Source organism: Luteimonas yanweni, assembly GCF_039548475.1.
Classification (GTDB): Bacteria; Pseudomonadota; Gammaproteobacteria; order Xanthomonadales; family Xanthomonadaceae; genus Luteimonas.
The window spans coordinates 55,110-106,107 of the sequence record NZ_JBCLVC010000015.1; the positions used below are offsets into that span (position 1 = coordinate 55,110).

Annotated in this window: 45 protein-coding genes and 1 pseudogene; 24 read left to right on the forward strand and 22 right to left on the reverse strand. The window is 70.1% G+C overall.

The annotated features are described in order from the left end of the window. The first annotated feature begins 5 nt into the window (after positions 1-5). Positions 6-698 carry a rhomboid family intramembrane serine protease gene (locus WCE39_RS12655; protein ID WP_343277043.1) on the forward strand — a complete coding sequence of 231 codons (693 nt, stop codon included), beginning with the start codon at positions 6-8 and terminating at the stop codon, positions 696-698. Here the strand turns inward: WCE39_RS12655 and WCE39_RS12660 are convergent. The 3 genes from WCE39_RS12660 to gpmI form a co-directional block, all read right to left on the reverse strand. Continuing rightward, the gene (locus WCE39_RS12660; RefSeq protein WP_449284040.1) at positions 692-2,158 is read right to left on the reverse strand and encodes a S41 family peptidase; all 1,467 of its coding nucleotides are present in this window, start codon (positions 2,156-2,158) and stop codon (positions 692-694) included. The genes WCE39_RS12655 and WCE39_RS12660 overlap by 7 nt on opposite strands. 91 nt (positions 2,159-2,249) lie before the next feature. After that, positions 2,250-3,539, reverse strand: a complete 1,290-nt coding sequence (locus WCE39_RS12665; RefSeq protein ID WP_449284045.1) for a murein hydrolase activator EnvC family protein — start codon at positions 3,537-3,539, stop codon at positions 2,250-2,252. A gap of 47 nt (positions 3,540-3,586) precedes the next feature. Beyond that, positions 3,587-5,131 (reverse strand): 2,3-bisphosphoglycerate-independent phosphoglycerate mutase, encoded by a 1,545-nt coding sequence (gene gpmI / locus WCE39_RS12670; RefSeq protein ID WP_343277045.1) that lies wholly within the window; start codon positions 5,129-5,131, stop codon positions 3,587-3,589. 62 nt (positions 5,132-5,193) lie between these two features. Here gpmI and WCE39_RS12675 point away from each other — a divergent pair, with 62 nt between their 5' ends. Together WCE39_RS12675 and WCE39_RS12680 are read left to right on the forward strand one after the other, a co-directional pair. Further along, complete coding sequence (locus tag WCE39_RS12675) at positions 5,194-5,880, forward strand: polymer-forming cytoskeletal protein (RefSeq protein WP_343277046.1); 687 nt, start codon at positions 5,194-5,196, stop codon at positions 5,878-5,880. A gap of 74 nt (positions 5,881-5,954) precedes the next feature. After that, entirely contained in the window at positions 5,955-7,655 is a 1,701-nt protein-coding gene (locus WCE39_RS12680; protein ID WP_343277047.1) for a M28 family metallopeptidase, read from the forward strand. Between the two features lie 182 nt (positions 7,656-7,837). Here WCE39_RS12680 and tyrS read toward each other — a convergent pair whose 3' ends face one another. Further along, positions 7,838-9,034, reverse strand: a complete 1,197-nt coding sequence (gene tyrS, locus WCE39_RS12685; RefSeq protein ID WP_343277084.1) for a tyrosine--tRNA ligase — start codon at positions 9,032-9,034, stop codon at positions 7,838-7,840. Positions 9,035-9,297: 263 nt separating this feature from the next. Between tyrS and WCE39_RS12690 the strand changes: the two genes are divergently transcribed. Then, complete coding sequence (locus tag WCE39_RS12690) at positions 9,298-10,788, forward strand: peptidoglycan DD-metalloendopeptidase family protein (RefSeq protein ID WP_343277048.1); 1,491 nt, start codon at positions 9,298-9,300, stop codon at positions 10,786-10,788. 40 nt (positions 10,789-10,828) lie between these two features. Then, positions 10,829-11,947 (forward strand): anhydro-N-acetylmuramic acid kinase, encoded by a 1,119-nt coding sequence (locus tag WCE39_RS12695; protein WP_343277049.1) that lies wholly within the window; start codon positions 10,829-10,831, stop codon positions 11,945-11,947. A gap of 30 nt (positions 11,948-11,977) precedes the next feature. Here WCE39_RS12695 and WCE39_RS12700 read toward each other — a convergent pair whose 3' ends face one another. From WCE39_RS12700 to WCE39_RS12715, 4 genes are all read right to left on the reverse strand, one after another. Beyond that, positions 11,978-12,262, reverse strand: a complete 285-nt coding sequence (locus WCE39_RS12700; protein WP_343277050.1) for a hypothetical protein — start codon at positions 12,260-12,262, stop codon at positions 11,978-11,980. 55 nt (positions 12,263-12,317) lie between these two features. Continuing rightward, positions 12,318-13,640 (reverse strand): AmpG family muropeptide MFS transporter, encoded by a 1,323-nt coding sequence (locus tag WCE39_RS12705; protein WP_343277051.1) that lies wholly within the window; start codon positions 13,638-13,640, stop codon positions 12,318-12,320. After that, entirely contained in the window at positions 13,637-14,464 is an 828-nt protein-coding gene (locus tag WCE39_RS12710) for an exodeoxyribonuclease III (RefSeq protein WP_343277052.1), read from the reverse strand. Before WCE39_RS12710 ends, WCE39_RS12705 begins: the two co-directional genes overlap by 4 nt. A gap of 100 nt (positions 14,465-14,564) precedes the next feature. Next, positions 14,565-15,800, reverse strand: a complete 1,236-nt coding sequence (locus WCE39_RS12715; RefSeq protein ID WP_343277053.1) for a cytochrome-c peroxidase — start codon at positions 15,798-15,800, stop codon at positions 14,565-14,567. A 129-nt stretch (positions 15,801-15,929) separates the two neighbouring features. On the opposite strand from WCE39_RS12715, the gene pyrE reads away from it, so the two are divergent. Both pyrE and WCE39_RS12725 read left to right on the forward strand, forming a co-directional pair. Continuing rightward, positions 15,930-16,592 carry an orotate phosphoribosyltransferase gene (pyrE, locus tag WCE39_RS12720; protein WP_343277054.1) on the forward strand — a complete coding sequence of 221 codons (663 nt, stop codon included), beginning with the start codon at positions 15,930-15,932 and terminating at the stop codon, positions 16,590-16,592. A gap of 26 nt (positions 16,593-16,618) precedes the next feature. After that, positions 16,619-17,248 carry a hypothetical protein gene (locus tag WCE39_RS12725; RefSeq protein ID WP_343277055.1) on the forward strand — a complete coding sequence of 210 codons (630 nt, stop codon included), beginning with the start codon at positions 16,619-16,621 and terminating at the stop codon, positions 17,246-17,248. Between the two features lie 79 nt (positions 17,249-17,327). On the opposite strand, the gene WCE39_RS12730 is transcribed toward WCE39_RS12725, so the two are convergent. From WCE39_RS12730 to coaBC, 3 genes and pseudogenes are all read right to left on the reverse strand, one after another. Next, positions 17,328-19,640, reverse strand: a complete 2,313-nt coding sequence (locus tag WCE39_RS12730; RefSeq protein ID WP_343277056.1) for a phosphomannomutase/phosphoglucomutase — start codon at positions 19,638-19,640, stop codon at positions 17,328-17,330. Between the two features lie 16 nt (positions 19,641-19,656). After that, a complete protein-coding gene (gene dut, locus WCE39_RS12735) occupies positions 19,657-20,115 on the reverse strand; it encodes a dUTP diphosphatase (protein WP_449284041.1) in 459 nt (152 codons plus the stop codon). 38 nt (positions 20,116-20,153) lie between these two features. Further along, positions 20,154-21,370: pseudogene (gene coaBC, locus WCE39_RS12740) on the reverse strand (bifunctional phosphopantothenoylcysteine decarboxylase/phosphopantothenate--cysteine ligase CoaBC). Positions 21,371-21,572: 202 nt separating this feature from the next. Here coaBC and radC point away from each other — a divergent pair. The 5 genes from radC to WCE39_RS12765 all read left to right on the forward strand — a co-directional run bounded on the left by radC (position 21,573) and on the right by WCE39_RS12765 (position 26,375). Further along, entirely contained in the window at positions 21,573-22,247 is a 675-nt protein-coding gene (radC, locus tag WCE39_RS12745) for a RadC family protein (protein ID WP_343277057.1), read from the forward strand. Positions 22,248-22,324: 77 nt separating this feature from the next. Further along, positions 22,325-24,013 carry an arginine--tRNA ligase gene (argS, locus tag WCE39_RS12750; protein WP_343277058.1) on the forward strand — a complete coding sequence of 563 codons (1,689 nt, stop codon included), beginning with the start codon at positions 22,325-22,327 and terminating at the stop codon, positions 24,011-24,013. Next, entirely contained in the window at positions 24,014-24,793 is a 780-nt protein-coding gene (locus WCE39_RS12755) for an SPOR domain-containing protein (RefSeq protein WP_343277059.1), read from the forward strand. A gap of 300 nt (positions 24,794-25,093) precedes the next feature. Then, the gene (locus tag WCE39_RS12760) at positions 25,094-25,849 is read left to right on the forward strand and encodes an SDR family NAD(P)-dependent oxidoreductase (protein ID WP_343277060.1); all 756 of its coding nucleotides are present in this window, start codon (positions 25,094-25,096) and stop codon (positions 25,847-25,849) included. A 67-nt stretch (positions 25,850-25,916) separates the two neighbouring features. Further along, the gene (locus tag WCE39_RS12765) at positions 25,917-26,375 is read left to right on the forward strand and encodes a DMT family transporter (protein ID WP_343277061.1); all 459 of its coding nucleotides are present in this window, start codon (positions 25,917-25,919) and stop codon (positions 26,373-26,375) included. Positions 26,376-26,381: 6 nt separating this feature from the next. On the opposite strand, the gene WCE39_RS12770 is transcribed toward WCE39_RS12765, so the two are convergent. Both WCE39_RS12770 and speA read right to left on the reverse strand, forming a co-directional pair. Next, positions 26,382-26,786 carry a cupin domain-containing protein gene (locus WCE39_RS12770; RefSeq protein ID WP_343277062.1) on the reverse strand — a complete coding sequence of 135 codons (405 nt, stop codon included), beginning with the start codon at positions 26,784-26,786 and terminating at the stop codon, positions 26,382-26,384. Positions 26,787-26,830: 44 nt separating this feature from the next. Beyond that, positions 26,831-28,720, reverse strand: coding sequence for an arginine decarboxylase (gene speA, locus WCE39_RS12775; protein ID WP_343277063.1), 1,890 nt, complete (start codon positions 28,718-28,720; stop codon positions 26,831-26,833). Positions 28,721-28,866: 146 nt separating this feature from the next. Here speA and speE point away from each other — a divergent pair, with 146 nt between their 5' ends. Further along, complete coding sequence (gene speE, locus WCE39_RS12780) at positions 28,867-29,715, forward strand: polyamine aminopropyltransferase (protein ID WP_343277064.1); 849 nt, start codon at positions 28,867-28,869, stop codon at positions 29,713-29,715. A gap of 110 nt (positions 29,716-29,825) precedes the next feature. Here speE and WCE39_RS12785 read toward each other — a convergent pair whose 3' ends face one another. Beyond that, positions 29,826-30,164, reverse strand: coding sequence for a P-II family nitrogen regulator (locus tag WCE39_RS12785; RefSeq protein WP_343254637.1), 339 nt, complete (start codon positions 30,162-30,164; stop codon positions 29,826-29,828). Positions 30,165-30,307: 143 nt separating this feature from the next. Here WCE39_RS12785 and ubiK point away from each other — a divergent pair, with 143 nt between their 5' ends. The 4 genes from ubiK to WCE39_RS12805 all read left to right on the forward strand — a co-directional run bounded on the left by ubiK (position 30,308) and on the right by WCE39_RS12805 (position 33,332). Then, positions 30,308-30,601 carry a ubiquinone biosynthesis accessory factor UbiK gene (gene ubiK, locus WCE39_RS12790; RefSeq protein ID WP_343277065.1) on the forward strand — a complete coding sequence of 98 codons (294 nt, stop codon included), beginning with the start codon at positions 30,308-30,310 and terminating at the stop codon, positions 30,599-30,601. 10 nt (positions 30,602-30,611) lie between these two features. Beyond that, entirely contained in the window at positions 30,612-32,138 is a 1,527-nt protein-coding gene (locus WCE39_RS12795; protein WP_343277066.1) for a YifB family Mg chelatase-like AAA ATPase, read from the forward strand. A gap of 76 nt (positions 32,139-32,214) precedes the next feature. Continuing rightward, complete coding sequence (locus WCE39_RS12800) at positions 32,215-32,613, forward strand: antitoxin Xre-like helix-turn-helix domain-containing protein (protein ID WP_343277067.1); 399 nt, start codon at positions 32,215-32,217, stop codon at positions 32,611-32,613. Beyond that, entirely contained in the window at positions 32,613-33,332 is a 720-nt protein-coding gene (locus WCE39_RS12805) for an RES family NAD+ phosphorylase (RefSeq protein WP_343277068.1), read from the forward strand. The genes WCE39_RS12800 and WCE39_RS12805 overlap by 1 nt, the downstream gene beginning before the upstream one ends. Positions 33,333-33,491: 159 nt before the next feature. On the opposite strand, the gene WCE39_RS12810 is transcribed toward WCE39_RS12805, so the two are convergent. The 3 genes from WCE39_RS12810 to aceB form a co-directional block, all read right to left on the reverse strand. Next, entirely contained in the window at positions 33,492-34,019 is a 528-nt protein-coding gene (locus WCE39_RS12810; RefSeq protein WP_343277069.1) for a hypothetical protein, read from the reverse strand. A gap of 308 nt (positions 34,020-34,327) precedes the next feature. Continuing rightward, positions 34,328-35,620, reverse strand: coding sequence for an isocitrate lyase (gene aceA, locus WCE39_RS12815; RefSeq protein ID WP_343277070.1), 1,293 nt, complete (start codon positions 35,618-35,620; stop codon positions 34,328-34,330). A gap of 338 nt (positions 35,621-35,958) precedes the next feature. Further along, on the reverse strand, positions 35,959-37,575 hold the full coding sequence (aceB, locus tag WCE39_RS12820; protein ID WP_343277071.1) for a malate synthase A: 1,617 nt from the start codon (positions 37,573-37,575) through the stop codon (positions 35,959-35,961). 114 nt (positions 37,576-37,689) lie between these two features. On the opposite strand from aceB, the gene WCE39_RS12825 reads away from it, so the two are divergent. Then, complete coding sequence (locus WCE39_RS12825; RefSeq protein WP_343277072.1) at positions 37,690-38,652, forward strand: LysR family transcriptional regulator; 963 nt, start codon at positions 37,690-37,692, stop codon at positions 38,650-38,652. A gap of 48 nt (positions 38,653-38,700) precedes the next feature. Here the strand turns inward: WCE39_RS12825 and WCE39_RS12830 are convergent, their stop codons facing one another. Continuing rightward, positions 38,701-39,744, reverse strand: coding sequence for a LysR family transcriptional regulator (locus tag WCE39_RS12830; RefSeq protein WP_343277073.1), 1,044 nt, complete (start codon positions 39,742-39,744; stop codon positions 38,701-38,703). A 126-nt stretch (positions 39,745-39,870) separates the two neighbouring features. Here WCE39_RS12830 and WCE39_RS12835 point away from each other — a divergent pair, with 126 nt between their 5' ends. The 6 genes from WCE39_RS12835 (at position 39,871) to WCE39_RS12860 (ending at position 47,797) form a co-directional block, all read left to right on the forward strand. Then, positions 39,871-40,140: a hypothetical protein gene (locus WCE39_RS12835; RefSeq protein ID WP_343277074.1), complete on the forward strand. Its 270-nt coding sequence runs from the start codon at positions 39,871-39,873 to the stop codon at positions 40,138-40,140. A 57-nt stretch (positions 40,141-40,197) separates the two neighbouring features. Next, positions 40,198-41,415: an efflux RND transporter periplasmic adaptor subunit gene (locus tag WCE39_RS12840; protein ID WP_343277075.1), complete on the forward strand. Its 1,218-nt coding sequence runs from the start codon at positions 40,198-40,200 to the stop codon at positions 41,413-41,415. Positions 41,416-41,505: 90 nt separating this feature from the next. Beyond that, entirely contained in the window at positions 41,506-44,694 is a 3,189-nt protein-coding gene (locus tag WCE39_RS12845; protein ID WP_343277076.1) for an efflux RND transporter permease subunit, read from the forward strand. Then, entirely contained in the window at positions 44,687-44,845 is a 159-nt protein-coding gene (locus tag WCE39_RS12850; RefSeq protein WP_343277077.1) for a hypothetical protein, read from the forward strand. The genes WCE39_RS12845 and WCE39_RS12850 overlap by 8 nt, the downstream gene beginning before the upstream one ends. Continuing rightward, positions 44,838-46,370 carry an efflux transporter outer membrane subunit gene (locus tag WCE39_RS12855; protein ID WP_343277078.1) on the forward strand — a complete coding sequence of 511 codons (1,533 nt, stop codon included), beginning with the start codon at positions 44,838-44,840 and terminating at the stop codon, positions 46,368-46,370. The genes WCE39_RS12850 and WCE39_RS12855 overlap by 8 nt, the downstream gene beginning before the upstream one ends. A 41-nt stretch (positions 46,371-46,411) precedes the next feature. Further along, entirely contained in the window at positions 46,412-47,797 is a 1,386-nt protein-coding gene (locus WCE39_RS12860) for a M28 family metallopeptidase (RefSeq protein WP_343277079.1), read from the forward strand. Between the two features lie 74 nt (positions 47,798-47,871). Here WCE39_RS12860 and WCE39_RS12865 read toward each other — a convergent pair whose 3' ends face one another. From WCE39_RS12865 to WCE39_RS12880, 4 genes are all read right to left on the reverse strand, one after another. After that, positions 47,872-48,831, reverse strand: coding sequence for an isoaspartyl peptidase/L-asparaginase family protein (locus WCE39_RS12865; protein ID WP_343277086.1), 960 nt, complete (start codon positions 48,829-48,831; stop codon positions 47,872-47,874). A gap of 205 nt (positions 48,832-49,036) precedes the next feature. After that, positions 49,037-49,642, reverse strand: coding sequence for a lysophospholipid acyltransferase family protein (locus WCE39_RS12870; protein WP_343277080.1), 606 nt, complete (start codon positions 49,640-49,642; stop codon positions 49,037-49,039). 13 nt (positions 49,643-49,655) lie between these two features. Beyond that, positions 49,656-50,075 (reverse strand): alternative ribosome rescue aminoacyl-tRNA hydrolase ArfB, encoded by a 420-nt coding sequence (gene arfB, locus WCE39_RS12875; protein ID WP_343277081.1) that lies wholly within the window; start codon positions 50,073-50,075, stop codon positions 49,656-49,658. A 31-nt stretch (positions 50,076-50,106) separates the two neighbouring features. Beyond that, on the reverse strand, positions 50,107-50,937 hold the full coding sequence (locus WCE39_RS12880) for a pseudouridine synthase (protein ID WP_449284047.1): 831 nt from the start codon (positions 50,935-50,937) through the stop codon (positions 50,107-50,109). Positions 50,938-50,998: the final 61 nt, after the last annotated feature.

The window sequence follows — 50,998 nt, forward strand, 5'->3', positions numbered from 1 at the left end:
CGCGCATGTTCGTCTCCATCCCGACGCGTTCCCATCCGTCAGTGCGCTGGGCCACGCCGCTGCTGTGCGCGGCACTGTGGGTGGTCTACCTGTGGGCCAGCACCCGCCCGGAGGCCGTCGAGCAGGCGCTGATGGTGCGCTGGGGGGCGCTGACCGGTGCCCTCCGGCCGGGCGACCTGCTGGTGTCCTGGGCCGACGGCGAGCGCGGACTGCGGTTGCTCACCGCGCTGTTCGTGCACGCCGACTGGGCGCACCTGCTCGGCAACCTGGTGTTCCTGCTGATCTTCGGCCTGCCCGCGGAGCGGGTGATGGGGCCCTGGCGGCTGCTGTGCCTGTTCCTGGCCGGCGGCGCGGTGGCCAACCTTGCCACCGTCCTGGTCATCGACACGCCCGACCGCCTGGTGATCGGCGCCAGCGGCGCGGTGTCTGCGCTGATCGGCACCTACTTGGCGCTGTTCCCGCGCGCGCACCTGGGCGTGGTGCTGCCGTTGGGCCTGTTCCTCGAGTTCGTGCGCGCGCCGGCGCCGCTGCTGATCGGGATCTGGGCGCTGCTGCAGGTGGTGTTCGCCTACATCGGACCGGCGTTCGGCGCCGTGGCCTGGTCGGCGCACGTGGCGGGCTTCGCGTTCGGCGTCGCCTTCGCGCTGTTCTCGCGGCGCGCCATCGCGCGCCGCCTGCGCCGGCAGAAGGGTTACTGAGCCACCGGCGGCGGCACGCAGTCGCCGCCATCGGCCAGCCGGCGCAGCGCGGCCATCGCCTGCACGACCGGCTGGTCGCCGTCGAGCACCTGGCCCGCGCGGCTGCCCTCCTCGCCTTCGGCATCCAGGTGCCCGGGCAGCGTGATTTCCCCGAAGCCGGCAACCGTGGCGCCCTTGACGTCGAGCACCAGGTCGGGCTCGATGCCGCGGGCCTGGATGGAGGTGCCGTTGGGCGTGAAATAGCGCGCCGTGGTCAGCTTGACGGCATCGCCATTGTCCAGCGGCATCACCGTCTGCACCGAGCCCTTGCCGAAGCTGCGGCTGCCGACAATGCAGGCGCGGTCGTTGTCACGCAGGGCACCGGCCAGCACTTCCGAGGCACTGGCCGAACCCGCATCCACCAGCACGACCACCGGGCGCCCGCGCATGCGGTCGCCGGGCGTCGCGCTGAAGGCCGTGTCGCCCACCTGGATGCGGCCGCGGGTGCTGACGATGCCGCCGCTTTCCAGCAGGTCGTCGGCGATCTGCACCGCCGAGGTCAGCAGGCCGCCGGGGTTGCTGCGCAGGTCGACCAGCAGCCCGCGCAGTCCGTCGCCCCCGGCCTTGGCCTGGAGCCCGTCGACGGCCGCGGCGAAATCGCTGGCGGTATCGGCCTGGAAGCCGGCGATGCGGACGTAGCCGAAGCCCGGCTCGCGCATGCTGCCGCGCACGCTGGGCGTGCGGATGACGGCGCGCGCGACGCGCAGCTCCAGCGGTTCGGCTTCGCCTTCGCGGGCGATGGTGACGGCGACTTCCGTGCCCGGCGGCCCGCGCAGCGGCCCCCGGCCCTCGTGGCTCGCCGGCGTCAGCTCCACGCCGTCCACGGCGATGATCACGTCGCCGGAGCGGATGCCCGCGCGCTGCGCCGGGCTGTCGTCCATCGGCGAGACCACGCGCATGCGGCCGTCAGGCAGCTGCATGACCTCCACCCCGATGCCTTCGTAGGCGCCCGTGGCGCCTTCCTCGAAGGCCTCGGCGTCGCTGCGCTGGAGGTAGGCGCTGTGCGGGTCGAGGTCGAGCAGCAGGCCGCGGATCGCCGCCTGCATCAGCTCCCGGTCCTCGACCTTGTCGACGTAGCCGGCACGCACGGCGTTGAACACGAGCACGAAGCGGCTGATCTCCTCCAGCGGCACGGTGCTGGCGGGGTCGGGATCGGGGTCGGCAGCTGATCCGGCGGCGTCGGCTGTGGGCTCATCGGTGGCCGGGTCCGCGTCCGTCTGGTCCGCGTCCCGGTCCATCCGCTCCTCCTGGCCGGGGTCTCCGTCCGATTGATCCTCCTGCGCCTTCCGCTCCGGCTGCGCGGGCTGTCCGGGCGTGGCCTCCTGTCCCGCGGGAGCGGGCTCGACGGCTGGCGCGTCCTGCGCGATGGCAGGCAGAGCCAGCAGGCTGGCGAGGACGGGCGTCAACAGGCTGGCGCGCATGCGGGACTCCGGGGGAGGGGGGAACGGGAATTGGACCGCGCATCCGCGCGCGGGTTCAGTCGATTATGCCGCCGGCGCGGCGCGGGGCCCGTCAGCGCTTCTGCAGCCAGGTGCCGGGGTCGACCGGCTTGCCTTCGCGGCGCAGCTCGAAATACAGCGCCGCGCGGCCCTGGCCGCCGGACGTGCCGACGGTGGAGACCGCATCGCCGCGGCGGACGCGGTCACCGGGGTTCCTGAGCAGGCTGTCGTTGTGCGCGTACAGGCTCATGTAGCCATTGCCGTGGTCGACGATGAGGATCAGGCCATAGCCCGTCATCCACTCCGCGAACACCACCGTGCCGTCGGCCACCGCAGTGACCGGGGTGCCGGCGGCGGCCGCGACCAGCACGCCGTCGCTGCGGCGGCCGTCGGGCATGCGCGCGCCGTAGCCCGCCAGCAGGCTGCCGCTGAGCGGCCAGGACAGGCCGCCGACCTGGACCGCAGCGGTGCGGGCGACCGCGACCTTTGGTGCATCCGGCACCGGATTGCGGCCCGCTCCGGCGGCCGTGCCGGGCGTGTCGCCTTCGCGCGCGGCGGCGGCGGCAGCGGCGCGGCGCGCGGCGGCGGCCTTGCGCTCGGCTTCGGCCTTGCGTGCCGCCTCGCGCAGGCGCGCGAGCAGGCGTTCGAGCGATTTCGCATCCGCGCCCAGGGCCTTTTCGCGCTCGCTGCGATCCCTGTAGCTGGCTTCGAGCCCGGCCACCGCCTTGGCGCGCTCCGCGCGCTCGCGCTCCAGCGCCCGGGATTGCGCCTGCTGGCGCTCGCGCGTGGCAACCAGCGACACGCGCTCGGCGCTGATCGCCTGTTCCATCGCCTCCAGCCCGGCAAGCTCCGCCGACAACTCCGCGATCCGCGCGCTGCGGCCGCGCTGCAGGTAGCCGTGGTAGGCCAGGCTGCGATTGGCGCCCGCGGCGTCGTCCTGGGCGAGCAGCAGCTTCAGCGGTGCGGCGCCGCCCACGGTGTAGGCCGCGCGCAGCAGCGCGGCGAGTTCGGCGCGCTGCGACGACAGGCCCTCGGCTAGCGCGTCGCGCGTCGCCTCGAGCTCGGCCAGCGCCTGCTCCTGGCGCGCCAGCGCGGCTTCGGTGGCGGCAAGCTCGCCGGCGTTGCCGGCCACCCGCTCGTCGGCGTCGCGAAGCGCGCGGCTGGCTTCGCCGCGGCGGCCTTCGATCCGGCGGCGCTCGCGACCGACCTCGTTGAGTTCGCGTTTGACCTTGTCCAGCCGGCGCTGCGCGTCGCGGCTGTCCTGCGCCGCCGCCGGCGCCGCGGGGAAAGCCAACAGCACCAGCAGCGCCAACAGCATCAACAGGACCGGCACGGACCCGGAGCACACCGGCCGCGCCGGCATGTGGCGATGCGCGCTATCGCGGTGCGACAGCGTGGCCACCGCGGCGATCACGCCAGCAGGCTGCAACCGGTCATCTCCGCCGGCTTCGCAACGCCCAGCAGATCGAGCATCGTCGGCGCGAGATCGCGCAGCGCGCCGCCCGCGCGCAGGGTTGCGTCGCTGCGCCCACCAACGTAGATGAGATCCACCGGGCCCACGGTGTGCGAGGTGTGCGGCTGGCCCGTGACCGGGTCGCGCATCATCTCGACGTTGCCATGGTCGGCGGTGACCAGCAGCTCGCCGCCCTGCGCGGCGACCGCGGCGGCCACTTCGCCCAAGGCCTTGTCCACGGCCTCCACGGCCTGGATCGCGGCCTGCAGGTCGCCGGTGTGTCCGACCATGTCGGGGTTGGCGAAATTGCAGACCACGGCGTCGAAGCGGCCGGAGGCGATCGCGGCCACCAGCTTCAGCGTGACCTCGGGGCAGCTCATCTCCGGCTGCAGGTCATAGGTGGCGACCTTGGGACTCGGCACCAGGATGCGCTCCTCGCCTGCGAACGGCGTCTCGCGGCCGCCGTTGAAGAAAAAGGTGACGTGGGCGTACTTCTCGGTTTCGGCGATGCGCAGCTGGGCCAGGCCGTTCGCACCCAGGACTTCGCCCAGGGTGTTTCGCAGGTCGTCGGGCGCGAACGCCAGCGACGCCGGCAGGGTGGCGTCGTACTCGGTCAGGCAGGTGAAGTCGGCCAGCGCCGGGCGTCGCGCGGCGAAGCCATCGAATGCAGGCGCCACGAACGCCGCGCTGAGCTGGCGCGCGCGGTCGGCGCGGAAGTTCATGAACACCACCGCGTCGCCGTCGCGCATGGGTTCGGCGCCGGCGATCACCGTCGGCAGCACGAATTCGTCGTTCTCGCCGCGCGCGTAGGCGGCATCGAGTGCGGCCAGGGCATCGGGCGCGACGTGTTCCGCACGCGCATCGACCATCGCATCCCAGGCCAGGCGCACGCGCTCCCAGCGCTGGTCGCGGTCCATGGCGTAGTAGCGCCCGCTGACGCTGGCGATGCGCGCATTGCCGAGCGCGGCACAAGCATCGGCCAGCGTGCGCAGGCTGGGCGCGGCCGAGCGCGGCGGCATGTCGCGGCCGTCGGTGAACGCATGCACCGCCACGCGCGCCACGCCTTCGCGCTTCGCCAGCTGAAGCATCGCCAGCACATGCGCTTCGTGGCTGTGCACGCCACCGGGCGACAGCAGGCCCATGACGTGCAGGGTGCCGCCCGACGCGTTCACCGCGGCACAGGCCGCGCGCAGGCCGTCATTGGCGAAGAAGCTGCCGTCGGCGATCGCGGCGTCGACCCGGGTCAGGTCCTGGTAGACCACGCGCCCGGCGCCGATGTTCATGTGCCCGACCTCGGAATTGCCCATCTGTCCGTCAGGCAGGCCGACGTGGGTGCCTTCGGTATGCACCAGGGTGGTCGGGTGTGCGGCGAACAGGCGGCGCCAGTTGGGGATGTCGGCGAGCGCCAGCGCGTTGTCGCGGGGATCGTCGCGATGGCCCCAGCCGTCGAGGATCAGCAGCACCACCGGCTTCGGCCGACGGACGGAAACGGGCTCAGGCACGACGTTCGACCCTGTGACGTTGGACGCATGCATTGTAGCGCCGGCCGGCGCAGACTCGGGCCATGGACATCCGCCAAGCCCCCCGGTTCGCCCTCCTCTTCATCGCCGCGCTTGCCGCCGGCTCCGTGCTGGCCGCCGAAGACATCAACCGCGTCAACGGCGCGATCACCGCCAATGCCGGCAGCGAGTACGGCCAGCTGGAAACCGTCAACGGCAGCATCACCCTGGACGATGGCGCCCGCAGCGGCGACGCCAGCACGGTGAACGGCGCCATCCGCGCCGGCAACGACATCGCGAGCGGCGGACTGTCCACTGTCAACGGCGGCATCAAGACAGGTGAACGCGCACGCATCGACGGCAGTGTGGAGACCGTCAACGGTGGCGTGTTCATCGGCCGCGGCGGCGCGGTCGAGGGCGACGTGGTGACCGTCAACGGTGCCATCGGCCTGGTCGCGACGGTCGTGGCCGGTGACGTCAGCACCAGCAGCGGCAACGTGACCATCGGCGCCGGCTCGCACGTGCGCGGGCGCCTGCACGTGGAAAAACCCGGCGCCAACTGGATGCCGATCCGCATCAGCACCCGCCGCCAGCGGATCATCATCGGGCCCGGTGCCGTGGTCGATGGCCCGCTGGAGTTCGAGCGCGAGGTGGCGTTGTACGTGCACGACAGCGCCCGGGTCGGCGAAATCATCGGCGCCACGCCGGTGCCCTACTCGACGGCGACCGCGCCGCCCCGCGCCAGCGATTGAAGCCCGCGCCCCCGCGCCCCCGCGGGACGCCGAACGCATAGAATCGGGGATTCCACTTCTGCAGGACCCGACGAATGCGACCGACCCACCTTGTGCTCAGCCTCGCCGTGGCCACCGCCCTGGCCGCGTGCGGCAACGGCGAGCCCGCCACCGCCGCCCCCACCGGCGGCGCGCCGGCCGCGGAAGCGTCCACGCATGGCTTCAGCCCCGACCTGAGCAAGGACGACTTCGCCGAGATGGTGAAGACCCTGTCCTCCGATGAATTCCAGGGCCGCGCGCCCGGCTCGCCCGGCGGCGAGATGACCGTCGAATACATCAAGGCCCAGTACGAACGCATCGGGCTTGCGCCCGGCGGCGACGACGGCAGCTTCTTCCAGACCGTGCCGATGGTGGAGACCACCGCCGACGAATCCACCGTGCTGCACATGGAGGTCGCCGGCGAGTCCCGCGACCTCGCGTTCGGCACCGACATGGTCATCGGCACCCGCACGGGCGAGGCCGAGGTCAAGGTCGCCGACAGCGACCTGGTGTTCGTCGGCTACGGCGTGGACGCGCCGGAGCTGGGCTGGAACGACTATGCCGGCATCGACGTCACCGGCAAGACCGTGGTCATCCTGGTCAACGACCCCGGCTTCCACGCCAAGGACGACTCGCTGTTCGAAGGCGAGCGCATGACCTACTACGGCCGCTGGACCTACAAGTTCGAAGAGGCCGCGCGCAAGGGCGCCGCCGCCGCGCTGATCATCCACGACACCGCGGGCGCGTCCTATGGCTGGGACGTGGTCAAGAATTCGTGGTCGGGTCCGCAATTCGACCTGCGCGCTTCCGACGATCCGGAGCCACGCCTGCCGGCCCAGGGCTGGCTGAGCGCCGATGCCGCGACCAGGCTCTTCGCCGACGCCGGCCAGGACCTGGAAGCGCTGTACACCGCGGCCAACCAGCGCGGCTTCAGCGCCGTCCCGCTGGACGCACGCGTGTCCTTCGACCTTGCCAGCACCACCCGCGAGAGCTCGTCGCGCAACGTCATCGGCGTGCTGCGCGGCAGCGAGGCGCCCGACGAGGCCGTGGTCTACATGGGCCACTGGGACCACCTCGGCACGCACGAGGGCGAGGGCGACACGATCTACAACGGCGCCGTCGACAACGCCACCGGCATCGCCGGCATCATCGAGATCGCGGAGAAGTTCAAGGCCGACGGCCAGCCGAAGCGCTCGATCGCGTTCGTGGCCGTGACCCTTGAAGAGTCGGGCCTGCTGGGCTCCAAGTACCAGGTCGCGCACCCGGCGTTCCCGCTGGAGAACACCGTGGCCGTGATCAACCTGGACGCCATGAGCGTGGCCGGTCCGTCGCGTGACATGGTCGTGGTCGGCAAGGGCAACTCCGAGCTCGAGGACGTGCTGAAGACCTTCACCGATGGCCAGGAGCGCACGATCGTGGCCGAAGGCAACCCGGCCGGCGGCTTCTTCTTCCGCTCCGATCATTTCAACTACGCCAAGGCCGGCGTGCCGGCGCTGTACGCGAAGGGCGGCGACGACCTGGTCGACGGCGGCAAGGACGCCGGCGCCGAGTATGCGAAGCACTACACCGAGGTCGCGTACCACAAGCCGGCGGACGAGTTCGATCCGTCCTGGAACCTCGACGGCGTGATCCAGGACCTTGAGGTGCTCTACGGCGTCGGCCGCACCCTGGCCGACGACGGCAGCTGGCCGAACTGGTACGAAGGCAACGCCTTCAAGGCCGCGCGCGATGACATGCGCAAGGGCCGCGGCGGCTGAGGACCGGCACGCGCGCGGGACCGGACCACCGGTTCCCGCGTTGGGGCAATACAAAGACGGCGCCGCGAGGCGCCGTCTTCATTTCCCGCTCGCCCGGCTCCTGTTTGCAGCTGCAGCCGAGGCCGCTCTTCAGCGCCGGGCAGGCGCACCTCGCGGGACGCCCACCCGGCGCGCGCCGGCCATCATCCCGCCGAAGCCACCAGCCGCACCCGCGCGAAGTTGCGCTTGCCGACCTGCAGCACGCCTTCGAAGCCGGGCTGGAACGTGGTGCCGGCGTCCTCGACAACGTTGCCGTCGACCTTGACCGCGCGCTCCTTGAGCTTGCGGTTGGCTTCGGAGTTCGAGGGCGTGATCCCGGCCGCGGTCAGCAACGCGGCGATGCGAAGGCCGTCTGCCGGCACCGCCACGTCCTGCAGCGGCAGCAGCGAGGTGTCGCCCCTGCCGGTCACCGCCGCGTGCCAGCCCGCGATCGCGGTGTCCGCCGCCGCCGCGTCATGGAAGCGCGTGGCCAGCTCGCGCGCCAGGCGCAGCTTCACCTCTCGCGGATTCAGCGCCCCGGAGGCCACGTCCGCCTTCAGCGCCGTCGCCGCCCCGATGCCGATGTCGAAGCTCAGCAGCTCGATCCAGTCCCACATCAGGTCGTCGCCGATCTTCATGCTCTTGTTGACGATGTCGATCGCCGGATCGGTGACGCCGATGTAGTTGCCCAGCGACTTGGACATCTTGTTGACGCCGTCCAGGCCCACCAGCAGCGGCATCGTCAGCACCACCTGCGGCTTCTGGCCGTGGTGCTCCTGCAGGCCGCGGCCCATCAGCAGGTTGAACTTCTGGTCGGTGCCGCCGAGTTCGACGTCGGCCTCGAGCGCCACCGAGTCGTAGCCCTGGACCAGCGGGTAGAGGAATTCGTGGATCGCGATCGACTGCTGCGCGGCATAGCGCTTGGCGAAGTCGTCGCGCTCGAGCATGCGTGCCACGGTGTGCTGGCCAGCCAGGCGGATCATGTCGGCGGCGGACATCTTGCCGAACCACTCCGAGTTGAATCGGACCTCGGTGCGCTCGCGGTCAAGCACCTTGAACACCTGGTCCTCGTAGGTCTTCGCGTTGGCCAGCACGTCCTCGCGGGTCAACGGCCTGCGGGTCGCGCTCTTGCCCGACGGGTCGCCGATCATCCCGGTGAAGTCGCCGATGAGGAAAATCACGGTGTGTCCCAGGTCCTGGAACTGGCGCATCTTGTTGAGCAGTACCGTGTGGCCGATATGCAGGTCGGGGGCGGTCGGGTCGAAGCCGGCCTTGATCCGCAGGGGGCGCCCCGACGCCAGGCGCGCCTCGAGCTCGTCGCGCTTGAGGATCTCGTCGGCGCCCCGGGCGATCAGTTCGATGGCGGCGGAGCCGGCCGCGGGCGCGGCGGGGCGGTGCGGCGGGCTGGCGTGTTCCTGTGGATTCTGTGACAAGGCTCGGGTCCGGCTGGGCGTCGATAGCGCGTGAAAACGTGACGCGGGTTCAGGTGGGTGTTAACTGCAAGTTAAAATGTTGGCCCGGAGGAAACTTCAGCCGGGTCAAGCGTTTGACGCATGATCTTCGCGTGATTATGGTGGCCCCGTGACGCGCCCGTCACGCACGGGCCCGGGGGTCCGATCCTTATATGACCACGCCCGAATCGTCTCATTCAGACGCGCCGCGAAGCGAGCGCATCCGCCTTGACAACCTGCGCGAGCTCGAACGCCAGGCCAGCGCAAGCAACCACCAGGACACCGCCACCGAAACCACCGGCAACCGCCGCTGGTCGCGCCGGCAGTGGGCCCATGCCAGCCTGGTGGCCACGGCCGGCGCCCTGCTCCTGGCCATCGTGCCCGGTTTCAATACCGCGGTCGACGTGCCGCACAGCGCGCGCCTGACCACACTGTCGCTGTCGCTGCCGGTGCTTCCGGCGCAGCCGGAGCCGCAGGCGGCCGCCGCCAGCTGGATGCCGGTGACGGTGGAAAAGGGCCAGACCCTTGGCGCCATCTTCGACCAGCTGGGCATCCCGGCCAGCACCATGCACGCACTCCTCGAGCAGCCCGGCGCGCGCGACGCGCTGACCCGGCTGCGCCCCGGTGCGCAGCTGAGCTTCGCGTTCGACCCGGCTCCGACCGATGGCAGCCGCGGCAACCTGCAGGCGCTTCGCTACGACCGCGGCGAAGCCGAGCGCGTCGAGCTCTCGCTGGACGCCGGCAAGGTCGTCGAGACCGTCATCGAACGCCCGATCGAGGTCCGCACCTCCGTGGTCAGCGGCAAGGTCGGCCGCTCGCTGTTCCACAGCGCGCGCAAGCTCGGGCTGTCGGGTTCCAGTATCAACATGCTGACCGACGAGATCTTCCAGTACGACATCGATTTCAATACCGACGTCACCCAGGAGGACCGCTTCAGCGTGGTCGTCGAGCAGGTCTACCGCGAAGGCGAACTGCTGCGCACCGGCAAGGTCCTGGCCGCGGTGTTCACGGCGAAGAACAAGCCTTTCACCGCGTTCCGCTTCGAGCATGACGGCAAGACCGAGTACTACAACGCCGACGGCCGGCCGCTGAAGAAAAGCTTCATCCGCATGCCGATCCAGTACGCGCGCCTGAGCTCGAAGTTCGGCTCGCGCCGGCACCCCGTGCGCGGCACCACGCGCATGCACAAGGGCGTGGACTACGCCGCGCGCACCGGTACGCCGATCATGGCCGCCGGCGACGCGCGCGTGCAGTTCAAGGGCTGGCGCGGCGGCTACGGCAACACCGTGATCCTCGACCACGGCCGCGGCTACACCACGCTGTATGCGCACATGTCCGGCTTCGGCAACATCCGCCAGGGGCAGCGCGTGAGCCAGGGCACGGTGATCGGTCGCGTCGGCAGCACCGGCCTGTCCACCGGCCCGCACCTGCACTACGAGTTCCGCATCAACGGCGTGCACCGCAACCCGCTGCAGCACACCATGCCCGAGCCCGAGCCGCTGAAGGGCACCGCGCTGGCCGCCTTCCGCGCCCAGACCGGTCCGGCGCTCGCGCGCATCCACACGGTCGAGGACATCATCTACGCCCAGGTGCCGGATCCCGCCGATGGCACCCGCGTGGCCGAAGTGAAACGCGACGCGCCGTCCGGCCGCGGACAGGGCTGATCGCCGCGGCGCCCATGCGGCGCCACAGGGGGCTTCACGCATGGCCGGTGGGCAAAGTTTCCTCGGTCTGATCTCGGGCACCAGCGCAGACGGCATCGACGCCGCGCTGGTCGACTTCGAAGACGACGCCGCCACCACGCGTCCCATCCTGCGCTTCGCGCACACCTATGCCTGGGACCCCGCCCTGCGCGAACGGCTGGTGGCGCTCGGCCAGGAAGACGCGCTGCTGTCGCTGGACGCCGTGGGCGAGCTCGATGTCGCCATCGGGCGCGCCTTCGCCGCCGCCGCCCTGCGCGCGCTGGCCGACTCGGCAACCGACCCGGCGACCGTTGCCGCGATCGGCTCGCACGGACAGACGCTGCGCCATCGTCCCCACGGCGCCCTGCCCTTCAGCCTGCAGCTGGGCTGCGCGGCGACCATCGCCGAGCGCACCGGCATCACCACCGTCGCCGACTTCCGCCGTCGCGACGTGGCCGCGGGTGGCCACGGCGCGCCGCTGGTACCGGCGCTGCACGCGGCGCTGCTGCACGATGCCGCCGAGTCGCGCGCGGTGCTCAATCTTGGCGGCATCGCCAACTTCACCCTGCTGCCCGGCGAGGGCCCGGTGCGCGGCTTCGACACCGGTCCGGCCAACGGCCTGATGGACGCCTGGTGCCTGCGCCACCGCGGCAAGGCCTTCGACCGCGGCGGCGCGTTCGCCGCCGAGGGCCGGGTGGACGCCGCGCTGCTGGCACGCCTGCTCGACGAACCCTGGTTCGCCCTGCCGCCGCCAAAGTCCACCGGGCGCGACGCGTTCCACCTCGGCTGGGTGGAGTCGCGACTGGCGGGCACGGAGTCACCGGCCGACGTGCAGGCCACCCTGCTCGCCCTGACCGCGCGCACCGTGGCCGACGCCCTGCGTGCGACCCAGCCCGGCACCACGCGCGTGATCGCCTGCGGCGGCGGCGTGCACAATCCGCGCCTGATCCAGGCACTGGCAGCGGAGATGCCGGGCATCGCGGTCGAATCCAGCGCCGCGCACGGACTGGATCCCGATGCGATCGAGGCCATGGCCTTTGCCTGGCTGGCGCGCGAGACCCTGGCTGGACGGCCGGGCAACCTCGCCAGCGTCACCGGCGCCGCGGGGCCGCGGATCCTCGGCGCCATCCACCCGGCCTGACCGCACCGGCCGCCCCAGCCGTGGGTCTCGTCAGGTGTTTTCGGGGATCTGGCCGATCATCGAGAAGTCGCCATCGGGCACGCCCTCCAGGGCCGCGATCGCGGCCTGGAGCACGTCGGCCTCGGAGCTGTCGAAGCTGAGCTTGCCGTCGCCTTCGGCCGCGTACAGGCCGCGCTCCAGCAACTGCAGCAGCGCGTGCGACAGCGCCCAGCCGCGGCGGTCGGCGATGCGCTTGATGCGTTCAAGCAGCACCTCGTCGATGTCCTTGAGCACGATGTCGGTCATGGCCCCCGCCCAGTAGCCGCCTTCGCTCACGGCGACGCGCCATAGATACGACGGAGCGGCCGGATGGGCAAGGTCCCGCCCGCGTTCACGCGGCGTCCTCCGCCACTCCGCCCGCCTCGTCGCCCAGCCGCAGCCGCGGCTTCAGCCAGAAGAACAGCAGCACCGCAGGCACCGCCACCACCGCGGTGATCAGGAAATAGGTGGCATAGCCGCCGGTGCTGGTCTCGACGATGGCGCCCGAGAAAAAGCCCAGCACCTTGCCGGGCAGCATGATGAACGACGAGAACAGCGCGTATTGCGTCGCGGTGTAGCGCTGGTTGACCAGCGCCGACAGGTAGGCGACCGCGGCGGTGCCGAGGAAGCCCTGGGCCAGGTTCTCGCCCGAGATCACCAGGGTCAGCAGGCCGATGTCGCCGTTGGCGCCGATCAGCGCCAGGTACAGCAGGTTGCTCGCGGCGCCGAGGATGATCGCCACCAGCAGCGGCCACTGGATGCCCCAGCGCGCCACCGCCACGCCGCCGAGGAAGGCGCCGGCGATCCCGACCCAGATGCCGTAGACCTTGGTCACCGCCGCGATCTCGGTCTTGCTGAAGCCCTGGTCGAGGTAGAACGGCCCGATGATGCCGCCGACGATCGCCTGGTCGGAAATCTTGATCGAGAGGATGAAGAGCAGCACCACCAGGCCGATGCCGCTGCCGAAGCGGCGGAAGAAGTCGGCGAAGGGCTCGACCACGCCCTCGCGCAGGCCCGCCGCCCACCCCTGCGTGCGCACGCGCACCACGTCGGGCTCGGCCGCCAGGAGGCAGGCGGCCATCGGCACCAGCATGCAGGCCGCCATCACCCGGTAGACGTTCGGCCATGCCGCATGGTCGGCCAGGACCAGGGCCAGCGCGCCGGACACGATCAGCGCGATCCGGTAGCCCAGCGAATACGTCGCGACCAGCGCGCCCTGCTCGGAGGCGGGCGCGATCTCGACGCGATAGGCGTCCACCGCGATGTCGAGCGTGGCGCCGGAGAAGGCCACGAACAGCGTCAGCGCCACGAACACCGCCAGCCGCTCGGGCGTCAGCGCCGACATCGCCAGCAGCCCGCCCATCACGCAGGCCATCGCCAGCAGCAGCCAGCCGCGGCGCTGCCCGAAACGGCCGAGCAGCGGCAGCCGCCAGCGATCGACCAGTGGCGCCCATACGAACTTGAACGAATACGCCAGGCCGGCGCTGGCGATCATGGTGATCTCGCGCAGCTCGAGCCCGCCGTCGCGGAGCCAGTAGGCCAGCGTGCCGGCGACCAGCAGGAAGGGCAGCCCCGAGGCGAAGCCGAAGAAGAACATGATCCGCGCCGAAGGCTGCGCAAACGCGCGCCAGGCCGACGGCTTCCGCGGCGCCGCTCCGTCCGCGGCCGTACTCACTCGCGGTAGTCCACGACCAGTGGCGCATGGTCGGAGAAGCGCGGCTCGCCGTGCACCGCGCAGGCCTCGACGCGCTTCGCCAGCGCCGGGGTCGCGAACTGGTAGTCGATGCGCCAGCCGACGTTCTTGGCGCGCGCGGCGCCGCGGTTGCTCCACCAGGTGTATTCGTCCGCCGCGTCGGGCCGCAGCATGCGCAGGGCGTCGCCCCAGCCATGCCCCGGCGCCTCGCTCAGTCCGTCGCCGCAGGCGTCGGCGATCATCGTGTTCAGCCAGGCGCGCTCGGGCGGCAGGCAGCCGGAATTCTTCTGGTTGCCGGTCCAGTTTTTGATGTCGTTGCGCGAACGCACGATGTTCCAGTCGCCGCACAGCACGTAGTCGCGGCCGCTGGCCAGCCACTGGTCGAGGATCGGCCGCAGCCAGTCCATGACTTCGAACTTGAAGCCCTGGCGCAGCTCGCCGGACGAGCCCGACGGGATGTAGAACGACACCACGCTCAAATTGCCGAAGCGCGCCTCGATGTAACGGCCTTCGTCATCGAATGGCGCCCAGCCGAGCGCGGTGCGCACCTCGTCGGGCTCGCGGCGGCTGTAGATCGCCACGCCGCTGTAGCCCTTCTTCGTGCTCGCGTCCTTGAACCAGGCCTTGTAGCCGTCGGGAAGGAACTCGGAGTTGAGGCCATCGCCGTCCGCGGCCAGGAGCTGGTGCTCCTGGGCCTTGGTTTCCTGCACGCAAAGGATGTCGGCGTCCTGGGCGCGGAACCAGTCGAAGAAACCCTTGCTGGCGGCCGAGCGGATGCCGTTCGCGTTGAAGCTGATGATGCGCATGGTGTGCCGGTGTCATGACGGATGCGGCGGGCACGGGCCCGCGGACCGGCAAGGTTAGCGCACCGCCGGCACGGCCGCCGGCAGTGCGCGGGCACGCGCGTTACATCGCGACCGGCCTGGGTGTTTCCGGCGTGCTCGGCGGCAGGACCGGGTACTCCACCACCGGCTGGCGCCCGGTCAGCGTGCGCAGGAAGGCGGCGATGGCGCCGGACTCCTCCTGGTCAAGCTCGCGGCCCAGCTGCGCGGTGCCCATGATCGCCACCGCCTGTTCCAGGCTCCACACCTGGCCGCTGTGGAAATAGGGCGCGGTCAGCTCGACGTTGCGCAGCGGCGAGGCACGGAAGACGTATTCGTCGGTCGCGGTATTGGTGACGGTGAACCGGCCCTTGTCGCCCTCGGGCAGGATCTCCGCGCCAGGGCGCTCGATCACCCCGAACGGGAAGTAGGTCTGGCCGCCGAAGTTGCGGCCGTTGTGGCAGGACGCGCAGCCGCTGCTGACGAACAGCTCCAGGCCACGGCGCTCGGTCGCGTCCATCGCGCTGTCGTCGCCCAGGACCCAGCGGTCGAAGCGCGCATCCGGCGTTACCAGCGTGGCCTCGAAGGCCTCCAGCGCCAGCGCCATGTTGTCGAAGCTCACCGGGCGTTCGCCGGGGAAGGCTTCGCCGAACCGGTCCACGTATTCGGGAATGCTCTGCAGGGTCCTGACCACGAGCTCGGGCGTGCTGTTCATTTCCACGCTCGCCTGCACCGGCCCCTTGGCCTGTTCGGCCAGGTCCGCGGCGCGGCCGTCCCAGAACTGGGCGGCGTTGAACACGGCGTTGAGCATGGTCGGCGAATTGCGCGGGCCCTTCTGCCAGCCGTGCCCGATCGAGACCGGCACGTTGTCGGCACCGCCGGTGCCGAGGCTGTGGCAGGTATTGCAGGTGATCAGGTGGCTCTGGGAAAGCCGCGGTTCGAACCAGAGCATGCGACCCAGCTCGACCTGGCGGGCGACCAGCGGCTTGCCGCGGAGTTCGTCGACGCTGGCGGGGATCGTGCCGAACATGGCCGTGGCCATGGCCCGCAGCGGATCGCCATCGACATCGCCGGCCACCGCCGGCTCCGCCGCCTGCGCGGTCTCCGCCGTGCCCGGCACGCCACCGGCCGCGGCCGCATCGGCAGTTACGGCCGCGGGTCCGGCCGGGGCCGCGGCACCAGCGGCATCAGTGGCGGCCACGTCGGCAGTGGGGGCGCCGGCCGCGCCTGTATCCGCCCCGTCGCCACCGCTCTGTCCGCAACCGGTGGCCACCACCAGCGCCAGGGCAATCGACACCACGAGCTTCGTCCGAACGAGCATCACGCGTCTCCGTATCCAGGCCATCGTCACGATCCACCATAGGCCAGTGCCGGCGAAGGCCTGTTGACGGAGGTCAACCCCGGCGGGGTTGCTAACATGGCCACCCCGCCGCGGCCGCCTGCACACGCCATGTCCGATCACCGCTCCCGGTTCCTGCAGCTGGCACTGGCGGCCGAAGCGCTGCGCTTCGGCGAGTTCACGCTGAAGTCCGGCCGCACCAGCCCCTACTTCTTCAATGCCGGCCGCTTCGACTCCGGGGCGACGCTGGCGGCGCTCGCGGGCTGCTATGCCGACGCCATCGACGCCGCGGAACTGGATTTCGACCTGCTGTTCGGCCCCGCGTACAAGGGCATCCCGCTGGCGACGGCGCTGGCCTGCGAATACGCCCGCCGCGGCCGCGACCTGCCGCTGGCCTACAACCGCAAGGAAGCCAAGGCGCATGGCGAAGGCGGCCACCTGGTCGGCGCGCCGCTGGCCGGCCGCCGCGTGCTGGTGGTCGACGACGTGCTCACCGCGGGCACCGCGGTGCGCGAGGCGCTGGCGCTGATCCGCGACGGCGGCGGCACGCCCGCAGGCGTTGCGATCGCTCTCGACCGCGACGAGGTGCTTGACGGCGATTCCGCCGACCGGCGTTCGGCCGCGGCGCTGGTGGCGGGGAACGAAGGCGTGCCGGTCGTGGCGATCGCCAGGCTGGCGGACCTGCTTGCGTTCACCGGAGAAAACGCGACACTGTCGGACGAGCGCGAGCGCCTGTTCGCCTACCGCGCGCGCTACGGCAGCGCGGCCACCTGATTCGGCCGACCGGGGGGACGGACACGATGAAGACCATGAACTGGATTGCCGGGGTCCTGCTGGCCACGCTGCCCTTGGCGACCGTGGCGCAGAAGGCGCCTGCCGACAAGAAGCTCTACTGCTGGGACGAGAACGGGGTGCAGGTCTGCGGCGACACCGTGCCGACCAGCGCGCTTGACCATGCCCGCACCGAGATCAGCGCCGCCAGCGGGAACCGCACCGGCGAAGTGCCGCGCGCCCTGACCGGCGACGAGCGCACCGCCGCCGAAGCCGACGCCCGCGCCGCCGCCGAAGCCGAGATGGCCGAAGCCGAACGCCATCGCCGCGACCTGGCCATGGTCGAGTCCTATGCCACCGAGCGCGACCTGCGTCGCGCCTATGGCGAACGGATCCTGCTGGTGGACGAGTCGCTCAAGACCTCCGAGCTCAGCATCACCAACCTGCGCCAGAGCCTGCTGTCGCTGCTGCGCCAGGCCACTGAGCTGGAACTGCTCGGGCAGCCGGTGGGCAAGGCCCTGGCCGATGGCGTGCGGTCGCAGCACGGCGACCTGCTGCGGCAGCAGGCGATCATGCAGCGGCAGCTGGCCGACCGCGCGTCGCTGGGCAGTGACCTGGACGGCGCGCTGGAACGCTACCGGGACATGAAGGGCGGTTAGGAGCGACCTGCATGTGCGGGAACCGCCATGGCGGCGATCGCGGCCTGCACTTGTGGGAGCCATGGCCGCTCCCATAGCGCTAGAACGGCAGCGGCAGGTCCGGGTCCACCGCGAGCAGCTGCTCGCGGAACTGGCCGCGGATACGCTCCAGCGCCTCCTCGCTGTCGGCATCGAAGCGCAGCACCAGCACCGGCGTGGTGTTGGACGCGCGTACCAGGCCCCAGCCGTCCGGGAAATCGACGCGCAGGCCATCGATGGTCGACGGACGCGCACCGCCCTCGAACTTCGCCTCGGCCACGAAGCGCTCGACGAAGGCGTGCGGGTTGCCGCCGGGCGCGTCGACCTTGATTTCGGGCGTGGCGATGCCGGCGGGCAGCGCGGCCAGCACCTCGCCGGGCGACTCCGTGCGCGAGGCCAGGATCTCCAGGAGGCGCGCGGCGGCGTAGATGCCGTCGTCGAAGCCGTACCAGCGCTCACCGAAGAAGAAATGCCCGCTCATCTCGCCGGCAAGCTCGGCCTCGGTCTCGCGCATCTTCGCCTTGATCAGCGAATGCCCGGTCTTCCACATCAGCGGGCTGCCGCCGTGGCGCAGGATGTGGCCCTGCAGGCGGCCGGTGCACTTCACGTCGTACACGATCACCGCGCCCGGGTTGCGTTCGAGCACGTCGGCGGCGAACAGCATCAGCAGGCGGTCGGGGAAAATGTTCTCGCCCTCCCTGGTGACCACGCCCAGGCGGTCGCCGTCGCCGTCGAATGCGATGCCCAGGTCGGCGTCGAAGCGCTTCACCATGTTCACCAGGTCCTCGAGGTTGTGCGGCTCGCTCGGGTCCGGGTGGTGGTTGGGGAAGGTGCCGTCGATTTCGCAGAACAGCGGTTCGACGGTGGCGCCGATGGCCTCGAGCACGCGCGGGCCGATCTCGCCGGCGACGCCGTTGCCGGCGTCCACCACCACTTTCAGGCCGCGGTCGAGCTGCACGTCCGAGGCGATCCGCTCGACGTAGTCGTCGGCGATGTCGCGCTCGGTGACGTCGCCCTGCGCCGGCGCGGTATGCAGCCGGTCCTCGGCGATGCGCGCGTACAGGTCGGTGACCGCGTCGCCCGCCAGCGTCTCGCCGCCGACCACGATCTTGAAGCCGTTGTAGTCGGGCGGGTTGTGGCTGCCGGTCACCGACACGCAGCAGCCGGTGCGCAGATGGTAGGCGCCGAAGTACACCACCGGCGTCGGCACCATGCCGATGTCGATGACGTCGCGGCCGGCCTTGCGCAGGCCGGCAGTGAGGCCGGCGACCATGTCGGGGCCGGACAGGCGGCCGTCGCGCCCGACCACGATGTCCTTGAGTCCCTGTTCGTGCATCAGCGAACCGATCGCATGGCCGATCAGTTCTGCCACGCCGATGTCCAGCGTCTGGCCGACGATGCCGCGGATGTCGTAGGCGCGGAAGATGCCGGGATCGATCGCGACCGCGGCCCGCGCCACGTCGCGCACCGCCGCCACCGGGGCCGCGCCGTCGTCGACCGGTTCCAGCTCGAGGGCCTGCTCCAGGGTCGGCGCATCGCCCACGTCCTCATGCTCGGGCCTGCCAACCAGCGAAGGCAGGCGCGAGAACAGGTAGCCGAGCAGGAGCAGCACGGCGGCGACCACGAACGAGGGCACCGCCCCCAGGCCGAACAGCGCTTGCGGACGCGCCGGCAGGCCGGCGGCGACGCGGATCCCGCTGCCGGCCACCGGCACCGCCATGCGTTCAGCGGATTCGGCGTACCCGGCATCGCCGCGCTCGGCAAGCGTGAAGCCGCCCTGGCGCAGCGCGAGGTAGGTCGAGCCGGGGGGGTCCACGGCCGCCAGGCTGGCGGTGATGCGCGCCAGCGGCAGCCGGACGTAGGCGACGCCGACCGGCGCGTCGCCTACGCGCGCGGGGGCGGCCAGGGCCACCATCGGCGAGTCGCCGTCGCGCACGACCCAGAGCACCGGCCTGTCCTCGGCGATCGCGGCCTCGGCCACCGCGATGCGGCCGTAGCCCGCGTCGTCGATGGCGCCGTAGGCCTCGGCCAGGGTGATGTCCTGCACCACCGCGTAGTCGACGTTGGGCCAGTCGCGGCCGAGGGCCTCGCCGGCGGTTGCGAAGTCACCGTCTGCCAGCGCATCGCGCACCGGCGCCGAGGCCATGCGCTGTTCGAGGCGATCGAGCTCGGTACCCAGCGAGCGCGCGACCGACTGCGCCACCGCGTCGCGGTTGACCGCCAGCGAGTCGCGGCGCGTCTGGTCCTGCATCTGCCGCCAGCCCGTCCACGCCAGCCACAGCGCGAGCAGTACCACGATCGCCGCGAGCAGCAGGAGCAGGGGCCGGGCATGCGCCACGGCCTGCCGGGTCTTGTTGGAAACCTTGAGATCCATGCCTGTGTTGTCCCCTTCAGCGCGTGCCCGTATGGCCGAATCCACCCGTTCCCCGCGCGCTCTGTTCAAAAGTATCCACCACCCGCAGCCCTGCGCGCACCACCGGCACCAGCACCAGCTGCGCGATGCGGTCACCGGGCTGCACCACATAGGCCTCGCGCGAGCGGTTCCAGAGGCTGACCATCAGAGGGCCCTGGTAGTCGGCGTCGATCAGCCCGGTGCCGTTGCCCAGCACCAGGCCATGGCGATGGCCGAGGCCCGAGCGCGGCAGCACCATCGCGCACAGGCCGGGATCCGCGATGTGGATGGCGATGCCGCTGGGCACCAGCGCGGTGTCGCCACCGGCGAGTTCCAGCGGCGCGTCGATCGCGGCGCGCAGGTCCATGCCGGCGCTGCCATCGGTGGCGTGCGCCGGCAGCGGCCATTCACCGCCAATGCGCGGGTCGAGGATCTTCAGGTCCAGCGTGTGCTGCATGGGCGTGATGCGTCCTTGTTTGCGGCGCGGCGCGGGGATCAGGCCAGGCGCGTGGCGACCAGGTCGAGCAGCGCGTCGGCCAGCTCGGTCTTGGGCGCCGGGCCAAGCACCCGCATGCCATCTGCGCTGAAGACGTGGAGGGTGTTGTCGTCGGACTCGAAGCCGCCGCCGGCAAGGCCCACGCGGTTGGCGGCGACCAGGTCCACGCGCTTGCGGCGCAGCTTGTCCAGCGCGTTGGCCTCGAGCGCGCCGGTCTCGGCGGCGAAGCCGACGACGACGCGCGGGCGCTGCGCGTGCGCTGCGACGTCGGCCAGGATGTCGGCGGTGCGCACCAGCGACAGCACCAGGCCGTCTCCGCCCGGCTGCTTCTTGATTTTGCCTTCGGCCACGGCGGCCGGGGTGAAGTCGGCGACTGCGGCGGCGCCGATGTAGACGTCGGCCGGCAGCGCGGCAAGCACCGCGTCGTGCATCTGCGCGGCGGAGCGCACGTCCCTGCGCAGCACGCCCGCGGGCGTGGCCAGCGCGACCGGCCCGGCCACCAGGACCGCCTCCGCGCCGCGGCGCGCGGCGGCGGCTGCGATCGCGAAACCCGTCTTGCCACTGCTGCGGTTGCCGATGAAGCGCACCGGGTCGATGTCTTCGTAGGTCGGCCCCGCGCTGACCACCACGCGAAGGCCGGCAAGCGGACCCCGGCTCATGTTGCCGCGGCCGCCAGCACGGCGACGATGTCGAGCGGCTCGGCCATGCGCCCGGGACCGGATTCGCCCTCGGCAAGCGGACCGTCGACCGGATCCATGACCAGGGCCCCGCGCTCGCGCAGCAGCGCCATGTTGGCCACCGTGGCCGGGTGCAGCCACATGCGGTGGTTCATCGCCGGCGCCAGCGCCAGCGGCGCGGTGGTGGCCAGGCACAGGGTGGTGACGAGGTTGTCGGCGAAGCCGTGCGCGAGCTTGGCCAGCGTATTGGCCGTGGCCGGCGCGACCAGCACGCGCGTGGCCCAGCGCGCGAGTTCGATGTGGCCCATCGCGGCTTCGGCCGCCGGGTCCCACAGCGACGTGCGGACGGCCTCGCCGGAGAGCGCCTGGAAGGTGGTGGCGCCGACGAAGTGCATCGCGCTTTCGGTCATCGCCACCCGCACCTGCGCACCGGCGTCCTGCAGGCGGCGCACGAGGTCCGCGGACTTGTACGCGGCGATGCCGCCGCACACGCACAGCAGGATGCGCTCGCCTTCAAGCTGGCTGTCGACCTTGGCCATGCGCGTTCGGAGTGTCCTGACCCGGGAACGGTCGGACAGCTTACCCGAACGCCCGGGGCGGGCCGGCGGCGGCGCGGGGCCGTATCGCGTGCAATGGATCCACGTCGGCAGCCGGTGCAGGCCCCCCGCTTTGCCAGCCATGCGGCCCCACCCCTGTCGCGATGCACCGGCGGCCGACGACCACCCTCATGGAGCAACGCCCATGCACATCCGCGATTGGCCCAGCGGCGAACGCCCGCGCGAGAAGCTCCTTGCGCGCGGCGCCGCGGTGCTCTCGGACGCGGAGCTGCTGGCGCTGTTCCTCGGCTCCGGCGTGCGCGGCCTGGACGCCGTCGCGACTGCGCGCAGGCTGCTTGCCGAACACGGCCCACTGCGGCGCCTGCTGGACCTTCCAGGGCCGCAGCTGGTCAAGCTTCCCGGCCTGGGCCCCGCCAGCGCCTGCCAGCTGGCCGCCGCGCTGGAGCTCGCCAGCCGGCACATGGCCGCGGGGCTGGAGCGCGGCGAGGCGCTGACCGACCCGCATGCCGCCGGCCGCTACTTCGCCCAGCGCCTGCGCGGGTATCCGAGCGAGGTCTTCGCCGCCCTGTTCCTCGACACCCGGCACCGCGCGCTGGCGTTCGAAGAGCTCTTCCGCGGCACCGTCGACGGCGCCGAGGTGCATCCGCGCGAAGTGGTGCGGCGGGCGCTCGGCCACAATGCGGCCGCGGTCATCGTCGGCCACAACCATCCCAGCGGGAGTGCGGAACCCAGCGCCGCCGACCGCGCGGTCACCGCCCAGCTCAAGCAGGCCCTGCGCCTGGTCGACGTGCGCCTGCTGGATCATTTCGTGATCGGCGACGGCGCGCCGGTCTCGCTGGCCGCCCGGGGCTGGGTCTAGGCCGGTTCAGCCGCGGGCCTGCCGGCACGGGCCCCTCGCGTACACTGTGCGGCCGTACGTTCCCGCTGCGAATCCCAGTGAAATCCACGCTCAAGGCCCTGGTTGAACAGGGCATCGCCACCCTTCGCGACCAGGGCATCCTGCCCACCGACCTGTCCACGCCCGACTTCGTGATCGAGCGGCCCAAGGACCGTGCGCACGGCGACTTCTCCAGCAACGCCGCGATGCTGCTGGCCAAGCCCGCGCGCAGCAATCCGCGCGCGATCGCGCAGGCGCTGGCCGAGGCGATCCCCACCGGCGGCGACATCGCCGCGGTCGAGATCGCCGGCCCGGGCTTCCTGAACTTCCGCCTCGCGCCCGCAGCCTGGCAGCGACAGCTGCGCGAGGTGCATGCGCAGGGCGCGACCTATGGCCGCAACGCCAGCGGCATCGGCCGCACGGCCGGGGTCGAATACGTCTCCGCCAACCCCACCGGCCCGCTGCACGTCGGCCACGGCCGCGCGGCGGTGATCGGCGACTGCATCGCGCGCGTGCTCGATGCCAACGGCTGGAACGTGAAGCGCGAGTACTACTACAACGACGCCGGCGTGCAGATCGAGAACCTGGCGCATTCCGTGCAGGCCCGCGCCAAGGGCATCCGCCCGGACGACGCCGGCTGGCCCGAGGCCGGGTACCGCGGCGACTACATCGCCGACGTCGCGCGCGCGTTCCTGGACGGCGCCAGCGTCGACGTCGAGGGCCAGGTTGTCAGCGGCAACGGTGATGCCGACGACTTCGACGCCATCCGCCGCTTCGCCGTGGCCTGGCTGCGCAAGGAGCAGCACGGCGACCTGGCCGCGTTCGGCGTCGACTTCGACGTGTACTTCCTCGAGTCGTCGCTGTACGCCGACGGCAAGGTCGAGGAGACCGTGGCCGCGCTGGTCGCCGCCGGCCACACGTACGAAGAAGGCGGCGCGCTCTGGCTGCGCAGCACCAGCTTCGGTGACGACAAGGACCGCGTGATGCGCAAGTCCGACGGCACTTACACCTATTTCGTGCCGGACGTCGCCTACCACCTCGGCAAATGGCAGCGCGGCTATGAGCGCGCGATCACCGAGCTCGGCGCCGACCACCACGGCTCGCTGGCTCGGGTGAAGGCCGGCCTGCAGGCGCTCGACGCCGGCATCCCGAAGGGCTATCCCGAATACGTGCTGCACCAGATGGTCACGGTGATGCGCGGCGGCGAAGAGGTGAAACTCTCCAAGCGCGCCGGCAGCTACCTGACGCTCCGCGACCTGATCGACGAGGCCGGCCGCGACGCCACGCGCTGGTTCCTGGTCGCGCGCAAGCCCGACTCGCAGCTGGTGTTCGACATCGACCTGGCGCGCAGCCAGTCGCTCGACAACCCGGTGTATTACGTGCAGCTCTCGCACGCGCGCATCTGCGGCCTGATGCGGCAGGTGGACGAGCGCGGCCTGGCCTTCGACCTCGACAACGGACTGGCGCAATCGCTGGACCTCGACAGCCCCGCCACGCTCGAGCTGGTCACCTCGATCAGCCGCTGGCCGGAGCTCCTGGCCGCGGCCGGACAGCTGTTGGAACCGCACCTGGTGGCGCAGTACCTGCTTGAGCTGGCACAGGCGTTCCAGTCGTATTACAACGACCACCAGTTCCTGGTGGATGACACCGACGTCCGCGACGCCCGCCTGGCACTCGCGCTCGCGACCCGCCAGGTGCTGGCGAACGGACTCGACGTATTGGGCGTGCAGGCCCCGGAGGCAATGTAAGTGGCAGTCAAGCGTGGCAAATCCCAGGCACGTCGCAACAGCGGCAGCAGCGCCCCGCTGCCCGGCTGGGCGTGGATGGTCATCGGCATCCTGCTCACGGTGGTCGTGGTGCTGGTGGCGCCGCGGCTGCTGAAGCCGGACGGCGAGTCCAGCTTCTTCCGCCCGACCCCGAACCCGGACGCACGCCCCGCCGTGGCCAGTCCCGAAGCCGGCGACAGCGTCGCCGAGGATGCGCCGGCGCGGCCGCGGCCGGCCGCCGACGCCGCCGACGGCTCCGCGGCGCCCGAGACCCGCTACGAGTTCTACGACCTGCTTCCGGGGCAGGAAGTGGCCATGACCGACGCCGAGCTGGCCGCCAGCGCGCGCGCCGAACAGCAGCGCCAGGACGAACTGCTCGCCCGTGAGCGGGCGGCCCAGCAGCAGGAGCGCAGTGCCGATGCCGCGGACCTTGCCGACGCCGCCACGCCCAGGCCCGCGCCTTCGGCACCGCAGGCGCCTGCGGCCACGACCACCCCGCCTGCCGCGGCGAGCGCGCCGGCCGCCGACGGCGCCCGCTACATCCTCCAGGCCGGCTCCTTTGCCAGCAACAGCGATGCCGAGGCGCTCAAGGCGCGCATCGCGATGCTCGGGCTGGTGGCCCGGGTGGAGACCGCGGAAATCGAGGGTCGCGCGATGCACCGCGTGCGCATGGGCCCATATGGCACCGCCTCGGAACTGGCCGAAGCCAAGCAGAAACTCGGCAACGGCGGCCTGGAAGCGCTGGCGATCCGCGCACGCTGAGGCAACCCGGAACAGCAGTCGCCGCAGCGACCAGCGTGGAAGCAGGACGCTGTTTAAAAGCAGCTACTCGTGAAGCAGGCCTTGTGGGAGCAGCTATAGCTGCGAATACCACGCCTCGATGCAGGCAATCGCAGCTATAGCTGCTCCCACAGGAACTGCTCCCATAAGGGCTGCTTCTGCATGAATTGCTCCTGCATGAATTGCTCCTGCAGGAATTGCTCCTGCAGGAGTTGCTGCCAAAGGGGCTGTTCTTACGGGCGCGACCTGCCTTCAACAGGGCGCCGGCGTAGAATCCGGCGCATGAAGACCCTGCTTGTCACCGGCGCCACCGCCGGCTTCGGCGCCGCGATCGCCGAGCGCTTCGTTTCCAATGGCTGGCGCGCGGTCGCCACCGGCCGTCGCCAGGCGCGCCTCGACGCCCTGGCCGAACGACTCGGCCGCGACCGCGTGCACACCGCCTGCTTCGACATCCGCGACGCCGACGCCATGGCCGCCGCGATGGGCGCGATCCCGGAAGGGTTTCGCGACGTCGACCTGCTGGTCAACAACGCCGGCCTCGCGCTGGGCACCGCGCCCGCGCAGGCCAGCGATTTGGCGCAGTGGCGGCAGATGATCGACACCAACGTCACCGCGCTGGTCGTCATGACCCACCGGCTGCTGCCCACGCTCATCGAGCGCCGCGGCGCCATCGTCAACATCGGCTCGATCGCGGGCGTGTATCCGTATCCGGGCGGCAACGTCTACGGCGCGACCAAGGCCTTCGTCGACCAGTTCTCGATGAACCTGCGCTCGGACCTGCACGGCACGGGCGTGCGCGTGAGCGTGCTGGAGCCGGGGCTGGCCGAGACCGAGTTCACCCTCGTGCGCACCGGCGGCAACCAGTCGGCATCGGACGCGCTGTACGCCGGCACCGCGCCGATCACCGCCGCCGACATCGCCGAATCGACCTGGTGGGTCGCCAACCTGCCACCGCACCTCAACATCAACCGCCTGGAAGTGATGCCCGTGAGCCAGTCGCTGGCGGGGCTGCAGATCCACCGGGACGCGCACGCGTGAGCCCGCGCCGGCCCTGGCCGGGATACGCAGGCCGCGGCCGCGGCACAGGCGCCACGGAGCGCAGGCCGTGAACGCGTGGCTGGCGATGCTCGCGATCGTCGCCATCGGCGCTGTGCTGCCGCTGCAGGGGCTGGTCAACGCACGCCTGGCCACGGCGCTGCACGGGCCGGTGATGGCGGCTTTCGTCTCGTTCCTGGTGGGCAGCGTGGTGCTGGGAACCTGGCTGCTGGCATCGCGCACGCCGTGGGGCGCGGCGCCCGATGCGCGTTTCCCGGGATGGATCTGGATCGGTGGCGTGCTTGGCGCGCTTTACGTCGCGGTGTTCACCCTGCTGATCCCGCGCGTGGGCGCGGCGGCGGCGATCTGCCTGGCGGTGTTCGGCCAGGTGGTCGCCTCTCTACTGTTGGACCACTACGGCGTGCTGCAGGCGCAGCGGCCGGCGGACTGGTCGCGGGTCACCGGCGCCGTGCTGGTGCTGCTTGGTGTACTGCTGGTGGCGGCGCCGTGGAAGGCGCCGCCGGCCTGAGACCGCTTACTCGGTCGGCTTGCCGTCGTAGTGATCGGCTTCGTGCTGCGCTTCGGCGATCGCCGCGGTGGCGTGCACGGTGCCGTCGCGATGCTCGGGCGGGCCGTACAGGGTGTAGAGCTTGAGCGGCGCATCGCCGGCGTTGATGACGTTGTGCTCGGCACCCGCGGGGACGATGGCGATGTCGTCATGCTCCAGCGTGTGGCTGACGCCGTCGATCAGAAGCGTCGCCTTGCCCTGCTCGACCCGGAAAAACTGGTCGATGTCGGGATGCACTTCCTTGCCGATCTCCTCACCCGGCTGCAGCGACATCAGCACCAGCTGCAGGTGCGCACCGGTGTAGAGCACCCGGCGGAAATCTGTATTTTCGAGGGTACGGTCCTCGATGTTGTCGACATAGCCCTTCTTCATGGCTTGGCCTCCTTGGGAAAAAACGGTGTCGGACAGGATCCGCGTCATTCCAGCGGGGTGTCGTCCAGATAGGTATAGCCGGTCAGTCCGGCTTCAAGCGCGTCGCGCAGGCGTGCCGACTCGTCGGACGACAATTTCGCGGCGGCGACCTTGGCGTCGTACTCCGCGCGAAGGTCGTCCAGAGCATAGCCCACGTAGTCGAGCATCACGTCGGTGGTGTCTCCGCGGCGCTGCTGGGCGATGGCATAGTCCTCGCCCTCGGCCTTGACCGCGATGACGTCGGTGTCGCCGAACAGGTTGTGGATGTCGCCCAGGATCTCCTGGTAGGCGCCGACCAGGAAAAAGCCGAGGCGGTAGTTCTCGCCCGGGCGCAGCGGATGCAGCGGCATCGAGCTGTCCAGGTCCTCGTTCTGCACGTAGGTGTCGATCTTGCCGTCGGAGTCGCAGGTCAGGTCGGCGATCGTGCCGCGTCGCGTGGGCGCTTCGTCCAGGCGTTCGATCGGAACGATCGGGAACACCTGGTCGATGGCCCAGACATCCGGCATCGATTCGAACACGCTGAAGTTGACGAAGTACTTGTCGACCAGGCGCTCGTTCAGTTCGTCGAGCAGCGGGCGGTGGCTCTTCTCGTCATAGGTCAGGCGCGCCTTGACCGCGTGCGCGATGGCGTAGAACAGATCGTCGATGCGCGCGCGGTGCACCAGGTCGAGCTGGCCAAGGGCGTACAGGCTCAGGCCTTCGGCGTGGTGGTGCTGGGCCTCGTGGAACAGCTCCACCGCCGGGCGCGATTCGAGCTCGGCGTGGATCTCGCGCAGGTGGCGGATCACCGCGGGTTCGTCATCGTGCTCATCGGGCACGCGACCTTCGGGCGCGGCCTCGACCTCGGACACGTTGGCCACCAGCACCGCGTGGTGCGCGGTCATCGCGCGACCGCACTCGGTCACGATGCGCGGCTGGCGCAGGCCGGCCTCGGCGCAGGCGTCGGCCAGCGGCTGCACGATGTTCGACGCGTACTGCGCCATGCCGTAGTTGACCGAGTTGTAGCTGCGCGAGCGCGTGCCCTCGTAGTCGATGCCCAGGCCGCCGCCGACGTCGACGTAGTCGATGTCCGCGCCCAGCTGCGACAGCTCGACGAAGTAGCGCGTGGCCTCGCGCATCCCGCGCGCGATGTCGCGCACGTTGGAGATCTGCGAACCCATGTGGAAATGCAGCAGCTTGAGCGCGCCGCCCATGCCGGCATCACGCAGCGACTTCCACAGGTCCAGCAGCTGCCGCGGGCTGAGCCCGAACTTGGCCTTGTCGCCGCCGGAGTTCTGCCACTTGCCCGCGCCCAGCGTGGCCAGGCGCATGCGCACGCCGAGCACCGGCGCCACGCCCAGCGCCTTCGACTCCTCCATCACCAGCTTCAGCTCGGAGGGTTTCTCGACCACGATGAAGACGTTCATTCCGAGCTTGCGCCCGATCAGCGCCAGGCGGATGTACTCGCGGTCCTTGTAGCCGTTGCAGACCACCAGCCCGCCCGGGCGCGACAGCGCCAGCACGGCCATCAGCTCCGGCTTGCTGCCGGCCTCGAGGCCGAAACCGTCGCCGGCGTGCGAGGCCAGGGTCCCGGCCACGCCCTGGTGCTGGTTGACCTTGATCGGGTAGACCGCGGTGTAGCCGCCCTCGTACTCCCAGTCGGCCTGCGCCTGCGCGAACGCCGCCTGCAGCGCGCCCAGGCGATCGCCGAGCACGTCGGGGAAGCGCACCAGCATCGGCAGGTTGGCGCCCTGGCCCAGCGCGCGATCGACCACTTCGGGCAGCGCGATCGACGGCCCGCCAGCGCCGCGCGGACGGACGACGACGCGGCCGGCGTCGTCGACGTCGAAATAGCCCGAGGACCAGTGCGGAATCGAGTAGGTCTTGCGGGCCTGGTCGATGGACCATGCGGTCATGTGCGCAATCCGGAGCCGTGGGGTGAGGCGCGCATTCTAGCCTTCGCAAGCGACAGGGCCCGTGACCGGCAGGCGCGCATGCACGATCGGGCACGGGCGGTCCGCTACAATCCGCGGCCTTCGATCCTGCTTCCCGGACACCCGCAATGACCGCCCCGACCTGGCTCTACGAGAACTTCGATCCCTCCGGCTCCGCCATCGGCTACCGGGTCACCCGCAAGCTGGACGAGGTGCAGTCGCCGTTCCAGAAGATCGAGATCCATGAGTCGACCGACTGGGGCAACGTCATGCTGATCGACGGCGCGATGATGGTCACCACGCGCGACAACTTCCTGTACCACGAGATGATGTCGCACCCGGCGCTGTTCACCCATCCGGACCCGAAGAACGTGGTGGTCATCGGCGGCGGCGACTGCGGCACGCTGCGCGAGGTGCTGCGCCACCCGGGCGTGGCCAAGGCCGTGCAGTGCGACATCGACGAGCAGGTCACGCGCATGGCGGAGAAGTATTTCCCGGAGCTGTGTGAATCCAACGACGACCCGCGCGCAGAAATCCTGTTCGACGACGGCATCGCGTACATGGCCAACTGCGAGCCGGGCAGCCTGGACGTGGTGATCGTGGACGCGACCGATCCGGTCGGGCCGGCCACGGGACTGTTCAACCAGGCGTTCTTCGACAGCTGTTTCCGCGCGCTGAAGGACGACGGCATCCTGGTGCAGCAGTCGGAGTCTCCGCTGGTGCTGCTGGACCTGATCAAGGACATCCGCGCCGAGATGGGCAAGGCCGGCTTCGACAGCTTCCAGACCCTGCCCTTCCCGCAGCCCTGCTACCCCACCGGCTGGTGGAGCTGCACGCTGGCCCGCAAGGGCGGGCGGGGCTTTGGATTCCGCGAGGCGGACGCGACGGCGAAGGTGTTTGACACGAAGTACTACAGCACCGGCATCCACAAGGCGGCGCAGGTGATGCCGCCGTTCGTGGCTGAGGCGCTGGCCTGAAGCCCTGCCGCTACCCCCTGCCTTTGTAGGAGCGGCTATGGCCGCTCCTACAGGCCGGTTTCGCGGATGAGATCGCGAGTATCCGGTTTTCCGCGGACGGATCTACGGCTTCAGAGCGCGTCCGCGTCCAGCTCGCCGGTGCGGATGCGCACCGCGCGTTCGAGGTTGTAGACGAAGACCTTGCCGTCGCCGATCTTGCCGGTCGAGGCGGCCTTGAGGATGGCTTCGGTGACCAGCTCCGCCTGGTCGTCGGTGACCGCGACCTCGAGCTTGATCTTGGGCAGGAAGTCGATCACGTACTCGGCGCCGCGATAGAGCTCGGTGTGGCCCTTCTGGCGGCCGAAACCCTTGACCTCGGTCACGGTGATGCCGGCCACGCCGGCCTCCGACAGCGCTTCGCGCACGTCGTCGAGCTTGAACGGCTTGATGATCGCCATGATCATCTTCATCACGCGGCCTCCGCTTGCAGGATCCGCAGGATACCGCGGCCCGCGCGCTGCACGGGCTTTTTCCCACATGCCGGCACGCGCCTGGCCGATGGCGCCAGGCCCCGGCGCCGGCCAGACTGCTGCCAACACCGGAGGACACCCCCATGATCGACCTCGGCCACATCGACGACCTCGCCCGCCGCCTCAGCAGCCTGGTGCCCCCGGGCCTGCGCGAAGGCCGCGAGGAGCTGCAGGAAAACTTCAAGTCCGTGCTCCAGGCGGGGCTCTCGCGCCTGGACCTGGTGACCCGCGAGGAGTTCGACGTCCAGCGCGCGGTGCTGCTGCGCACGCGCGAAAAGCTTGAGGCGCTGGAGGCACAGGTGGCGCAGCTGGAAGCCCGGCTGGCCGCGGGCGGTGCCGCGCAGCCCATGCCGCCCGCGCCGCAGCAACCGCACTAGGGCCTCCGCCATGCCGGGGCTTGCGATCGTGCACGGCCGTGCACGTGCCGGCGTGCGCGCGCCGGAAGTCACGGTCGAGGTCTACATGAGCGGTGGCCTGCCGCGGATGTCGATGGTCGGCCTGCCCGAGGCGGCGGTGCGCGAGTCCAAGGACCGCGTGCGCGCCGCCATCCGCTGCGCGCAGTTCGAGTTTCCTCCGCGGGTCACCACGGTCAACCTGGCGCCGGCCGACCTGCCCAAGGGCGGCGGACGCTTCGATCTGCCCATCGCCCTGGGCATCCTCGCTGCCAGCGGCCAGCTGCCGCCCTCGGCGCTGGCCGGCCACGAGTTCCTGGGCGAGTTGGGCCTGACCGGCGAGCTTCGCGCGGTCGACGGCGTGCTGCCGGCCGCGCTGGCCTGCGGCGAGGCCGGCCGCTTACTGGTGGTGCCCGCGGTGAACGGCGCCGAAGCCGCACTGGCCCGGGGCGTCGAGGTGCGCGTGGCCCGTACGCTGTCGGAAGTCTGCGCATACCTCACCGGGCAGCGGCCATTGCCGAAAGCCGAGGCTGGACCGGTCGCGACCGGTCCGGCTGCGGGCGTACCCGACCTTGCCGACGTGCGCGGCCAGCTCCGCGCGCGCCGCGCGCTGGAGATCGCCGCGGCCGGCGGACACCACCTGTTGCTGGCAGGCAGCCCCGGCTGCGGCAAGACCCTGCTCGCATCCCGCCTGCCCGGCATCCTGCCTGAGGCCAGCGAAGCCGAGGCGCTGGAGACCGCGGCCATCGCCTCGGTCAGCGGCCGCGGCATCGACCCGGCGCGCTGGCTGCAGCGTCCGTTCCGGGCGCCACACCACACCGCAAGCGCCGTCGCCCTGGCCGGCGGTGGCAGCGAGCCGCGCCCGGGCGAGATCTCGCTGGCCCACAACGGCATCCTGTTTCTCGACGAACTGCCCGAATGGAGCCGCCACGTGCTGGAAGTGCTGCGCCAGCCGCTGGAATCAGGCACCGTCACCGTTTCGCGCGCAGCGCGGCAAAACGAGTTCCCCGCGCGCTTCCAGCTCGTCGCGGCGATGAACCCGTGTCCCTGCGGCTGGGCCGGCGACGCTTCGGGCCGCTGCCAATGCAGCACGGACGCCGTGCAGCGCTACCGGATGCGGGTATCGGGACCGCTGCTCGACCGCATCGACCTGCACGTCGACGTGCCGCGCGTGTCTCCCGCCGAGCTCCGCCCGGACGCGCCCCCCGGTGAATCCAGCGCCGCCGTGCGCGAGCGCGTCGTCGCAGCGCGCAGCGTCCAGCTCGAGCGCGCCGGCGTACTCAATGCCCGCCTGGACCAGTCCGGCACCGGCACGCACTGCCGCCTGGCCGCCGCCGACCAGGCCCTGCTCGAACGCGCCATCGACAACCTGCAGCTCTCCGCCCGCGCCATGCACCGGATCCTGCGGGTGGCGCGCACCATCGCGGATCTTGCCGGCAGCAGCGCCATCGGCAGCGCCCACCTTGCCGAAGCGCTTGGCTATCGAGGCGTCGATCCCCGGGGACAGCCGCTGGCCGCGTGATATCGGGGCGACCCGATTTGCGCAAAGTCCCGATTGGGACTAAAATCCCCTTCAAGTCCCCTGAAGGACACGAGACATGACCCGGCCACGCATTGCAGAAGCCCCCGCCCGCCGCGACCTTGCTGCACCCGCGCTTCGCGCCTTCTTCAACATCACCGCTCTCTGGAAGCTCAACAACGATCAGGAACGCCTGCTGCTCGGCAACCCCGGCCGCTCCACCTTCTATCGCTGGAAGCGCGATCTCTCCGGCCAGCTCCCGCACGACGTGCTGGAGCGAATCAGCTACGTCCTCGGCATCTACAAGGCGCTGCACCTCATCTTCAGCAGCGACCGTCAGGCCGACGAGTGGATCGGCCGCGCCAACTCGTCGCCACTGTTCGGCGGCCGCTCGGCCCTGGACCGCATGCTCGGCGGCCAGGTCGCGGACCTGTTCGTCGTCCGCCGGTACCTGGACGCCCAGCGGGGCTGGGGCTGATGCAAGCCCCGAAGACCACCCGGGTGCGCTTCCGCCCGGCCTACCGCGTGGTGTCCAGCCGCTTCCCGCCGGTGGGCGTGTTCGACGCCATCGCCGATCCGGCCGACATCGCCGCTCTGCACGAGCTGGAGTCGATGACCAACCCGCGAATGCGCGACGAACTGGGCGCCATCGAACTGGTGCCGCCAAAGCGACGCATCGCGGGCCCTGGAACTACGCCGATCATGGCCTCGTTCACCCACCTCAATCCCGAGGGCTCGCGCTTCACCCCGGGCTGGTTCGGCGCGTATTACTGCGCGCGCGAACAGCAGACCGCCGTAACCGAAACCGTGTTCCACAAATCACGCTTCCTGCGCGCCACCCGCGAGCCCGCCTGCGTGCTCGACATGCGCTGCTACCTGGGCGACGTCGATGGCCGCTTCCACGACGTCCGCGGCGGGTATCCGGACCTGCACGATCCGGACAGCTACGCGGCCAGCCAGCGCTTCGCGGTAGAACTGCGCGAGGCCGACAGCAACGGCATCGTCTACGACAGCGTGCGTGCGCCCGGCGGCACCTGCCTGGCGGCGTTCCATCCCGACATGCTGAAGCCGGTGCGGCAAGGCCCGCACCTGCAGTACCACTGGGACGGCGAGCGCATCGCGCGCGTCACCGAGGCGCGCATCGTCCCGTTCCAGCCCCGCCCGCGCCCACCTCGCGCTGGTGCTTCACCGCGCTGAAGCCCCGTCGGCGGCGGCGAACCCGGCCTCCGAACTGTGCTCGCTCGCGTGTCCGGACGACTGCATCCGGATGATCGCTTCACGGTAGTTGGCAAGCAAGATCAGCCGGACTGAGTGGAGAAGGGCGGTTGCTGGCTGGCACGAGACAGGAGCAGCCCTTCAGCACGCTCCAACAGTCTTGTTCAGCTGGTGGTTGGAACAGGTATACATGGCGCCGCCAGCACAAACGCTGTCTGCGGTGACAGTTGTTCCATTGGGATACACGACCTGGACCTGATTTCCGGAACCGGCGCAACCGATAGTCGCAATGCTGGAAATTTCGGCCGGGAACCTGACATGTTCTGCAACGAACGTATCCAGCTCGGGATAGTACCGCGCAGCATCCGCATAAGCGGATATGCCATCGATCTTCAGCTCGACATTTCCATACATCTCAAAGACATAGGGGCTTCTTTGTGCATCCGGCGAATCGGAAGCGTCCTGGTCACCCGTCACGGATACAACTCGATCCGCCGTGGCCCGGCCATTTGCGGGAGTAGTGATGGTCGCCCGCCTGGCTTCAACGCGCTCACCTTCCTTCAACACCTCCTGGACGGAGAACCCGGACTGCCGTGGTTCCGCGTGCCCGACGAACGCAAGGAGAACGGTTGCAACCGCCAACATCGCCAAAATGGTCCGCGCATTCATGGCATGACTCCTTTCTGCGAGGGAGCTGATACCACACCAGAAAGCTACATGCAAGTCAAACTACAAACGCACGACTGGATCGCGCCTCCCCTCCGGCCCGATGGACCTGGACTGCATCAAGATGGACAGGTTTATTCGTCGACCGCGATAGCGGCCGCTTCAAGCACTTCCCGCACCGGTTGCAGCTGCGACTGGTAGCGTTCCATCGCCCGTCAGCCCCGCGGCCAACCGCTTCGCGCACCCGGCCGGCGCTCGCGGTTGCCGATGTCCGGGATGCACGTTGATGGGCTTCCCTGATGGGAGTCTGGTCAGGCCACAGCCTCCTGGAACTGCTCCTCCTCGGTCGAGCCCGTCAGCGCCGTCGTCGACGATTGGCCCTGCTGGATCGCCTGCGTCACCGCGTCGAAATATCCCGTGCCCACCTCGCGCTGGTGCTTCACCGCGGTGAAGCCCTTGTCGGCGGCCGCGAACTCCGACTCCTGCAGCTCCACGAACGCGCTCATCTGCCTGCGCGCATAGCCGTGCGCGAGGTTGAACATCGAATAGTTCAGCGCGTGGAAGCCGGCGAGCGTGATGAACTGGAACTTGTAGCCGTAGGTCGCGATCTCGTCCTGGAACCTGGCGATCGTGGCGTCGTCGAGGTTCTTCTTCCAGTTGAAGCTGGGCGAGCAGTTGTAGGCCAGCATCTTGCCGGGGTACTTCTCGTGGATGGCTTCGGCGAAGGCGCGGGCGAAGCCGAGGTCGGGCTTGCCGGTCTCGCACCACACCAGGTCCGCGTAGGGCGCGTAGGCCAGGCCGCGGCTGATCGCCTGGTCGAGGCCGTTGCGGGTCTTGTAGAAGCCTTCGACGGTGCGCTCGCCGGTGGTGAACGGGCGATCGTTGTCGTCGATATCGCTGGTCAGCAGGTCCGCGGCCTCGGCGTCGGTGCGCGCGACGATCAGGGTCGGCACGCCCATGACGTCGGCGGCCAGGCGCGCGGCGTTGAGCTTCTCGACCGCCTCGCGGGTCGGCACCAGCACCTTGCCGCCCATGTGGCCGCACTTCTTGGCGCTGGCCAACTGGTCTTCGAAGTGCACGCCCGCGGCGCCGGCCTCGATCATCGCCTTCATCAGCTCGAAGGCATTGAGCACGCCGCCGAAGCCGGCCTCGGCATCGGCCACGATCGGCTGCAGGAAGTCGATGCTGTCATCGCCCTCGGCGTGCTGCAGCTGGTCGGCGCGCAGCAGCGTGTTGTTGATGCGCTTCACGACCGCCGGCACCGAGTCGGCCGGGTACAGCGACTGGTCGGGATACATCTGCCCGGCGAGGTTGGCATCGGCCGCCACCTGCCAGCCGGAGAGGTAGATCGCCTTCAGCCCGGCCTTGACCTGCTGCATGGCCTGGTTGCCGGTCAGCGCACCGAGCGCGTTGACGTAGTCGCGTTCATGCAGCGAGGTCCACAGCTTCTCCGCGCCCAGCCGGGCAAGGGAATGCTCGACGTGCACGGTGCCGCGCAGGCGCACCACGTCATCTGCGGTGTAGTTGCGGGTGATGCCGGCCCAGCGTGGGCTGTTGGTCCACTCGTTGCGGATGGCGTCGGCGTTCGGAAGCTTCGTGCTCATGTGGATCTCCGGTGGAATTCTGCAGCGCTGAAATGAGGTAGAGGTTTTCGTGAAAGCGGCTTTAGTCGCAGAACCGGCTCTTATGGGAACGGTCCTGGTGACATGGCCGGCTTTTGTGGGAGCGGCTATAGCCGCGATCGGGGTTTCTGGAATCGCGGCTATAGCCGCTCCCACAAAAGCCGCTGCTACAAAATCTGCTGCTAAAAATCTGCTGCCAAAAATCTGCTGCTAAAAATGCCGCTGCTAAAAAGCTGCTGGAAAAAAGGGCCGCTGCTAAAAAGCCGCTGCTACAAAGCTGCTGCTGGAAAAGTCTGCTCCCATGGGGGTCGAGGAACGCTTCACGGCAATCGTTCGTATGCGGACAGGGTCAGGAACTCCTCGAGCGTGTCGCTGCGCGTCAGCTCCTCGAGCATCCTGATGGCTTCGACAACGCGGCCGGCGCCGGGCATCGGCCCCTGCGCCGCCAGGCGCGACGGAAGGTTCAGCAGCGCGCGCTCGAACAGGCAGTCGTCGATCTCGGTGCCGTCATCCAGGCACAGCGGTTCGCCGCCGCGGTCGGTGGCGTGCAGCCACTGCCAGAGCTGTGCGCGGGCGATCTCGGCCGTGGCCGCGTCCTCCATCAGCCAATGGATCGGCACGCAGCCGTTGCCATCGAGCCAGGCCGCCAGGTAGCGCACGCAGACTTCGACGTTGCCCTCGAAGCCGGCCCGGGTGATGGTGCCGCGCGAGGGCTCGATCAGGACGTCGCGGTCGGCGACGACGTCGTCGCGCGCCACGCCGTGCTGGTTGGGCCCCGGCATCGCCGCGTCGAAGATGTCCTTCGCGATCGACACCAGCGCCGGGTGCGCGACCCAGGTGCCGTCGTGCCCCGCAGCGGCTTCGCGCTCCTTGTCCGCACGCACGCGCGCCAGCGCGGCCTCGTTCGCCTCCGGGTCGCCGGAGATCGGGATCTGCGCCGCCATGCCGCCCATCGCATGCGCGCCGCGGCGGTGGCAGGTGCGCACCAGGAGCTCCGAATACGCCTTCAGGAAGGGCTGGGTCATGCCCACCTGGCCGCGCTCGGGCAGCACCCGGTCGCGGTGCGCACGGAAAGACTTGATGTACGAAAAGATGTAGTCCCAGCGCCCGCAGTTGAGCCCTGCGATGCGGCCGCGCAGGGCGTGCAGGATCTCGTCCATCTCGAACACCGCCGGCAGCGTCTCCACCAGCACGGTGACCTTGATGCAGCCGTCGGGCAGGCCGAGCACCTGTTCGACGTGCGCGAGCACGTCGCTCCACAGCGCGGCCTCCTCCATCGATTGCAGCTTGGGCAGGTAGAGGTAGGGCCCGCGCTCCTTCGCCGCCAGCGCCGCGCCATTCTCGAGGCAAAAGAGCCCGGCATCGAACAGGCTGGCGCTGATGCGCTCCCCATCCACCAGCAGGTGCTTCTCGGTCAGGTGCCAGCCGCGCGGGCGCACGATCAGCACGGCGCGCTCGGCCTCGGGCTTCATCCGGTAGGACTTGCCGCTGTCGGCGTTGAAGGCCAGCGTTCCGGCCACCGCGTCGCGCAGCGACCGCTGGCCGGTGAGCAGGGCGTCCCAGGTCGGCGCGGTCGAGTCCTCGAAGTCGGCCATGTAGCAGCTGGCGCCGGAGTTGAGCGCGTTGATGACCATCTTCGGATCGACCGGACCGGTGATCTCGACGCGGCGGTCGAGCAGCGCCGCCGGCAGCGGCGCCACCCGCCAGTCACCCTCGCGAATGGCGCGGGTGTCGGCGCGGAAGTCCGGCAGGCCGCCGCCGTCGAAGAAGGCCTGGCGCTCGCCGCGGGCCGCGAGCAGGCCGCGGCGGCGCGCTTCGAAGCGCTGGTGCAGGCCGGCGAGGAAAGCCAGGGCGCGTTCGTCGAGCAGGTCGCTCGCGTCCGCCGTGCCGGGCGCGAGCCTGGCGTCGGCGACGGTGAGATGGGGGGCTGCGGACATGTCGGCCTCGGCGAGGGATCGGGCAGCCACCATCCCTGCCAGGCGACTATTTGACAAAACAGATATAACAATGCGATTGATAAGTTCTTCTTATACGAAAGGACTGGCGCGGCCTTGGAGCCCGTTCGCACCCCCCGCTTCGCCTACAAGGGCGATCGCCTGAAGCCGCTGCGGGCCTTTTGCCAGGTGGCACGGCTGGGTTCGGTGTCGCGCGCGGCCGAGGCCCTGTATGTCAGCCAGCCCGCGGTCAGCCAGCAGCTGCAAGCGCTCGAACGCGAAATGGGCACCCCGCTGCTTGAGCGCAACGGCCGCCGCCTGCTGCCAACGCCGGCGGGCGAGGCGCTGTATGAACTGGCTCGCCCACTGGTGGACGGCATCGACGCCCTGCCCGCGGCCTTTCGCCACGCGCTGGCGGGCATGGACGCAGGCGAGCTGGAAATCGCCGCCAACAGCTCCACCATCCTCTACCTGCTGCCGCGGATCGTCGGCGCCTTCCGCGAGCAGCATCCCGAGGTGCGGCTGCGCCTGCACAACACCATCAGCGCCGACGGTACCGACCTGCTGCGAGCTGACACCGTGGAGCTGGTGGTCGGCTCGATGCTCGACGTGCCCGCCGACCTCAGCTATGTGCCGGTGTATTCCTTCCAGCCGATGCTGATCACCCCGCGCGACCACCCGCTCGCGCGCACGCCGCGGCTGACGCTCGAGGACATCTCCAGGCACGGCCTGATCCTGCCGCCTCAGCGCCAGGTGACCTGGCGCCTGGTGGACCTGGTGTTCCAGCAGGCGCGGGTCCCGTACACGGTGTCGCTGGAGGTGGGCGGCTGGGAGGTGATCAAGCAGTACGTGGCGATGGGCCTGGGGATCTCGATCGTGAGCTCGATCTGCCTGGATGACGCCGACGCCGAGCGCCTGGCGATCCGCCCGCTCGATGCCTGGTTCCCCGCGCGCAGCTACGGCGTGGTGGTGCGCAAGGGCAAGGTGCTGTCTCCGCAGGCACGCGCGTTCGTGGACCTGATCAGGCCCGACCTGTTCGTGCGCCGCAGCCGCGAGGACAGCGGGCATTCCGAACGCTGAGCTCGCTGGCACGCACCGCGCAAGCGCGGACGCGCACCACGCCCTGGCTCAGGCCTCTTCTTCCACCTTGCGGCCGGTGCGCGCGCCCTTGCCCGCGGCCGATGCCTGACGGGACACGCGGTCGAGTTCGGCAGCGACCGTCTCCTGCTGGCGGTCGGGGCACTGCGTGCTGGGGCACAGCGCCTGCATGTAGTCCGCGTCGAAGCACAGGCGGTCGACCAGGAAGTCCACGAAGGCTCGCACCTTGGGCGAGGTCACGTGCCCCCTCGGGAACACCGCGTTGAAATCCAGGTCCGGGCCGGTCCAGCCCGGCAGCACGCGCCGCACCAGGCGCTGTTCGGCGTATGCCTTCACGGTGACGTCGCTGGCCAGCATCAGGCCCTCGCCGCAGAGCAGCGCGCCCTTGAGCGCCGCCGGATCGCTGGCGACCAGGATCGGATCGATGCGGTAGTCCGTGCGCTTCGCGCCGTCGCCAAGCGCCCAGTAGTAATGGCCATTGCGGCGCGACTTCTGCATGCCCAGGGTGCGGTGATGCTGCAGGTCGTCGGGATGCAGTGGCTCGCCGTGGCGCTCGATGTAGGACGGGCTGGCGTAGACCTGGGTGCGGAACACCGCCAGCCGGCGCGCCACCAGGTTGGAGTCCGGCAGGCTGCCGATGCGCAGGGCCAGATCGACCTCGCCCTCGATCAGGTCGACCTGCTCGTTGCTCAGCGAAAGTTCCACCCGCACCTCGGGATACTGGGCGTGGAACTGGCCCAGCAGCGGCGCGATCCAGGCGATCCCCGCCGAGTACGGCGCACTGACACGCAGCCAGCCGCGCGGGCCATCCTGCAGCTGGCCGACCGCGCTTTCGGCCTCTTCGAGCCCGCGCGCGATGCGCTGGCAATGCTCGAAATAGACACTTCCGGCCTCGGACAGGCCGAGCTTGCGCGTGGTCCGGTGGAGCAGCTGGGCGCCCAGGCGGACTTCGAGTTCCTGCACCTTGCGGCTGACGGTGGTCTTGGGCAGGCGCAGGGCCTTTGCCGCGGCGATGAAGCTGCCGAGTTCGACCACCTTTACGAAGATCAGGGTGTCGTTGAGATCGTGACTCATGGGACGCCTCCGGGGGCTGACCGTTCGATTGGACCGACTGAGGGACAATTATTCCCCGATTTGCCGGCTAATCAAGTGCCGCTTCGGCGCCTATCGTAGCCGTCACCCTCCTGATGGCCGATCCCCATGTCCCGCACGACACGCCGCAGCCTGCTCCGCAACGCGCTCGCCACGTTGATCGCACTCGACCTGATGGCCTTGGCATCTCTGCTTGCAAATCAATGGTTTGAAGCCAGCGCGGGGCTCACCTGGGGCATCGTGATGGCACTTTCGTTCCCGGCATTTTCGATGTCCCTGTCGACGGCAGACGCGGTGATGGCGATGGCCGACCGCTACGCCGGCGTCCCGGATGCGGGAGAGCAAATCCCTCAAACGGGACAATCCTGCGCCGCCTGATCGTCCCGAACGCCGCTGGTACCGCCGCCAGCACCGCATCAAAGGAAACCTCCCGCCATGAACACCCGCAAGCTCCTCATCCATTCCGGCATCCGCCTGTCCCTGGTCGCGATCGGCCTGGCCGTGGCGATCGTGCTGGCCACTCCGGGCTGCAGCAGCGACGCCGCCGCCAATCCCGAAGCCCCGCAGGCGCCCGAAGTCGGCGTCGCCACCGTCGTGCCCACGCCCATGCACCAGTGGGACGAGTTCAGCGGCCGCGTCGCGGCGATCGAGTCGGTCGAGCTCCGGCCGCGCGTCAGCGGTTACGTGCAGCGCGTCGCCTACGAAGAAGGCAGCGAAGTCGCCAAGGGCGACCTGCTGTTCGTGATCGACCAGCGTCCCTACCGCGCCGCACTCGACCAGGCGCTGGCCCAGCTCGAGCGGGCCCGCGCCGAAGCCGGCCACGCGCGCAGCCAACACGAGCGCGCGAAGTCGCTGATCGAAGCGCGCGCGATCTCGCGCGAAGAGTTCGAGACCCGGCGCGCCGCGACCGCCGAGGGCCAGGCCGGAGTGCACGCCGCTGAAGCCGCGGTGGCCGCGGCGCGCCTGGACCTGCAGTTCACCGAGGTGCGCGCACCGGTCGCCGGCCGCGCCGGCCGCGCCCTGGTCACCACCGGCAACCTGGCCCAGGCCGATGCGACCCTGCTCACCACCGTGGTGTCGCAGGACCCGGTGCACGTCCACTTCGAGGCCGACGAGCGCGCCTTCCTGCGCTACCAGGCGCTGGCCCGCAGCGGCGAGCGCGACGCCACCACCAATCCGGTGCGCATCGGCCTGAGCGATGAAGCCGGCTACCCGCACGCGGGCGTCGTCGATTTCATCGACAACCAGGTCGACAGCAGCACCGGCACCGTGCGTGCGCGCGCCGTGCTGCCGAATCCCGACCGCGTGTTCACGCCGGGCCTGTTCGCCCGCGTACAGCTGCGGGGCAGCGGTGAATTCGACGCCCTGCTGGTCGACGACAAGGCCGTACTCACCGACCAGGACCGCAAGTACGTCTACGTGCTGGGCGACGGCAACACGGCCGAGCGCCGCGACATCGAGCTTGGCCGCATGGCTGATGGCCTGCGCGTGGTGCGGTCCGGACTGGAGCCCGGCGACCAGGTGATCGTGAACGGCGTGCAGCGGGTCTTCTTCCCCGGCATGCCCGTGGCCCCGACCGCGGTTGCGATGACGCCTGCGGACACGGGCGACGCCGTCGCCGCCGTACCGCCCACGCCAACGCCAACGCATTGACCTCCCCGCCGGCAATGCCGGCACCTTTCGCCACCGCCCCGCCACGCGCGGGGCCCCGACCCACGTGGCCACCGCCGCGAAGGACGCCCCATGGACTTCTCCAGGTTCTTCATCGACCGCCCGATCTTCGCCGCGGTGCTGTCGATCGTGATCTTCGCCGCCGGCCTGATCTCGATCCCGTTGCTCCCGATCGGCGAATACCCCGAAGTCGTGCCGCCGTCGGTGGTGGTGCGCACGGTGTATCCCGGCGCCAACCCCAAGGTGATCGCCGAGACCGTCTCCACGCCGCTTGAAGAGGCGATCAACGGCGTCGAGGACATGATGTATCTCAAGTCCGTCGCCGGCTCCGACGGCGTGCTGCAGATGACGGTCACCTTCAAGCCGGGCACCGATCCCGACGACGCCACGGTGCGCGTGCAGAACCGCGTCAGCCAGGCGCTGGCGCGGCTTCCCGAAGATGTCCGACGGCAGGGCGTGACCACGCAGAAGCAGTCGCCGGTGTTCCTGATGGTGGTGCACCTGACCTCGCCCGAGGGCAGGTACGACACCCTGTACCTGCGCAACTACGCGCGCCTGCACGTCAAGGATGCGCTGGCGCGCCTGCCCGGCATCGGCGACGCCCAGGTCTTCGGCGGCGGCGACTACGCGATGCGCGCCTGGCTCGATCCCGACCGGATCGCATCACGCGGCCTGACCGCGAGCGACGTTCTGCAGGCGATGCGCGAGCAGAACGTACAGGTATCCGCCGGCCAGATCGGCGCCGAGCCCATGCCCGACAGCGACTTCCTCACCCTGATCAACGCCCGCGGACGGCTGGAGACAGAACAGGAGTTCGGCGACATCGTGCTCAAGGCCGGAGCTGACGGCGAGATCGTGCGACTGTCCGACGTCGCGCGCATCGAGCTGGGCGCGGGCGACTACACATTGCGCGCACAGCTCGACGGCAACAACGCGGTCGGCATCGGCATCTTCCAGGCGCCCGGCGCAAACGCGCTGGAAATCCGCGACTCCGTTATCGCGACCATGGACGAGGTCTCGCAGCGCTTTCCCGAGGGCGTCGAGTACGAAGCCGTCTACGACACCACGGTCTTCGTCCGCGATTCGATCAAGTCCGTGGTCACCACCCTGCTTGAAGCGGTGCTGCTGGTGGTGCTGGTGGTGATCCTGTTCCTGCAGACCTGGCGGGCGTCGATCATCCCGTTGCTGGCGGTTCCGGTGTCGATCGTCGGTACCTTCGCCGCGCTGTACCTGCTCGGCTTCTCGATCAACACGCTCACCCTGTTCGGGCTGGTGCTGTCGATCGGCATCGTGGTCGACGACGCGATCGTGGTGGTGGAGAACGTCGAGCGCAACATCGAGGAAGGCCTGACGCCGCTGGAAGCCGCGCACCAGGCCATGCGCGAGGTCTCCGGACCGATCATCGCCATCGCGCTGGTGCTGTGTGCGGTGTTCGTGCCGATGGCGTTCCTGTCGGGCGTGACCGGCCAGTTCTACCGGCAGTTCGCGGTCACCATCGCGATCTCGACGGTGATCTCGGCGATCAACTCGCTGACCCTGTCGCCGGCGCTGGCCGCGCGGCTGCTGAAGCCGCACGGCGCGCCCAAGGATGCGCCCACGCGGCCCATCGACCGCCTGGTCGGGTGGCCGCTCCAGAACAGGGTGTTCCGTCCCTTCAACCGCTTCTTCGGCGCCAGCTCGGAGAAGTACCAGGCCACGGTGTCGCGGACGCTTGGCCGCAGGGGCATGGTGTTCGCGGTCTACGCAGTGCTGCTCCTGGCCACCGGGCTGATGTTCCAGGGCGTGCCCGCCGGCTTCATCCCGGTGCAGGACAAGCAGTACCTGGTGGCCGGCGTGAAACTGCCCGAGGGCGCGTCGATCCCGCGCACCGACGAACTGCTGCGCAAGGTCGGCGAGATCGCGATGGACACCGAGGGCGTGGCGCACACGATCGCGTTCCCCGGCCTCAACGCCGTGCAGTTCACCAATACGCCCAACACCGGCGTGGTGTTCCTGACCCTGGATCCGTTCGCGGACCGGGAGCGCACCGCGCTCGAGATCAATGCCGAAATCAACGAAAGAATCGCCGGCCTGGATGAAGGACTCAGCTTCTCGGTGATGCCGCCCCCGATCCTCGGCCTGGGCAACGGCGCCGGCTACCAGCTCTTCATCGAGGACCGCGCCAACCTCGGCTACGGCGCGCTGCAGGACGCCACTGCGGCCATGCAGGGCGCGCTGATGCAGGCACCGGGCATGGGCTTCGCCAACACCACCTACCAGGCCAACGTGCCGCAGCTCGACGCCGAAGTGGACCGGGTCAAGGCAAAGGCGCAGGGCATGCCGTTGACCGGACTGTTCGACACCCTGCAGACCTACCTGGGCTCGGCCTACGTCAACGACTTCAACCGTTTCGGCCGGACCTGGCAGGTGATCGCCCAGGCCGACGCGCCGTTCCGCGACAGCGTGGAGGACATCGCCAGGCTGCGCACCCGCAACGACCGCGGCGAGATGGTGCCGATCGGTTCGATGGTCAACGTCAGCCAGACCTATGGCCCGGACCCGGTGCTGCGCTACAACGGCTATCCGGCCGCAGACCTCGCCGGCGGGATCGATCCGAAGGTGATGTCGTCCGCCGAGGGCATGGCCAGGGTCACCGAACTGGCGGCCGGGATCCTGCCCAACGGCATGGCCATCGAATGGACCGACCTGAGCTACCAGCAGGCCACCCAGGGCAATGCCGCGATGGTGGTGTTCCCGGTGGCGATCCTGCTGGCCTTCCTGGTGCTGGCGGCGCTGTACGAAAGCTGGACCCTGCCGCTGGCGGTGATCCTGATCGTGCCGATGTGCATGCTGTCGGCCCTGCTGGGCGTCTGGCTGACCGGCGGCGACAACAACATCTTCGTGCAGGTCGGGCTGGTGGTGCTGATGGGCCTGGCGTGCAAGAACGCGATCCTGATCGTGGAGTTCGCGCGCGAGCTCGAGATGCAGGGCAAGGACATCGTAGAGGCCGCGCTGGAAGCCAGCCGCCTGCGCCTGCGCCCGATCGTCATGACCTCGATCGCCTTCATCGCCGGCACCATCCCGCTGGTGTTGTCGTCGGGCGCCGGCGCGGAGGTGCGCTCGGCCACCGGGATCACCGTGTTTGCGGGCATGGTCGGCGTGACCGTGTTCGGACTGTTCCTGACGCCGGTGTTCTACGTCGCCCTGCGCAAGCTCGTCTCGCGCACCGGCACGCAGGCCGCTTCGGCCCGCGACGTGGACGCGGAGGTGACCCGTGCCTGAGCGCAGCCTGGCGATTCCTTCGCTCGAGGACATCCGCCGCATCTTCGACAACGACAACGACAGCCGGGCCGGCCCGCCGCCGGCGGCGCCCACCGCCGCGGACCATGCCACGCCGCGGATCGCCGACCCCATGGAGAACGACGATGACTGACTTCCGCACCGCCGGGCGGCCGGCGTTTGCTTCCACCCTCCTCGCGCTCGCGCTGGCCGCCTGCAGTGTCGGGCCCGACTACGTGCGGCCACAGCTGCCGACGCCCGAGGCATTCCACGGCGCTGTTGCCGCGGGCAGCGCGATCACGGCCACGCCGGATGCGGGTGCGGCAGCCCCGGCACATGCACAAGCACCGGCCCCGGCACCGGCACCGGCATCCACCGCGGACGATCGCTTCTGGCGTGATTTCGGCGACCCGCTGCTGGTGCAGCTCGTCGAAGACGCGCTGTCCGCCAACCACGACCTGCGCATCGCCTTCGCCCGCTACGACCGCGCCAACGCGCTGCTGCGCGGCGCAAGGCTGGACCACCTGCCCACGGTGACCGCCGATGCCGAAGCCGCCACGTCGCGCGCCAGCGCCACGCAGGAACCCGGCCAGCTGCGATCCGGGCGCGACGCCGACAGCTACAGGGCCGGCATCGCCGCGGCCTGGGAAATCGATCTGTTCGGACGCATCCGCCGCAGCATCGAGGCCGGGCGCGCGGACGCACTCGCCAGTTACGCCGACATGCAGGCCGTGCAGGTGGCGATAGCGGGCGAGACGACCCACGCCTATCTCGACCTGCGCGGCGCGCAGGAGCGGCTGCGCGTGGCCCGTGGCAACGCCGGCAACCAGCGCGATACGTTCAAACTGGTGCAGGCGCGCTTCGACGCCGGTCGCGACAGCGAGTTCGACACCGCGCGCGCGGACGCCCAGCTTGAAACGACCCGGGCCCGCATTCCCGCCCTCGAGGCGCAGGTGGCCTCTTCCATCCATCGCCTGGGCGTGCTGACCGGGCGCACGCCCGATGCGCTGGTGGAGGTGCTTGGCGAAGCCGCACCCCTGCCCGCACTGCCGGCAGTGATCGATCCGGGCACGCCCGGCGAGCTGCTGCGCAGCCGCCCCGACGTGGCCGCGGCCGAAGCCCGCCTGCACGCGGCGACCGCACGCATCGGCGTCGCCACCGCCGAGCTGTTCCCGCGCTTCACCCTGGGCGGCCTGCTTGGCAGCCAGGCAGCGGACGTGGGCGCGCTGTTCGAACGCGACAGCGGCACGCGCTTCGTGGCGCTTGGCATCGACTGGTCGTTCCTCGACGTGGGTCGCGTGCGTACGCGCATCGCCGCCGCCGACGCCGATGCCGCCGGCGAGCTCGCGCGCTACCAGCAGGCGGTCCTGCTGGCCCTCGAAGACACGGAGAACGCGCTGGTGCGCCTGGACCGCGCGCGGGCCGAGGATGCGCATCTGGAACGCGCCGCGCGCAACAGCGCGCGCGCCGCCGAGCTCGCCCGCATCCGCTTCGACGCCGGTGCCATCGGCCTGCTCGAGGTGCTCGATGCCGAACGCACCCGCCTGCAGGCCGAGGACGCCTTCGCGGCCGCGCGCACGCGCAGCGCCACCGCTGCGGTAGCCCTGTATCGCGCGCTGGCCGGCGGTTGGCCGCACCCGCTTGCGCTGGCGATGGACCCGGTGCCGGAGCCACGCTGATGGCGTACGGTTGCGGGAATGCCCAACGCCGGAACCCGCCCATGCGCCAGCTGTCCCTCGCCATCCTGTCCGCCTGCCTGGTCGCGCCGGCCGCCGCCGGTACGCCCACCGCGCCACCGGCCACCCAGGCGCTGCTGCACGGCATCGGCACCGCGCCCTCAGCCGCGCGCATCGAAGCCGACATCCGCAAGCTTGTGTCGTTCGGCACCCGCCATACCTTGTCGGAGACCGCGTCCGACACCCGCGGCATCGGCGCGGCAAGGCGCTGGATCCACGCGGAGTTCGAGCGCATCTCGGCGGAGTGCGGCGGATGCCTTGAAGTGATCGATGTCGCCGGCACCGTCTCCGGTGAAGACCGCATCCCCGAAGCCACCGAAGTGGTCAGCGTGCTTGCGGTCCAGCGCGGCACCAGCGACCCCGGCCGCTACGTGATCATGAGCGGCGACATCGATTCGCGCGTGTCCGACGTGATGGATGCCACCTCCGACTCGCCGGGTGCCAACGACAACGCCTCCGGCGTCGCCGGCACGCTGGAAGCCGCGCGGGTCCTGTCGAAGCACCGCTTCCACGGCAGCATCGTCTATGCCGCGCTCTCAGGCGAAGAACAGGGCCTGTTCGGCGGCAAGATCGTTGCCGAAAAGGCGCGTGATGACGGCTGGCGCATCGAAGCCGTGCTCAACAACGACATGATCGGAAACATCGCCGGGATCAACGGCGTGATCGACAACGGCACCGCGCGCGTGTTCGCCGAAGGCACGCGCGTGACCGAAACGCCGGACGAGGCAAGGCAGCGCCGCTTCACCGGCGGCGAGGTCGATTCGCCATCGCGCAACCTGGCCCGCTACATCGACCGCATGGCCGACCTCTACGTGCCGGGGCTCGACGTGATGGTGGTCTACCGCCTGGACCGCTTCGGTCGCGGCGGGCACCACCGTCCGTTCAACGACCTGGGCTATCCGGCGGTGCGGGTGATGGAGACCAACGAGAACTACAACCGCCAGCACCAGGACCTGCGCACGGAAGACGGCATCGCCTACGGCGACGTGATCGAGGGCGTGGACTTCGACTACGCCGCGCGCCTCACCGCGCTCAACGCCGTGAGCCTGGCGGGCATGGCGTCCGCGCCGCCGCCACCCGCGGACGTGTCGATCGAGGGCGCGGTCAGCGCCGACACCACGCTGAAGTGGATGCGCGCGCCCGCGGCCCAAGCGCCCGGCCTGGCCGGCTACCGGATCCACTGGCGGCTGACCACCGAGCCGCAGTGGACGCACAGCGTGTACGTCGGCGACGTCGACGAACACACGCTTGAGAACGTGGTGATCGACAACTGGTTCTTCGGCGTATCCGCGGTCGCGAAGGACGGCGCCGAGAGCCCGGTGGTGTTCCCGGGTGCCGCCGGCAGTTTCGGCGGCTATGGGATGCCCTGACCGCCGCGATGCCCGATCGCCGGTCCTTGCGGGCGCCGCGGTGTCCGGGGATGCCTGGCCGCACGTGGACCTGCTCACTCACCGGGCAGCGGTAGCACCTCGTCAGCGAACACCGCCACGTGCGGCGCGCCGTCGGCACCGATCCAGCCGCGATACATGCCTTCGGTATTGAAGGGGAAGGCGACGTTGCCGGCGGCGTCGATGGCGATCGCGCCGCCGTCGCCACCCGCGCGCACGACCTCGCCGTTGATCACCGCATCGGCGGCCGTCGCGATGCGATCGCCGCGATGGTGCACGCGCGCGCAGATCTCGTGCGCCGCGGCCGTCCGGATGTAGAACTCGCCCCAGCCCGTGCCCGACACCGCACAGCGCGCGTCGGCCCAGGTGCCGGCGCCGATGATCGGCGCGTCGCCCACGCGGCCCCAGCGCTTGTTGGTCATGCCGCCGGTGGAGGTGCCCGCGGCGAGGTGTCCCCCGGCATCCAGGGCCACGGCACCGACGGTGCCGAAATATTTCAGGCCGTCACGCGCCGACTCCAGGCCCGCGCCTGCTTCCGCCCCGTCCTCGGCTTCCTTCCGCAGCGCGCGTTGCAACTGCTCCCAGCGCCGTTCCGTGCGGAAGTAGCCCGGATCGACCATCTCGATGTCCTGCGCTTGGGCAAAGATTTCCGCGCCGCTTCCGACCAGCATCACGTGCGGCGAATCTTCCATCACTGCGCGCGCCAGCAGGATGGGGTTGCGCACCCGCCGCACGCCGGCCACGGCGCCGGCGCTGCGGTCGCGGCCATCCATGATCGAGGCGTCGAGTTCGTTGCGCCCGTCGTGCGTGAACACCGCGCCGCGCGCGGCGTTGAACGCAGGGTCGTCCTCGAGAACGGTGATCGCGGCGGTCACGGCGTCGAGCGCCGATGCGCCGGACTTGAGTTGCGCATGACCGGCCAGAAGTGCGCGTTCGAGCCCGGCACGCGCGGCGGACTGTTCTTCTGCCGAAAGGCCCGCGCGCACGACGCCAGCGCCGCCATGGATCGCGAGCATGGACTTTGCGGGCGCCACATTGCGGGCAGCTTCCTGCCCGTGGCTGCCCCCCGGCCCGGCCTCGCCTGCCACCGCGGCGGACACTTCCGCCAACAGCGCCAGACCGGCCAGAACTGCAGCAATGGCACCTGATCGTCGATGTCGTTTCATCTGCCTTCTCCTGGAATCGGCGCTGTCCAATGCTGCGACTGGCAGCGGCGCCACATCAGACCGTGCCGCGGTTGCGCCCTTGCCACGGCCGGTACCACTCGCGGATGCGGCGCATGTCCTCGGCCGCGTCCTCGCCCGGATGGAACAGCGGGCCGATGCCGATGATCCTGTCCGGGTAGTGGAAATACACCGGCAGCACCGGCACGTCAGCGGCACGGGCGATCTTGAGGAAGCCGCTTCTCCAGTGCTCGACCGGCTTGCGCGTGCCCTCGGGCGCCAGACCGAACCACATGCGTTCGCGCCCGCGGATCATCGCCGCCACCTGCTCCACCACGCCCGCCGAGCGGCCACGATCGACCGCGATTACGCCCAGCGCATGCAGCAGCCGCGACAGTGGCCACCAGAACAGCTCGCGCTTGCCGAGGATCCTGATGTCCAGGCCCAGGCCCAGCTTCACGGCGAAGCCCCAGATGCCGTCCCAGTTGGACGAGTGCGGGGCGGCGATCAGCACCACGCGCGGCACGTCTGGAAACTCGCCGACCACGCTCCAACCACCCAGGCGCAGGATGCTGCGACCGAACCAGCGCGCGAACCGGTTCGGCCGCAGTCGCGGCACGTTGGGCGGCAGTGCCGGAAGAATGTCCTCGCCTGGTCCCCGCATGTGCACTACCCGATCAGTCCCAGTCACGCACGGTGCGCCCACGCTTGATCGTACTGCGCTCGCGCTTGGCATCCAGGCGCCTGGCCTTGGCGGCGCGGCTTGGCTTGGTGGCCACGCGCTTCTTCGGCGCCGCGCGGCCCGATTCGATGAACGCCGCCAGCCGCTCGCGCGCATCCTGGCGGTTGCGGTCCTGGGTGCGGAAACGCTGGGCGTTGAGCACCAGCACGCCGTCGTCGGTCAGCCGGCGATCGCGCTTTGCGAGCAGGCGCTCGCGCACCGCTTCGGGCAGTGATGGCGAGTTGGCGACGTCGAAGCGCAGCTCGACCGCGGTCGCGACCTTGTTGACGTTCTGTCCGCCGGGACCCGAAGCGCGCACGAAGCGCTCGATGATTTCGGCGTCCGGGATCTCTATGGCGGATGGCGTGGATGTCATGGGCGTCCGGAATGGATGGCCGGCGCGACGGTCAGCGCGGTCCCGCTTCGGCAGCCGGCTCGACATCCGGCGATTGCGCGAAGAATGCCAGCGCGCGTGCGAACTCCGCGTCAGGCGGCGCGGCCACGTGCACGCGCCGCGTCGGATCCCCAGGATGCGGGAACGACAGCTGCTCCGCGTGCAGCAGCATGCGGTGGATGCCGAGCATGCGGAAGCTGCGGTTGTGGCGGCCGTCGCCGTGGCTGGTGTCCCCGATCAGATGGTGCGAGAGGTGTTTGAGGTGGCGACGGATCTGGCGGAAGCGGCCTGTCTGCGGCCTTGCGCGCAGCAGCGCGTAGCGCGAGGTCTCGAAGCCGGCGGAGGGGATCGGCAGTTCCGCGTCAGCGAGGCGCTCGAAGCGGGTTACGGCCGGCTTTTTCAGCGGCTTTCCGGGGCCGCCGTCCAGCGGATGGTCGACGGTGAACGCCGCGTCCGCGGGCCAGCCGCGGCAGACCGCCAGATAGGCCTTGTCGACCTCGCCGGCCATCAGCGACTTGCCGAGTGCGGATGCGGTTTCGCGATCGAAGGCCAGCAGCAGGCAGCCGCTGGTGGCGCGGTCCAGGCGATGGACGAGGAAGATCGGCCTGCCGAACTGCGCACGCAGGCGATCGGCAGCGAAGTCGTTCTCGCCGCGCGCGAGCCTGCTGTCGTGGACCATCAGCCCGGCGGGCTTATCGACCACCGCGAAGGTGTCTTCCTGATGGATGACGGCAAGGGCCGTGGGGGGAGATGCTGAGGCGAGACCTGCAGTTGTGGGATCACCGGCAGCTATGGAATCAGCCGCAGCTGTGGGATCACCTGCGTTTGGGGGAGGGGCCTCGATTGTGGGAGCGGCTATAGCCGCGATTGCTCTCCCATCGCGGCTATAGCCGCTCCCACAGGGG

Excerpts from the sequence above, each read along its gene's own strand:
- pyrE (WP_343277054.1), top strand. The coding sequence starts at position 15,930 with ATGTCCGATCACCGCTCCCGGTTCCTGCAGCTGGCACTGGCGGCCGAA.
- WCE39_RS12860 (WP_343277079.1), top strand. The coding sequence starts at position 46,412 with ATGCGCCAGCTGTCCCTCGCCATCCTGTCCGCCTGCCTGGTCGCGCCG.
- WCE39_RS12845 (WP_343277076.1), top strand. The coding sequence starts at position 41,506 with ATGGACTTCTCCAGGTTCTTCATCGACCGCCCGATCTTCGCCGCGGTG.
- WCE39_RS12770 (WP_343277062.1), bottom strand. The coding sequence starts at position 26,786 with ATGAAGAAGGGCTATGTCGACAACATCGAGGACCGTACCCTCGAAAAT.
- WCE39_RS12730 (WP_343277056.1), bottom strand. The coding sequence starts at position 19,640 with ATGGATCTCAAGGTTTCCAACAAGACCCGGCAGGCCGTGGCGCATGCC.
- WCE39_RS12665 (WP_449284045.1), bottom strand. The coding sequence starts at position 3,539 with ATGCCGGCGCGGCCGGTGTGCTCCGGGTCCGTGCCGGTCCTGTTGATG.
- WCE39_RS12830 (WP_343277073.1), bottom strand. The coding sequence starts at position 39,744 with ATGAGTCACGATCTCAACGACACCCTGATCTTCGTAAAGGTGGTCGAA.
- WCE39_RS12760 (WP_343277060.1), top strand. The coding sequence starts at position 25,094 with ATGAAGACCCTGCTTGTCACCGGCGCCACCGCCGGCTTCGGCGCCGCG.
- WCE39_RS12870 (WP_343277080.1), bottom strand. The coding sequence starts at position 49,642 with ATGCGGGGACCAGGCGAGGACATTCTTCCGGCACTGCCGCCCAACGTG.
- dut (WP_449284041.1), bottom strand. The coding sequence starts at position 20,115 with ATGCAGCACACGCTGGACCTGAAGATCCTCGACCCGCGCATTGGCGGT.
- radC (WP_343277057.1), top strand. The coding sequence starts at position 21,573 with ATGCACATCCGCGATTGGCCCAGCGGCGAACGCCCGCGCGAGAAGCTC.
- WCE39_RS12835 (WP_343277074.1), top strand. The coding sequence starts at position 39,871 with ATGTCCCGCACGACACGCCGCAGCCTGCTCCGCAACGCGCTCGCCACG.
- WCE39_RS12800 (WP_343277067.1), top strand. The coding sequence starts at position 32,215 with ATGACCCGGCCACGCATTGCAGAAGCCCCCGCCCGCCGCGACCTTGCT.
- arfB (WP_343277081.1), bottom strand. The coding sequence starts at position 50,075 with ATGACATCCACGCCATCCGCCATAGAGATCCCGGACGCCGAAATCATC.
- WCE39_RS12715 (WP_343277053.1), bottom strand. The coding sequence starts at position 15,800 with ATGCTCGTTCGGACGAAGCTCGTGGTGTCGATTGCCCTGGCGCTGGTG.
- WCE39_RS12855 (WP_343277078.1), top strand. The coding sequence starts at position 44,838 with ATGACTGACTTCCGCACCGCCGGGCGGCCGGCGTTTGCTTCCACCCTC.
- WCE39_RS12785 (WP_343254637.1), bottom strand. The coding sequence starts at position 30,164 with ATGAAGATGATCATGGCGATCATCAAGCCGTTCAAGCTCGACGACGTG.
- WCE39_RS12805 (WP_343277068.1), top strand. The coding sequence starts at position 32,613 with ATGCAAGCCCCGAAGACCACCCGGGTGCGCTTCCGCCCGGCCTACCGC.
- WCE39_RS12725 (WP_343277055.1), top strand. The coding sequence starts at position 16,619 with ATGAAGACCATGAACTGGATTGCCGGGGTCCTGCTGGCCACGCTGCCC.
- WCE39_RS12675 (WP_343277046.1), top strand. The coding sequence starts at position 5,194 with ATGGACATCCGCCAAGCCCCCCGGTTCGCCCTCCTCTTCATCGCCGCG.
- WCE39_RS12840 (WP_343277075.1), top strand. The coding sequence starts at position 40,198 with ATGAACACCCGCAAGCTCCTCATCCATTCCGGCATCCGCCTGTCCCTG.
- WCE39_RS12865 (WP_343277086.1), bottom strand. The coding sequence starts at position 48,831 with ATGCTCGCGATCCATGGCGGCGCTGGCGTCGTGCGCGCGGGCCTTTCG.
- WCE39_RS12680 (WP_343277047.1), top strand. The coding sequence starts at position 5,955 with ATGCGACCGACCCACCTTGTGCTCAGCCTCGCCGTGGCCACCGCCCTG.
- WCE39_RS12795 (WP_343277066.1), top strand. The coding sequence starts at position 30,612 with ATGCCGGGGCTTGCGATCGTGCACGGCCGTGCACGTGCCGGCGTGCGC.
- WCE39_RS12690 (WP_343277048.1), top strand. The coding sequence starts at position 9,298 with ATGACCACGCCCGAATCGTCTCATTCAGACGCGCCGCGAAGCGAGCGC.
- ubiK (WP_343277065.1), top strand. The coding sequence starts at position 30,308 with ATGATCGACCTCGGCCACATCGACGACCTCGCCCGCCGCCTCAGCAGC.
- WCE39_RS12810 (WP_343277069.1), bottom strand. The coding sequence starts at position 34,019 with ATGAATGCGCGGACCATTTTGGCGATGTTGGCGGTTGCAACCGTTCTC.
- WCE39_RS12655 (WP_343277043.1), top strand. The coding sequence starts at position 6 with ATGTTCGTCTCCATCCCGACGCGTTCCCATCCGTCAGTGCGCTGGGCC.
- aceA (WP_343277070.1), bottom strand. The coding sequence starts at position 35,620 with ATGAGCACGAAGCTTCCGAACGCCGACGCCATCCGCAACGAGTGGACC.
- speA (WP_343277063.1), bottom strand. The coding sequence starts at position 28,720 with ATGACCGCATGGTCCATCGACCAGGCCCGCAAGACCTACTCGATTCCG.
- WCE39_RS12710 (WP_343277052.1), bottom strand. The coding sequence starts at position 14,464 with ATGCGCATCATCAGCTTCAACGCGAACGGCATCCGCTCGGCCGCCAGC.
- speE (WP_343277064.1), top strand. The coding sequence starts at position 28,867 with ATGACCGCCCCGACCTGGCTCTACGAGAACTTCGATCCCTCCGGCTCC.
- WCE39_RS12660 (WP_449284040.1), bottom strand. The coding sequence starts at position 2,158 with ATGCGCGCCAGCCTGTTGACGCCCGTCCTCGCCAGCCTGCTGGCTCTG.
- aceB (WP_343277071.1), bottom strand. The coding sequence starts at position 37,575 with ATGTCCGCAGCCCCCCATCTCACCGTCGCCGACGCCAGGCTCGCGCCC.
- WCE39_RS12695 (WP_343277049.1), top strand. The coding sequence starts at position 10,829 with ATGGCCGGTGGGCAAAGTTTCCTCGGTCTGATCTCGGGCACCAGCGCA.